We start from the raw sequence: 57277 nt of genomic DNA, 5'->3' as shown, positions 1-57277 counted from the left end.
GATCCCGAACGTCTTTCTCCCGACAACATCAGCGCATTGCAGGCCCGCTTCCAGGACCATTCGCGCAAGGCCCAGACCCATTACGCGGTCATGCACGAGGTGCGCCAGGTGCTCGGCAGCATCGACGCTGCCGACGCCTGGATGACCACGCCCCAGCCGGAGCTTGGCGACAGAACGCCTGCGCAGTTGGTCGCTGCCGGCCGCATCGATGATGTGCTGGCCCGCCTGCGCACGATGCCGCTACGCGGCGCCAGGTAATGGCGAACGCATTTTCCAGCCGGGCAGTGGCGTTATGCCCGGTCACGAAAGATAACTTCGAGACGGTGGCGGAGCTCGAGCTGCATCCGCATCAGCGTGCGTTCCTGGCCTCCAATTCTTATTCGATCGCGCAGGCCAGCTTTCATTCGAACTATCACACGCGTGCCATCTGCATCGATCGTGACGTCATTGGTTTCATGATGTTCGTGGTATTGGATGGCGACGATGAACACGGCGAATACGGTATCTGGCGTTTCATGATCGATCAGCGTCATCAGGGCCAGGGACATGGTCGCGCTGCGCTGACCCTATTGCTGGACGAGATCCGGCGCGATGCGGCAGCCACCAGGGTCTGGATCAGCTATATCCCCGGCAACGCAGTGGCATCGCGTTTTTACGCCAGCTTTGGCTTCGTCGAAACGGACATCGACGACGAGGGTGAGATGGTCGCGCTGCTCGATCTGACGGTCAAGCACCACACAGCGGTCGTTACGCAAGCCTGATCTATACTCGTGCCATGCCGACCGCCAATACCGCCAATACCATCACCCGCTGCTCCTGGGCCAATATGGCCAACCCGCGCTACATCGCCTATCACGACAACGAGTGGGGCGTGCCGTGCCACGATGAAACCACGCTGTTCGAGATGCTCAATCTCGAGGGCGCGCAGGCCGGCCTGTCGTGGGAAACCATCCTGAACAAGCGCGACACCTACCGCGCCGCCTTCGATGGCTGGGATGCGCACAAGATCGCGGCCTACGGCGACGACAAGAAGGCCGAGCTGCTGGCCAACCCAGGCATCGTGCGCAACCGCCTCAAGGTGGCGGCGACGATCACCAATGCGCGCGCCTACCTGGCCATGCGCGAGCAGGGCCTGACGCTCGACGCGTACCTGTGGGACTTCGTCGACGGCGCGCCGATCGTCAACGACTGGCCGGACGGCGCCCGCCCGGCGCGCACCGAACTGTCCGACCGCCTGTCGAAAGACCTGGGCAAGCGCGGCTTCAAGTTCGTCGGTTCGACCATCGTGTATGCCTATATGCAGGGCGTCGGCATGGTGGACGACCATGATCGCGACTGCATCTGTCGCACACGGCGCTGACATGCCGATGCAGGACCACTGGCGTGGCCGCACGCGCTACACCGTGTTCGACAGCGACCATGGCGACGGCGCACCTGTCGCCGCCCTGATCGCGGCCTGGCGCGCCGACCCGCAGCGTCCGCAGCACCTGCACATCGTGGCACTGGCGTCCAATCTGCAGCCAGGCTTTCACTGCATCCCGCAAGCAGAAGCCGGCATCACGCTGGACCTGCTGGCCGCACCGCTCGAGAGCGCGCTGGCCGAACTCAATGCGCACCTGGACTGCATCCGGCTGCACGATCCTGTTGGCAGTGCCTTTGCCCGACCGCTGGCGCGCCTGACGACACTCGGCGCGCGTCTGAACGCAACCGGCCTGGATGACGCGCAGAGACAAGCGCTGACGGCGCATGGCTTCGTGTTCGAGGACGACGACAACGCGGTCTTCTCCAGCCGCAAACCACGCCTGCCCGTCACGCCACAACCGGTCCGTCACGCGCTGGTGCTGGGTGCGGGTCTGGCCGGCTGCGCGCTGGCGGCGCGCCTGTGCGCGCGCGGCTGGCAAGTCACGCTGATCGAGCGGCATGCCGAGGTAGCGCTGGAAGCGTCGGGCAACCTGGCCGGCATCTTCATGCCGCTGCTCTCACGCGACGACAACGTCCCGACGCGCCTGACACGCGCCGCCTACCTGTACGCGCTGCGCCTGTGGGAGCAGCTGGGCGGCGTCGGCCAGGCCTTTGATGGCGCCGCCTGCGGCGTGCTGCAACTGGCGCGCGACGCCGATCACGCGGCGGTCTCGCGCGCCATCGCGAACGATGGCAGCGTCCCGCCTGATTTCGCGCGCTGGCTCGAATCCCCGGAGGCAGAAGCATTGCTTGGCTTGCCGGCGCCGGACGGCGGCTGGCTGTTCCCGCAAGGCGGCTGGGCGCGGCCGGGCAGTGTCTGCGAGGCATTGCTGGCCTCATGCGGCGCGCGCCTGACGCGGTATTTCGGCGCCGGTGACGTGACGCTGGAGCAAAGCGAAGACACCTGGCTGGCGCGCGCGCCCGATGGCGCCGTGCTGGCCACGGCCCCGACGGCCGTTCTGGCCAGTGGCGCCGGTGCACGCCGCATGGCGCTGACCGCCGATCTGCCGCTGCAGGCCTTGCGCGGCCAGGTCACGCACTTGCCGCCGGGCGCGGCGCCGCAGTTGCCGCTGGTGCTGTGCCGCGAAGCCTACCTGACCCCATCCGCGCAGGGCGTGCTGTGCGCCGGCGCGACGTACGATCTCGATGCCGATCCTGCGCTGCGCGCCAGCAGCCAGCTGGAAAACGTGACGCGCCTGCGCGCGCTGGTGTCCGATCCGCTTGCGGCTGACGACGCGCCACTGGCGGGCCGCGTGGGCTTTCGCTGCGTGGCGCCGGATCGCCTGCCGCTCGTGGGCCGCCTGCCGGATATCGCCGCCGCCGGCAGCACCGAGCGCCTGCGCGACGTGCCGCGCCATCCGGGGCTGTATGGCCTCCTGGGCTATGCCTCGCGTGGCCTGATCTGGGCGCCGCTGGCGGCCGAGCTGTTGGCGGCGCAGCTGGAAGGCGAGCCGCTGCCGCTGGAGATGACGCTGGTCGATGCGCTCGATCCGGCCCGCTTCGTGCTGCGCGCACGGCGCGGCGCCCGGCAACCGGCCAGCAGCACAGCAGACCTCTAGCTGTTGCGTTGCCGCAAATGTGCGCTCATCCTTGGCAATCGCGTCCAGACTGTGCTGGTCGAGCCGGTATAATTTACCGGTAGCAACTATTAACCGCAGAAGGAGGCTGGTCCGCGATGGAAGATGCACCACATTCGCCCGAGCTGTTCCTGTTTCTCGCGGTGACTGCGCACGACATGAAGAACTCGATCAGCGTGCTGTCCGGCACGCTCGAGCGGCTGCTCGACGGCGCCACGCCCGAGACCGAGAAAGCGTATGGCCAGATGGGACAGATGCTGTACCAGACGCGCCGCCTGAACGACAACCTGATGCAACTCCTCGCGCTCTACAAGCAGGTCGGCAAGCCCGGCTACCCGTTCGATGCGCAGCCGCTCGAAGTCGGACAGGTCGTCGAGCAGGTCGTCGCGCTCTCGCGCGTGCTGCTCGACTCGCGTGGCATCCGGCTCGAACTCGATGTCGATCCCGAGCTGATTGCCCACGTCGACGAAGACCTGATCGTCGGGGTGGTTTCGCATGCAGTCAACAACGCGCTGCACTACACGCGCGACCGTATCCTGCTGGCTGCGCGCGACGTCGATGGCCAGTTCGAGATCCGCGTCGAAGACAATGGTGCCGGTTTTCCGCCAGCCCTGCTGGCGGCGGGTGCACCCGGGAGCGGCGACATCGGCGTCAACTTCGCCACCAACAGCGCGGGCCTGGGCCTGTATTTTTCGAGCGAGGTGGCGCGCATGCACCACCATCGCGGGCGCCATGGCGCCGTGCGGCTCGAGAACGGCGGCCAGCTGGGTGGCGGCTGCTTCATCCTGACGCTGCCATGACCACGCCTGCTGCGCTGGTGCAGACACCCGCCACATCGCCGGCCGCCCCCACGCCGGCGCTGCCCAAGGTCCTCGAACAGATCGACTGGGCCGGCAAGCACTACCTGATCGTCGACGACTTTGCCGGGATCCGCCAGCTGCTGCGCGAAAGCCTGCGCAGCCTGGGCGCGCGCAATATCGACCAGGCCTCGAGCGGTGGCGAAGCCATGAGCCTCCTGACCAAGACGCGCTACGACGTCGTGCTGTGCGATTACAACCTGGGCGAAGGCAAGAACGGCCAGCAAGTGCTGGAAGAAGCGCGCATCCGCCAGTTGCTGCTGCCGTCGAGCGTGTTCGTGATGGTGTCGGCCGAAAAGAGCGTCGAGTCGGTGATGGGCGCGGCCGAGCACCAGCCCGACGCTTACCTGGTCAAGCCGATCACCGAAGGCGTGCTGCTCTCGCGCCTGAACCGCGTGTGGCGCCGCAAGCAGATCTTCCGCCTGATCGACCAGGCCTTCATGGAAAAGGATTACCTGCGCGCGGCGACCCTGTGCGACGAGCAGATCGCCGCCAACCGCGTGCATGTGATCGAGCTGCTGCGCATGAAGGCGCGCATGCTCGAGCGCAGCGGCCAGCCGGCGCTGGCGCGCGCCGTGTACGAGCAGGTGCTGGGCCAGCGTGAATATCACTGGGCGCGCGCGGGCCTGGGCAAGATCCGCCTGGCCGATGGCGACTTCGAGCAGGCGCGCCAGATGTTCCAGACCGTGATCGCCGAGAACCGCCATTACATCGACGCCTACGACCAGCTGGCGCAGGCCTACCAGGGCCTGGGCCGGCACGACGAAGCGGCCGCGATCTTGGAACGCGCGGCCAAGCTCTCGCCCAACTCGGTGCCGCGTCAGCGCAACCTGGGCCAGGCCGCGCTCAAGCTGGGCAATGTCGCGCTGGCCGAAAAGGCATTTCGCAAGTGCCTGGTGATTGGCGAGTACTCGATCCGCAAGACGCCCGACGCCTACCTTGGCCTGGCGCGCGTGTGCGGCCTGAAAAACAATACCAAGGATGCGCTGCAACTGCTGCAACTGGCCCAGCGCGACTTTGGCGGCGACCACGACGACATGGCGCTGCGCGCCAAGATCACCGAAGGCCTGATCCACCACGAGAGCGGTGACTACCGCAACGCACGCCGCGCCGGCGACGAGCTCGAGGCGATGCTGGGTGAAGACCCCAAGCGCCCTGGCACGGCGATCTGCATCGAGATGGCGATCCTGCTGTTTGCGGTGGGCGTCAAGGACACGCCGGGGGAGGTGCTGGCCCACGTAGTGCGCAACAACCACGACAACAACCTGCTGCAGGACGAAGTCCAGGCCATCTTCGACAAGGCACGCCTGAGCGAAGAGGGCGCGGCCATCATCCGCGCCGCGCGCAAGGAAGCGGTGGACCTGATGAACCAGGGCGTCGTGCTGTGGAAGAGCGGGAAGCTGCCGGACGCCGTCAAGTGGATGCGCATGGCGCGCGAACGGGTCCCGGACAATGTGCGCGTGCTGTTCAACGCGGTGCAGATTTCGATCTCGCATATGCAGCAGGAAGGGTATGACGAGGAACTCGACACCGAGGCGCGCATGGTGCTCGAACATGTCGACCGGCTGCAACCGGGACAGCAGCGCTTCGCGCAACTGATGGAGCAGTTGCGTGGTTTGCGGCCGAAAGCCGATCCGGCGGCGCCGCCTTCCGAGGAGACGGTCAGCGAGAAAGACACCGCTGCCGACGCGCCGCCCGCAGCAACGCCAGTCGTCAGTCCGACGCACAGCAACCGATTTTCTTAGCGCGCCGGCCCGTGCCTGCGCAGTAATTCCGCGCACAGCTTTTCAAGATCACAACCGCCATTGGCCAGCGCCGCCGCCTGCGCCGCGCCCCCCAGCGCGCCCGCCAGCACGTGGTCGCCCAGCGCGCGATAGCTCTCGAAACGCGCTTCATCGAACCAGCCGTCGGCCAGGCTCTCGTGCGGATAATCGGGATGCAGCTTGCGGTAATTGAGCAGGTCGGCGTTTTCACTGCCGACGATAGCCGGCTTGAGGTACAGGATCACGCCGTCGCCGGCAACGCCGTCGGCCTGGCTGTAGCAGATGCTGCCGGCGGCGCAGCTGGCGCTGCACATGCCGCTGGCCGGCGCGATGGCAAGGCGCGCCACATCCAGGTCGATCCGTACGTGCAGCTCGGTGGCGCAGCGCCGGATCGCGTTGCCCAGGTCTTCGAAGGCGTGATCGCGGTCGCTGCCGACGTCCACTGCGATCACCAGGCGACAGCGGCGCCGCACCAGTTCGTAGATGCCCAGGTTGTCGAAGTGGCCGCCATCGCTCAGGTGCACGTAGCCGGCGTCGGCATCCAGTTGGCCGAACAGCTCGGCCAGGAGGCTGAAGAGGCCAATGGGCGGGGATGAACTGGTCCAGGTCGTGCGCGCCGGGTTCGGACACCAGCGCCCCAGGCGCACATTGAACATCGTCATCAGGAAATTCAGCGGCGCCGACCAATGCGCGCCCATGTGCGGACTGGCCGCAGCGCCCGACAGTGCCACCGCCATCCCCAGCCGCACGCCGGCGTCATCATCCAGGCCGACGCCGGCGTGCGCGGCGTAGGCCGCGGTGGGGCGGTAGCAGCCGCCGCCAGCCCCTGCTTGCTCATAGCCGCACCAGCGCGGCGTGAACGCGAACGACGCGGTGCGCCGGGTCTGCCATGCCAGTTCTTCGCCATCCACCAGGTTCAGCGCGGTGTTGACGATCGGGTACGGACGCGCGTTTTTGAGTTCGGCGAGCAGCATGTCGTCGCCCGGATCGAAGCCGGTGAACGGGTGCGGCCGGCGCGCGCGGTTGGCGGCGCCGAACCAGGCGCGCACGACCCGGTTCCGGTACAGCATGTAGAGCGAAAACTTGTTGATGTCGACGCGCCAGCCGAGCACCAGCGCGGCCCCGAGAAAGCAGGCAAAGGTTACCAGCAGCGTGCTGCCCCGGGTCGCCAGCGTGGCGGCGGCGTGCGCCTGAAACACGCAGGCGAGCGTCGCGTGCGGGCAGTCCAGGCGCGGGCGCGCCACCGTCAGTTGCACCAGGCTGCCGAGCAGCGCGAAGATCCCGATCGTAAAGACGTACGGCGCGAGGCGCGCCACCAGTTCGAGCCTCGGGTCGCGCGCGGCGCGCGCGCCGGTGGAGCCCCCGCTGCCGGCCTTCAGGCCGAAGGCGGTCATCGCCAGCCAGCCGCACAGCGTACCCAGGTTGGACCACGGCGCGTAGGTGAGCCAGGCCCAGTGCAGCAGCGGTGCAAAGAAGAAGCACACGCCGTGCACGGCCAGCCAGCCGAGCGCGAAGATCGCCGTCCATGCGCCCTGGCGGCTCCACCATTCACGGCTCGCGTCGCTGTACTGGCGGCCGACCAGGCCGATCATCAGGTTCATCGTGACGGCAAACAGCGCCATCATCGATGGCATGCCGAAAGTGGCCAGTGCGATTGCGTTGTTGACCAGCGGATGCGCATCCGGTGCCGGCAGCAGCGCCAGGGTGCACAGCAGCAGCACGGTGCCCAGCGTGAGCGCACCCATCGCGCAGGCGAAGTGCGACAGGCCTTCGCCCAGCTCCGCGCTCGTCAGGTCGCGCAGCGGCGGATCGGCGCGCAGGCGCGTGTACATGACCAGCCAGAGCGCAAGCAGCAGCACCAGCGCGACAAAGCCGCACAACCACCACGACAGCTGCGCGCCGCCGTCCGGCAGCCACGCCAGCATCGCCGGTGCGAAGGTGCGCGTGGCCTCGAGCACGACCAGCAGCACCGCCAGGGCGCTGCCGCCGCAGACGGTGTAGCCCGCGCCCCGGTACGAACTGGCGCGGTCGTGCGCCAGGTACCAGCCGCAGGCCCAGACAATGAAATAGACCACGCCCGGCGCGAGCAGCCACTGCGGCCGCGCTGCCAGTTGCGGCGGCAGCAGTGTTGCCGGCGTCGCGCCGCCGTGGCGCCATACGGCGAGACTGCCGAGAAAGCCGGCCAGCAGCAGCGGCAAGTTGATGCACCAGAGTACCGCGCCCTGGGACAGCGGAAAGCGGCGCCGGCCGCGCGAACTTGCCGGCTTGCTGGAAATCGACAGCGCGATGCAGAACACGGCAAACAAGAACAGCAGCACGCCCGCGATCCAGGCGGCGTCGCCCAGGCGTGCCCATGGCCCGCCAGGTCCCACGACCCGGTGCACGCCCCAGACGGCAAAGCGCGGCAACAGCAGCAGGGCGCACAGCCAGGCCACCAACATCGTCAGGTTCAGGCCCGTGTTGCGCACATAGATGCCAAGCAGGGTCCAGGTGTCGGCGCTGAACATGCCGCCCTGCGGCGACAGGTAATTGCTGTACTGGCGCAGGAAGCGCAGCTCGGGCGCCTCACCACTGCCGGCCGGCGGCGCGAGGAGGGCTTCGAGCGCGTGGATGTCGTTGCCATGCGCGTGCAGGCAGCGCGCCAGCCAGCCGCCGACAAAACCGCCGCCGGACACGGTTGACAGGTAATCGATGCGGCCCAGCAGGCGGCAGCGCGCCAGCGCCTGCAGGGCGCCCAGCCCGAACGTGGCGCTGCGTACGCCACCGCCCGACAGGGCCAGGCCGGTGAGCATGCCGCCGTGGGCGCGGGCCTGCAGGCGTACGCGGTCGGGCGGCACGCCCGCGTCGAGTGCTTCGCTGCTGGCGGGCCGCAGCAGATCGAGTTCGTCGCGCAGCACTTCGCCGAACAGCAGGCCGGCGTCGAGGTCCAGGCAGCGCAGGGTATCGGCATCGATGGCATTGGACGGCGCCAGGCCGTGCCGGCGGCGCAGCAGCGCGAACGCATCGTGCAGTTCGCTGATCGTGCCGGGGTTGGGAGGCGGCTGGCAACCGGCGGCAGCCAGCTTGCGGCGCAGGTCGTCGACCTGCGATGGCGTCAGGTGGGACAGGTCACTGGGTAGCATGGGGCGCTCCGGCTGAACTGATCGGCCGGGAAGGGTGGCCGCCCGGTCAGTTCAGCACGGTTCATGCGCGTGCGCTACCAGCACCGTCAATGGGACGCCTCAAGGCATCCCTGCAACGCCGCGGCCGCTGGCGTCAGGTCTTGTCGGTCTTGCTGCGACCGTTGCGCCGGGCACGCGCGGCGGGTTCTTCCGATGGCGCATCAGGCGTAGTAGAAGGCGCGTCGGCGGCATTGGCGTCATCGGCAGCCGCCGCGCCCTCGGCCGGTATGGTGCTGGCCACGGCGTGACGGAACTGATCCTGCAACAGGTTCCACCACGCGACGGCGGCCGGCATGGCGGCGCCCGCGGCATCGGGTGCGGCCTGCGCGGCGTCGGGCGCTGGTGGCGGTGGCGGCGTTGGTGTTGGCGGCGTCTGGGCCGGCGTCTGGGCCGGCGGCGTGGCCGTCTGCGCCATCTGGGCAAAGAACTGCGCGAACGGCGCAACCGACGACTCGCCGACCTTTGTCTGGCCCATCGCCTGGGCCATGCTGTCGCCCATCGCCTTGAGCGTGGCCAGCGTGCCGCGCTGGATTTCGAGGGCCTGGATCGTACCGTGCAGCATGTTCTGGTTGAGCGTGAGCCAGGCTTCGACTGCCTTCAGGTCGGCGATCTTCTTGTCGAGGTCTTCCACCGACATGCCGGCGCCGGGCAGCGGCGGCATGCCCGGCATGGTGCCGGGGATCTGCATGCCGCCCCACAGGTTCTTGACGAATTCGAGGGTGTCGGTCATTCCTGGCATGGGCGGCTTGAGCATGTGGCGTCTCCTGTGATGGTGCGGCTAGCGTAGCAGATAACGCCGGGGCGGACCACGCCCCGCGCGCCACGGCAGCTTACTGCGCTGTCGCGCCGGACTGCTTGACGATCTTGCCCCACTTGACCGTCTCGCTGGCGATGAAGGCCGCAAACTGCGCTGGCGTCTCGCCGGCTGGTTCGGCACCTTGCTCCAGCAGCTTTTTCTTGACGTCCGGATCGGCCAGCGCCTTGAGGATCGACGTGTTCAGCCTCGCCACGACAGGGGCCGGTGTCTTGGCTGGCGCCAGCAGGCCGAACCACGATGTGGCTTCGTAGCCAGGCACGCCCGCTTCGGCGATCGTCGGCACGTCGGGCAGCGCCGGCGAGCGCTGCGCCGTGGTGACGGCCAGGGGACGCAGCTTGCCGGCTTTGACGTGGCTGATCGCCGACGGCATATTGTCGAACATGATCGCGATGTGGTTACCCAGCAGGTCATTGACGGCCGGCGCGCTGCCCTTGTAGGCCACGTGCTGGATGTCGACCCCGGCCATCTGCTTGAACAATTCGCCGGACAGGTGAATCGACGTGCCGCTGCCCGACGAGCCGAACGTGACCTTGCCGGGATTGGCCTTGGCATACGCCATCAGCTCCTTGACGGTCTTGAACGGCTGCGCCGGATTGGCCACCAGCAGGTTCGGCACCAGGGCCACGCGCGTGAGCGGGGCGAAGTCCTTGATCGGATCGAACGCCAGTTTCGGGTACAGGCTCTGGTTGATGGCGTGGGTGCCGACCGTGCCCATGAGGATGGTATAGCCGTCGGGCGCGGCGCGCGCCACGAGCTGGGTGCCGATATTGCCGCCCGCGCCCGCGCGGTTGTCGATGATGACCGGCTGGCCAAGGTCCTTGCTGATGAACTGCCCCAGCACGCGTGCCAGGATGTCGGTCGTGCCGCCGGCCGAGAACGGGACGATGATCGTGATGGCCTTGGTGGGGAAGGCCTGGGCCTGTGCCGCCATTGGCGTCAGTGCCAGCAGGCCGAGGGCCGACGCAGCGGCGAGGGTGAGGGTACGGCGGGTCGACAAAAAGGTACGTGACATGATGTGTCTCCAATAAGGACAACGGATGCAGCGAAATGGACCGGGCACGCGCGCGGACGGCAGCCAGGCCTTGTTGCAGATCGAATCAGACCGGGGCCACGCCCAGCGTGGTGCCACCACACACATACAGCACCTGGCCGGTGACAAAACCGTTGTCGGGCGACAGGAAAAAGGCGGCAGCGCGCGCCACGTCGGCCGGCGTGCCGAGGCGGCCCACCACGATGCTGTCGATGATGCGCCGGGTCTGCGGCGCACCGTCGGGATTGCTGTTGTGGAAAAGCTCGGTCGCGATCGGGCCCGGCGCCACGGCATTGACAGTGATGCCGTCGCCGCCCAGTTCGAGCGCCAGCGTGCGCGTCAGGCCGATCAGGCCGGCCTTGGTGGCGGCGTACACGATGCGCTCAGCCTTGCCCAGCGCCGCGCGCGAGGCGATGTTGACGATGCGGCCGTGTCCCGACGCGCGCAGCGCCGGCAGGAAGGCCTGGACCAGAAGGATGGCCGCTTTCAGATGCAGGTCCACGACATGGTCGAGATCCTCCATCGTGGCCGTGTCGATGGTGCCGGGGCGGGTGGCGCCCGCATTGTTGACCAGCGCCGTCACGTTGTAGGCAGCGGCGATCTGCTGCGCGATCATGCGGGTCTCGTTCTGGCGCGTCAGGTCGGCCTGGAACGACACGAGCCGGTCATGCCGCCAGTCGGGCTGGCGGTAGTCGAGATTGACGACCGTGCGGCCTTGCTCGATCAGCGTTTCGCAGATGGCCCGGCCAATGCCGGCGCTGCCGCCGGTGACCAGGGTCACGTCTTGTCGATGCATATTGTCTCCTTATATTTTTATAGGAAAGCGCCTGGCGTCGGGCGCCGGCTGCTTGACAAACCAGGGTAGGGCGGGCTTCTCCTTTGTGGTCAGACGTGTCGGGTGATGGGAGGGAGGTCATCGGCGCGCGCCTGCGTCGCATCCGTCAGGGCCAGCCCGGTGATGTGTTCGAGTTCGGCAAACGACAGGCCGTCGACGATGTCCCGCACCACCAGGCCAGCGGGTGTCACATCGAGCACGGCCAGGTCGGTGTAGATGCGGCTCACGCACGCGAGGCTCGTGAGCGGATAGGTGCAGCGCTCGACGATCTTGCTGGCGCCATCACGCGTCTGGTGCTCCATCATGACGAATACGCGCTTGGCGCCGATGGCCAGGTCCATCGCGCCGCCCACGGCCGGAATCGCATCCGGCGCGCCGGTATGCCAGTTGGCCAGGTCGCCCTGGACGGACACCTGGAACGCGCCGAGCACGCAGATGTCGAGGTGCCCGCCGCGCATCATCGCAAACGAATCGGCGTGGTGGAAGTAGCTGCCGCCGGCCAGCAGCGTGACCGGCTGCTTGCCGGCGTTGATCAGGTCTTCGTCTTCGTCGCCGGGGGCGGGCGGCGGGCCCATGCCGAGCAGGCCGTTCTCGCTGTGCAGAAAAATCTCGCGGTCCGGGGGCAGGTGCGCACCGACCAGCGTCGGCAGGCCGATTCCCAAGTTCACGTAGGCGCCTTCGGGAATGTCGCGCGCGACGCGCGCGGCGATCTGGTCGCGGGTCAAGCGTTGCATGCGGCATCTCCCTGTACGACACGCTGGACGAAGATGCCCGGTGTGACGATGGCTTCCGGATCGAGTTCGCCCAGTTCGACCACGCGGCTGACCTGCGCGATGGTGCAGCGCGCGGCCATCGCCATGATCGGGCCGAAGTTGCGCGCGGTCTTGCGGTACACCAAGTTGCCCCAGCGGTCGCCGTGGAAGGCCTTGATCAGCGCGAAGTCGGCGTGGATGGGCGATTCGAGCACATAGTGGCGGCCGTCGATGAGGCGCGTTTCTTTGCCGGCCGCCAGATCGGTGCCGTAGCCGGTGGGCGAAAAGAAGCCGCCGATGCCGGCGCCGGCGGCGCGGATGCGCTCGGCCAGATTGCCTTGCGGCGTGAGTTCGAGCTCGATCTCGCCGGCCCGGTACAGCGCGTCGAACACGTGCGAATCGGCCTGGCGCGGGAACGAGCAGATGATCTTGCGCACGCGGCGCGCCTTGAGCAGCGCCGCCAGGCCCGTGTCGCCGTTGCCGGCATTGTTGTTGACGATGACGAGGTCGCGCGCCCCTTGGGCGATCAGCGCGTCGATCAGGGCGGCCGGCATGCCGGCGGTGCCGAAGCCACCGATCAGTATGGTCGCGCCGTCGGGGATGTCGGCCACCGCCGCGGCCACCGACGGGGAAATCTTGTCGATCATGGTGCAGGTCCTTTCCAGCGCAATACGCGCGTTGACACTGTTCGATAATCGCCCTAATGTCTGATCACTGAACAGATGAACCGAGTGTAGGAGGGTGCCAGCCCGCAGCGCAAGCCGACACGACGGAATGTGTTCGATTGCCGAACGGTTTATTGCGTCATTTCCAAGGAGCACCATGAACACGCCACACGAGCCTGAACTGCCAGCGGACACCATCGCCAGCGACCCGAATTTCATGCTGTCGCTGGCGCGCGGGCTGGCGGTGCTGCAGGCATTCAGCGACCAGCGCCGCAGCCTGACGATCGCCCAGATCAGCCACCGCACGGCGATTCCGCGCGCGTCGGTGCGGCGTTGCCTGCACACGCTGATTGCGCTGGGCTATGCCAGCGCGGACGGCAACCAGTTTTCGCTCAAGCCCAAGGTGCTGTCGCTCGGTTACTCGTACCTGTCGTCCACGCCGCTCACGGTCTCGGCCCACCCCTACCTGAACCAGGTCAGCCGCAGCCTGAACGAATCGTGCTCGCTCGGCGTGCTGCAGGACGACGAAGTGCTGTACGTGGGGCGCTCGGCCGCCTCGCGCATCATGTCGGTGTCGCTGACCACTGGCAGCCGCCTGCCGGCGTACTGCACGGCGCTGGGCCGGATGCTGCTGGCGCACCTGCCCGCGCCGGAGCTGGACGACTACCTGGCGCGCGTGCCGCTCAAGGCCATGACCGAGCGCACGGTGGTCAATCCCGAGCGGCTCAGGGCCATCCTGGCGGACGTGCGCGTCGCCGGCTACGTGCTGGTCGAAGAAGAGCTGGAAGTCGGCCTGCGCTCGATCTCGGTCCCCGTGCGCGGCGCCTCGGGCAATGTGCTGGCCGCGCTGAACATCGGGGCGCACGCGGCGCGCGTGTCGCGGCGCAAGATGGAAGAGGAGTTTTTGCCGGTCCTGCGCGCGAGCGCGCAAGAGCTGTCGATCCTGTTGCCCTGATCCCGGCACGCGTGTCCATCCCGGCGCCCGCGCTACACTAGCGTCATGCCATCCGCACCGATTCTTCTTCCCCGTCGCCGCCGGCTGCTGCCCGTGGTGCTGGTCGTGCTGCTGCACTGGATCGTCCTGACCGAGCTGCAGCACGTCAGCCCGGTCCTGCCTCCGGCGGCCACGTCCGGTAGCTCACCCGTGACGCTGGTGGCCCAATTGCTGCCCGCCGCTGCGCCAGAACCTGCGCCCGAACCGGTGCCAGTGCCAGAGGCCAGTCCGCCGCCACTGCCCCGGATCCCGCCGGTGCCGGTGGAGATTGCGGTGCCCGACCGGCCAGGGGACATCACGCCGGTTTCCAGTGCGGCGCCCTCGGAGGACGGTGCTGGCACAGCGCCGGCCGCGCCGGCGGTCGAGCCGATACCGGCAGCGCCAGCCCCGCAGGCGCCGCCAGCGTCCGCGCCGGCAACGGCTGCACCGCCGCCGCCACCCGCAGCACCGGAAGCGCGCCGCTACGTCATCGACATGCCACCACCCGCGAAGATCACGCTCGACGTCGCGCGCACCGACGCCGATGGCACCACGTGGTCGGGCGAGGCGCTGCTGGCCTGGCAATCGAATGCGGACAGTTATCGTATCCAGGTCGAAGCCGGCATCCGCGTCGTGTTCGCGCGGGTCAATCTGGTGGTGTTGAAGAGCGAGGGCGCGGTGGCTGCAACGGGTTTTGCGCCGATCACGATGACCGAGAAGCGGCGCGGGCGCGCCATGACGGCCACCCATTTCGACTGGGGCAAGGGCTTGATCACGTTTTCGGCCTCCGAAGCGATGTACGGGCTGCCGCCCGGCGCCCAGGACAAGGCCAGCATTCCGCTGCAACTGGCGGCGATCGCGCGCGGCGACCCGAAGCAGCTCACGGGCGCCATCGACATCTTCGTTGGTGAAGACCGCGATGCGGCAATCTACCGCTTCACGGTGGTAGGACAGGAGCAGATCGATACCAAACTCGGCACACTGCAGACCTGGCACCTGACGCGTCCGCCGCAGCCGGGCTCGTACAAGTCGCAGCTGGACATCTGGCTGGCCCCCGCACATGGCTGGTATCCGGTGCGGATTCGCAATACCGAGCGCAACGGAGCAGTAACCACGCAAACAGTGAATAATATCGTCTTGGACCATTCAGGATCTTGATATGCCTATGAACAACATTCGACACATCGGTGCAGCCCTGGCGCTGACCTTCGCACTGGGTGGCGCGTCCGCCCAGCCCGCCCATCAGGCCGTCAAGCGCGCGTTCGAATTGCCGCCATCGGCCGATCTGGCCTACGACCTGGCCGCGCGCCAGAAGGGCCTGGCCCTGAAAGGTGACGCCACCGTCAACTGGCGCGCCGGCGACGGCAAGTACGACGTGCGCTTCGAATCACGCGTGGCGATCCTGGGCACGCTGCTCGACAACCGCAGCCAGGGCGTCATCGATGCCTACGGTCTGGCCCCGACCGAGTTTTCCGAAAAGCGCATGCGCAAGGACCCCACCTCGATCACGTTCGACCGTACTGCAAAGACGATGCGATTCTCGGAAGGCGAGAAGACTTATCCGCTCAAGGGTGGGGAGCAGGACCGCGTGTCGGTCACCTGGCAACTGGCCGCCGTGGCGCGCGCCGCCGGCGACAAGTTCAAGCCCGGCACCGAGTGGCCGTTCTTCGTGGCGGGGCGCAGCAGCGCCGAGACCTGGACCTTCAAGGTCGTGCGGAGCGAAAAAGTCAAAACAGGCCTGGGCGAGGTCGATGCGATTCTGGTCACGCGCGCAGCGCTGAAAGGCAGCCGCGACCAGAGCGTGGACGTCTGGCTGGCGCCGGCGCACGAGTACTATCCGGTCAAGATCCGCTTCACCGAAGGCGACAAGGAAACCATCGAGCAGACGCTCAAGAGCGTGACCAGGACTTGAGCCGCAGCGGTGTTGCAGGGGCTGCCCCAGCGGGTAGCCATTCCGGAATTGCCCAGTCTTAACTGTTATACTGACGCCCCCGCGAAGCTGGCCGGGTCTGTGGTAACAAATGCAATGCAGACCCGTCTCGGCCGCGCACGAGACTGGTTATTAACAAAATGATCGACCCCCAAGCCGGCGCGGCGCACGCTGCCGACGCCTCGACGACAGCGCAGGAACTTGATCCGCTGCAGGTACACTTCCAGGATGGCATTGCTCCCGACGAAATCGAGCAAGTCTTCCACCTCAAGCGTGCCCAGCCAATGCTGTCGGCCTTCACGGCCCTGTTCCACGGCACGCAAGACGGTGTGCTGGTGCGTCTGCTCGTCCTGCGCGAACTGGCTGGCGATGCCTCCACGTCGGCCTTTTCGCGCGCCGACATCAACCAGAAGCTGGCCTATCTCGTCCCCGAAAGCCTGGAAACGGTGCTCAACCGCCTGCGCGGCCACGGCCTGCTGGCCTGGGACGCCCCGGCGGCCGTCTACCGCATCACGCCACTGGCCCGCAACGTCCTGTCCGCGCTGGAAACCCTGCTCGCGCTGGGCAAGCCCGAAGCCGACGAAGCCGAAATGGGCTTTTTGCTGTCGCAGGTGGCCGGTGCCCAGGCCGTGGGCGGCGTCACGGTCGACCAGCTGAAACACCTGCTGGGCCGCCTGGTCGAACTGACCGAGGAATTTCGCGACGCGATCGCGTCCGGCTCCGAGTTTCGCCTGCGTACCTCGCAGGCAAAGTGGCATATGGCCTGCGACTGGGTCGAAAAGGGCTCGGTCATCCTGCGCGCCATCACGTCCGACGAACGGGCCGACGCCGCCACGCACCGCGCGGCGCAGGCGATCGGCCGCGCCCAGAGCGCACTGCTGAACATGCAGGGCATGTTCTCGCGCGCGCTGAACCAGATCGAACGCCAGCGCGTGCACCTGGGCCAGTCGGGCCTGTCGACCACCGACGTGAAACGCTGGCTGCTGGCGCACGACGACCTGGCCAGCCTGGCCGCCGGCGCGATCGACCGCCCGGTCACGCCGCTGTTCGGCACCCCGGCCGAGATGATCGACGTGGCCGAGACCGAACTGCTGGCCGAGCGCATCATCTCGACCGGCCCGAAAGGCCTGCCGAGCGGCCAGGATGCGCCGCTGACGGTCAACGACAATCCGGCCATGCAGCTCGAGCTGAACGACTGGATCAACAAGCTGGCCGACTTTGCCAACCTGGGCAACTTCCCCGAGTTTTCCAGCGTCGGCCCGCGCCGCGTGCAGCTGCACGAGTCGCTGCTGCCGGCGACGTTTGCGCTGGCCTCGTACCGCGCCTCGCTGCTGCCGCTCCTGGGCGATGCGTCCGAAGCGAGCCTGCAGGGCGCAACGGCCGAACTGGCGCGCCTGCCGCTGACGTTCGTCTCGCTCGACGAGATGGTCCAGCTGAACGACCCGGAAGTGGCGGCCATGTCGGTCGCGACCCTTTCACTGAATGCCGATTCCACCCCTGATGGACAGCCTGCCCCATGAATGACGATGCACAAATCCTGATCGCGCGCCTGCTGACGCACCAGACCCTGCGCCGCGACGACAAGATGGTCAAGCGCGCGCTGTCGGACGACCAGTTCCGCGCCGAAGTCGACAAGCGCCTGCTCGAATCGGGCCTGAAACTGCTCGACAACGTGTATGCCGACCATGTCACCGTGGCCCTGCACCGCAACGTCGAGCCGAAGATCTTCGGCGCCAAGGACATCTGGCAGAACAATAACTTCGGCCTGACGCGCGACGGCGTCGCGTTACTGGTCGTGCTGTGGGCGCAGATCATTCTGCCCAAGCGCGAGCGCCAGGAAACCCACACGACGATCGACGACGACCAGAACGACATGTTCGAGAAGGAGTTGTCGATCCCGCGCGCCGAAGACACGTCGATCGGCATTTCGTACACGGCGCTGCTGTCGGACTTCGGCGACAAGCTGGGCAAAAAGACGCGCATGGACATGAACCTGGGCGTGCTGTCGAAACTCGGCTTCATCGAGCGCCGCGGCGACGTGATCCTGGAAGGCCCGCTGCTCGACCTGATGATGGACACTGACGTGCTCAAGGAACGCATCATCAACGGCGCGCTGTCCGAAGTGTTCAAGCGCGCCCCGCTGGCTGCTGCCCCGCGCCGCGTGGCCCCGATCGATGCCGACGCCGCCAACGATGTCCTGGCGCCCGACGGCGCCCTTGATGTCCCTGACACCCCGAATTGAGATAGCCGATGTTCCACATTAAATCACTCGAACTGGTCCACTGGGATTACTGGCAGCGGATCAAGAACATCCCGCTCGACGCCAAGATCATCACGATCGCCGGCCAGAACGGCTCGGGCAAGACCACGCTGCTCGATGCGATGCGCACGCTGTTCGGGCTCGATTGCTCGATGGGCCGCACGTACAAACACTATGCGCGCCACTCGGGCCAGCAAAGTGCCTGGCTGCGCGCCGTCGTCGACAACAAGCCGGTAGGCCGCCAGTTGTCAAACCGGCCGTTTCGTCACTCGGGCTTTTTCGCCGACGATGAAGTGACGCTCTTTTGCCAGGTGCAGAAGAACGGCGGCGACTGGAAGCGGCAGTACCTGATGCGTCCCGGGAACGTCGAGATCGAGGAAGTGACCGAAGCGACCGACTGGCTGGGCGTGGAAAACTACCGCAAGCGCCTGGCGTCGGCCGGCCTGTCGCCGGCGATGTCGAAAGTGCTGGCGCTCGAGCAGGGCGAGACCGACAAGCTGTGCGAATACGCGCCGCGCCAGTTGCTCGACCTGGTGTTCCAGGTCTTCGGCGACAAGGAAGTGCTGGATGCGTACGACGAAGCCAAGCGCCACCAGCGCGATACTGAGACAGAGCTCAAGCGCTTCGAGGCCGAGCTGGAAGCCTCGCGCACCAATCTCGAAGGCTTGCGCCTGCGTGTGGCCAACCACCATCAGTGGTCCGACCTGCACGCAGAAAAGCGCGAGCTGCACGAAGAAGTGCTGCCGGCGCTGCAGTACCACGAAGCGCGCGAGAAAGCGCTGCTGGTCTCGCGCACGCTGCGTGAAGCGAAGAAGCCTTTGGTGCAGGCCGACGGTCAACTGGCCGAGAAACGCAGCCAGCTGGCCAGCCAGCAGCGCGCGCTGACCGAAGCGCAAAAGCAGGAAACGCAGCTGGAGCAGGAGGGCGGCGAACTGGCCCGCCGCCTGACCGAAGTGAACACGCGCCTGAAGCCGCTGGAAAGCCTGCTGGAACAGCGCGACCGCCTGCAAAAGCTGTCGGCCGATGCCGGCGCCGACATCGCCGAAGTGGGCAAGCAGCTGGGCGAGAAAGAAGCCGAGCTGGCGCGCCAGAAGAGCGCGCGCGAAGCCGTGTCGACCAAGATCGCGGGCGAGCTGGCGACGATCTCCCAGTTGCAGGGCAAGAGCGCGATGCCGGAACCCGAAGCGCAGCGCCTGATGCGACGCGCGCTGCGCGACGAAGGCATCGCGCACGCCATGCTGTCGGACATCGTCGAAGTGACCGATCCGAAATGGCAGGGCGCGGTCGAAGGTGTGCTCGGTGGTTACGCCTCGGTCGTGCTGCTCGAAAAAGCATCGGATGCGGCCAACGCCTACCGTCTGGCCGAGAAGGAGCGCTACCGCCACTTCATCGTGCCCGATTGCGTGACGGCGCCGGTCGTCAAGGATGACAGCCTGCTGTCGGTGGTGAGCTTTTCGGGCAAGGCGCCAGGCTGGTTGATCGACCAGCTGGAACGCATCGTGCGCGTCGATTCGGTCGACGACGGCTTCAAGAGCCGCTCGGACGAGTGGATCACGCCGGACGCCTACCACCGCGAACGCCGCGGTGGCCGCTCGCTGTTCGTCGAAGCATCGCGCTACCGCTTCGGCGCGGCCGGCAAGACGCAGCGCCTGGAAGCGATCCAGAAATCGCTGCCGGCGCTGGAACAGAAAGAAGACGCGCTGACGCTGGCGATCTCGAAGCTGGCCGCCGAAGTGGGCGGCCTGAAGGCGCGCATCGCCGGCGTGGATGCGGCCAAGGAACTGTCGGCGCGTCAGGAAGAATTCGAGGAAGCCGCGCGCGCACTGGCGCCGCTCAAGGCCGAGCGGATGGAAGTGGGCGCGCGTCTGGGCGAGCTGCAAACGCTGAGCAAGAACGCGACCGTCGCGCGCACCCGCGCCGACACCGTGTGGCAGAACGCGCGCATGGCGCTGTCGGAAGCCGAGGCGGGCATGCGCCTGAACCATCGCCGCCAGATCGACCAGCGCACCGAACATGCGAAAGCCTTGCTGGAATTGCGCCGCAGCTGGCGCGCCGTGCCGGGCGCGTGGAAGAATCCGAACTGGCGCGGCGACCTGGTGGCCAAGCACCAGAATGCGCACCAGGTCAATCTGCGCCTGGGATCCCTTGAAGGGTCGCTGGCGCGCGACGACTGGGAACTCGATCCGACCGTGGTCGACCAGTATGCGCGCCTGCACGACCAGCTCGAAAGCCGCCAGACGGAGACCGAGGAGCGCCGTTACCAGAACAACCGCGCGATCGAAGCGACCGGCAATGCGCGCGGCGCCTACATCGAGCGCCTGCGCTACACGATCAAGACCTATACCAAGAACATCCGCGAACTGGGTGGCCTGGCCGGGATCGACGTGCAGGCCGACCCGGTGCGGCTCGAGAACGATGACGTGCAACTGTCGCAGGCCGGCCTGCATGTGCGCTTCAAGTTCGACGGCAAGGACCAGATCGGGATGAACGACGGCGAAGCGTCGGGCGGCCAGCAGGTCATGAAGTCGCTGGTGCTGCTGATTGGCCTGCTCAAGTCCGAAGAAGGTTCGGGCGGCTTCGTGTTCATCGATGAACCGTTTGCCCACCTGGATATCCGCAACATCCAGCTGGTCGGCGAGTTTTTGAAGAACACCGACGCCCAGTACCTGATGACGACCCCGCTGACGCACAATACGGACGTCTACGACCCGTCGGAACTGACGCTCATCACGAGCAAGAAGAAGAAGGACCAGCAGTGGGCGCAGCCGATCTTCGTGCTGCAGCGCCGGAAGGAAGACGCGAAGGCGGCTTGATGCAAAAAGGGATCCGGTACCGGCTCCCTTTTTTTATGCCTGTTTGCACCACGAATTGGTACGGCCAAGGGGACGCTCACGTTACGATCGCGCATCATGCACATCACCACATCCATCAAGCCGGCCTGGCACGCATTCTGGACCCTGCGCAAGCACCACCCCGGGCCATGGTGGATGCGTCCGGCGATCGCCAGCGGCTTGGCCACGCTGGCATGGGCGGCACTGGGTCTGCTCGGCCTGACCGACATGCTGACCATCGAGACGCGCGATCCCGATTTCATGCGGCGTCTGGTGATTGGCGTGTTCCTGTTGTTCCAGTCGATCGCCTGGACGATGCTGGCGCTGGTGCGCGCCGTCGAGTGGCTGCTGTCCGCAGAACGCCTGGCCGCGCTCTCGCCGGTGCGCGACTGGCGCGCGGCCGTGGCGGTCGGCGCCATGCTGGTCGTCGGTATCATGGCCGGCAACCTGGTCGGCAGCGGTGCGCTGGCGATGGTCTACCCGGGCAGCGAATTGTCCGGTGGGTCGGTGCTGCGGCGCCAGATCCGTTTTTTGCAATTCTTGCCGTTCCTGGCTGTCGTGCATGGCATCTTCTGGCGTCTGCGCCTGCAGCGCCATGCCCTGCAGGCGCAGGCGGCCGAAGCGCAGTTGCGCCTGCTGCATGGGCAGATAGAGCCGCATTTCTTGTTCAACACCCTGGCCACGATCGAGTCGCTGCTGGCGTACGATCCGGCGCGCGGACGTGAGATGCTCGAAGCGTTTTCCGACCACCTGCGTTCGAGCCTGTCGCAGTTGCGCGGACCGGACGCCACGTTGGATGCCGAACTGGCGATGGTGACGACGTACCTTCGCCTGCTGCACATCCGGATGGGGCAGCGGCTTGTGTTCACGGTCGATGCCAGCATCGAGGCACGCGCCGCGCGCATGCCGTCGTTGCTGCTGCAACCCCTGGTCGAGAACGCGATCCGGCATGGCCTGGAACCGAAGGTTGGCGGCGGCAGCGTGCGTATCGATGCGCGCGTCGAACAGGGCCGGCTCGTGATCCGCGTGGTGGACGATGGCCTGGGCCTGGAGGTTCCATCACGCTGTGCGCGCACGGGCGCCGGTATGGCGTTGGAGAATATCCGCGCGCGCCTGCACCATCGCTACGGCGAGGGTGCCTCGCTCGCGCTCGAGGCCAGCGCCGACAGCGGTGGCACCAGAGCAACGCTCGACCTGCCGTATCATTCCACACCATGACCACCGCCCTGATCGCCGACGACGAACCACACCTGGCCCGCCACCTGGCCACAAGTTTGCAACAGCTCTGGCCGGAACTCGAGATCGTCCACGTGGCAGAAGACGGCATCGATGCCGCCGCCGCCATCGCCAGGTTCATGCCGGATCTGGCGTTTCTCGACATCCAGATGCCGGGCCTGTCCGGTCTTGAAGTCGCGCAGGGGATCGAGGGCGCCACGCGCGTGATCTTCATTACCGCGCACGACGAGCACGCGCTCGAGGCGTTCGAGCACGCGGCGCTGGACTACCTGCTCAAGCCCCTGCGCCTCGAACGCCTGCAACGCACGCTCGCGCGCGTTCGGACAATGTTGCAGGCACCGCCGATGCCCGAGACCACCGCGCTGGCGAGCGTGCTGGAACAGTTGATGCGCACGAACACGGGGGAGGGTGAGCGCCTGCACTATGTGCGCGCTGCCAAGGGCGGGTTGGTCCACAACGTGCCGGTGGGCGATGTGCTGTTCTTCCAGGCCGATGACAAATACACGGTCGTGCGCACGGCAGGCGATGAATACCTGATCCGGACACCGATCGCCGAACTGGCTTCGCGCCTGGATCCGGCGCATTTCCGGCAAGTGCACCGCGCCACCATCGTCAACCTGGCCCATCTCGTTGGTACCCGGCGCGACGAGGCCAGCCGCCTGTTCCTGTGCATGCGGGGCCATGCGGCCGAGCTGCCGGTGAGCCGCGCCTACGTGGCCTTGTTCCAGGCGATGTAGCGGCCTGCTTGCCACTCGTCGGCCGCATTGTCGATCCGTCGCGATGCGGCTGCGCGGGCACCCTCGTGCTGGCACTCTGGCGCCATTGACCACGAGGAGCCCCTGATGAAAACCCTGATCGTTTCCCTGTCCCTGCTGTGCGCGATCGCTGCCGCCGATGCCGCAGCAGCCCCCGCCAAGCCTGTTTCCGCGCCCCCGATGGCCACGGTTCCGACCGGCCAGTTCACGATGGGCAGCACCGAACCGCGCATCGGCGACGGCAGCCACAATCCGGCCGAACAGCCGCCGCACCTGGTGCGCATCCAGTCGTTCCGCCTGGCCCGTTACGAGACCACGGTTGGCCAGTTCCGTCAGTTTGTCGCGGCGACCGGTTACCGGACGCAGGACGCGTGCTGGCAGTTCGACCGCGCCGACGGCATGGCCCGCAAGGACGTCAAGTGGGATACGCCTGCCCATGCGCCGGGCGAGTTCCACCCGGTGCTGTGCGTGACCTGGGACGATGCGAATGCGTATGCCGCCTGGCTCTCGGGTCAGACCGGGCGGCGCTTTCGCCTGCCGAGCGAAGCGGAATGGGAGTACGCCGCGCGTGCCGGGACGACCACGCGTTACCCGTCCGGCGACGATGCCGACGGCCTGTGCGCGTATGCGAACATGAAAGACCGGCGCTTCAAGGCCGCGCTCAAGCAGGACTATGGCCTGGACATGTTGGCGACCGATTGCGACGACGGCGCTGCCTTGACGACGGTGGTCGGCATGTATCCGGCCAATGCCTTCGGCCTGTACGACATGATCGGCAATGTGGCGGAATGGGTGGCCGACTGCGAACACCCGGATTACCAGGGCGCGCCGGCGGACGGCACGGTCTGGCGTGGCGCTTGTGAGAAAGAGAATGAATATTTCATCACGCGCGGCGGCAGCTATGCGTCGGCGCGGACGGTGTTGCGCAGCGCTGCACGCGGCCATGGTGGCCGAACCAATGCCAGCAGCCTGGGCGAAGGGTTCCGTATTGCCGAGGATATCGGGGCGTGTGATGAAACGTGCGCGGTGAACGACGCCGACTTCGACGCCGCACTGGCGCTGGCCCAGAAGACCGAGCGTGACAGGCGCCTGAACTAGTACGCGTCTACAGCTGCGTCTACAGCTGACTCTCGCGCCTGGCCCGCCGCCGCCAGCGCAGCAGCCCGGCCGAATAACAGGCGAAGTAGCCGCTGGTCAGACCCACGCACAGCATGGTCAGCGGGCTGTCGCTCAGCTGGGGCGTGGGCAAGCCCTTGCCCTGGTTGGCGTAGATCTCGACGCCGATGTACAGGATGCGCGCCACCAGAATCATTGCCATCACCAGGCCCAGACGGGCGTTCGGCGTGAAGAAGTAACCCTCGGGCGTGTCCTCGAAGCGCGACAGCTTCAGGCCCCACACGCCGTAGCCGATGCCGCCGGCGGCGCCCACCAGCAGCGCCGCCAGGTTGTACGGGCTGGCGAATAGCTGCGCCGCCGGCACCAGGATCATCGCGCCGAATACCAGGATGCCCGTGTAATGGCGCTGGTAGATCGAGCGCTGGCGCAGCATCTGCTTCTTGATGCGCGCGTAGATGCGCCAGACCAGCAGCGGAGTCAGGACGAGCAGGGCCAGGGTGGTGATCGAAAGTTCCATGGGGACGGTCAGCAGGCGGTGTTCGGAAAGACCGCATTGTAGCCCACTGCCGGCGCGCGCCGCGCCGCAGGAGCGCATGCTAAGGTGGCCCAATCAGCCAATCGAGGAGGACCGCATCATGCAAGCAGGCCATACCGCGCAATCAGCGCCGCCGTATTCCATCCACGCCCATCGCGCGCCGGATCCTGCGCCCGTCGACGATCCGATGCCCGATCCGTTCGAGGCGCCGCATCCGCATCCGCACCACCAACCGGGCCATCTGCCGCACGATGACGAGCCGGTGCCCGATCCGAACCCCAGCTGACGCAGGTTGGCGGCGGGTGCTACCATGGAGCATTGCCGCTTTACTGTTGGACGCAATGAAATACCGACTTTTCCTGTTTGACCTCGACGACACCCTGCTCGATTTCCGGGCTTCCGAACAAGCTTCCTTCCAGCGCACGATGGCGCACCTCGATCTGCGTGACGGCCTGGACGTCCTGTTCGCGCAGTACCAGATGACCAATGTCGCGCTGTGGCGTCTCTTCGAACAGGGCGCCGTGTCGAAGGATTTCCTGCGCATCGAACGCTTTCGCAAGACCTTCGCCGACAACGGGATCGACCTCGATCCGCACGTCGCCAGCGATGTGTACAGTGAATCCCTGGCCGATACCGTCGTGCTGGTCGATGGCGCCGTAGAGGTGTGCGAAACGCTGGCCGCCATCGGCGAAGTGGGCATCATCACCAATGGCGCGCACGCGATCCAGCACCGGCGCATTGCCAGTTCGGGGCTGGCCCCGTCGCTGTCGTTCGTGGCGACGTCCGAAGCCTGCGGCTTCGCCAAGCCGGACAGCCGCTTCTTCGAGTACACCAGCAAGATGGCGCGCACCTTCACCAAGCCCGATACGGTGATCGTGGGCGACCGCCTGGACGCCGACATCCTCGGTGCCAACCGCTTCGGCATCGACAGCGTCTGGTTCAATCCGGGTCGCATGGCCAACGAATCGCTCGCCATTCCCACCTGCGAAGTCGACAGCCTGCACGACATCGACGCCTCATTGCGCCGCCTGGCCCTTGCCTGAATCGGCGCCGGTGGCGCTGAAGGCCGCGCCGGACACCCGGTTGCGGCCCGCGGCCTTGGCCTGGTAGAGCTGCATGTCCGCGCGCACGACCAGGTCGGCGGTGCTCAAGGACTCCTTGCCGCCAGGCTCGAAGGAGGCCACGCCCAGGCTGGCCGTAATGGTCTCGAAGGGCGATTCCACGTGCGCGATGCGCAGGCCGAGGATGTCCTGGCGCATGCGTTCGGCAACGGCCAGCGCACCCTGCAGATCGGTCGCCGGCAGGATGATGGCGAATTCTTCGCCGCCGTAACGGGCGGGCAGGTCGCCGGTGCGGTTCAGGCTGGCAGCCAGCACGCCACCCACGCCCTGCAGGCAGGCATCACCGGCCGGATGGCCGTAATGGTCGTTGTACTTCTTGAAGTAGTCGATGTCGAGCAGGATCAGCGCCAGCGGCGCATTGCTGCGCTGCGCGCGGCGCCATTCGTGGTCCAGCATGTCGTCGAAGCGGCGCCGGTTGGCCAGTTGCGTGAGCTTGTCGGTGTGCGCCAGTTCGTGCAGCCCCTGGTTATCGCGCTGCAGGTCTTCGGAATAGGCGCGCAGGGTCTGGTCGAGCCGGTCGCGGATTGCGATCTGCCGCACCAGCTTGCGCCCGAACAGCGTGAACAGCGCAGCGATCAGTAGCGTGACCGCGCCGATCAGAAGGCTCGAGCGCTTCCAGTCGCCCAGCAGTTCGTCCTTGGTCTGGCCGACAGCGATCACGAATGGAAAACGGTCGAGCCGGCGATAGCTGTACAGCCGTTCGATCCTGTCGACCGTGGCGGTCAGGAACTCGGCGCCGGCCGACTGGTTGCGGATCGCCTCGAACACTACCCCATGCGACAGGTTGGTGCCGATGATCTTTTCGTCGAACGGGCGCCGGTAGACCACCGTGCCGTCATCCAGCGCCAGCAGCACCGTGCCGGTGCGGCCGACATCGAGGTCATCGTAGATTTGCTCGAAGAAGTTCACCTTCAGCGTGACCAGCACGACGCCGGCAAAGCTGCCGTCGGCATGGTCGATGCGGCGCGACACCGGCAATACCCAGATGTTGCTCGAGCGGCTGCGTACTGGATGGGCCACGTGGATGGCGCGCCCCGGATGCTCGCGGTGGTACTGAAAATACGCGCGGTCTGCGTTGTTGGCCATGACCGGCTGGTCCAGCGACGTAGCCAGCCACGCGCCATCTTCCCCATACATGAAGATGCCGTGCAGCTCGGGCGTCGTGTGGGTCAGGTCGACCAGGTGCGCTTGCAGCCGCGCCAGCGCTGAGGGGCTTGTGCCATCGTGTTCGACGCGCTCGGCGACATTGGCCAGCGCCATGCTTGTGGTCTTCATGGCCGATTCGACCTGGGCTCCGACCATGCGCGCGACGTTGCTGATCGCCACCGTGGTCTGCGCGATCTGCGCCTGGCGCGTCGTCTCGATGAACCACGCGGCAAAGGCCACAAGCAGGATGCAGGCCAATACCGTCGCGGCGACCACGAAGCGCACCACGGGCCTGCGCTTGCTGGACAAGCGCAGAAAATCGAGGGCCGGATTGTCGTTGGATGGTGTCAATGCGCCTGCGCTCCATGGAATGCGACCGGGGTTACGCATCGGCCTGGTGTGATGCGAGGTTCTCCCGAGCCTATTGTGCCACCGGCGTCGATGCTATGGCGCAAGCCGCCGTGCCTGGCCGGCCGGTCCATTCATGAGAGAGCGTCATATCCCCCATGAGCGAATCGGCCTTACTCTCGCGCGCCAGCAGGGCTATAGTGGTTGCTGGTAGATTCACCCAGTGTCGCCGCGCCTTTGCGCGACCCTGCGACCCTGCGGCCATCCCGCTAGTTCAAGTAAACAAGCAAGACCACCACAAGGATTCCCATGACTGTCAAAGCCTATGGCGCCTACGCGCCCGACCAAGCCCTCGAATCGATGGACATCACGCGCCGCGCACCTGGCGCGCACGACGTGCAGATCGCGATCGACTTCTGCGGCGTCTGCCACTCCGATCTGCACACCGTGCGCGGCGAATGGGCCGGCTCGCAGTTTCCCTGCGTACCAGGCCACGAGATCGTTGGCCGCGTCTCGGCCATCGGCGCCCACGTCACGCAGCACAAGGTCGGTGACCTGGTCGGCGTCGGCTGCATGGTCGACTCGTGCAAGGCGTGCGCCGATTGCGGCGAAGGCCTCGAAAACTATTGCGACAACATGGTCGGCACCTATAACGGGCCAACCCCGGATGCACCGGGTCACACACTGGGCGGCTACTCCGAGCAGATCGTCGTGCACGAGCGCTTCGTGCTGCGCGTGACGCACCCGCAAGAGCAGCTGGCCGCCGTGGCGCCGCTGCTGTGCGCCGGCATCACCGTCTGGTCGCCGCTGCGGCACTGGAACGCCGGTCCCGGCAAGAAGGTCGGCATCGTCGGCATCGGTGGCCTGGGCCACATGGGCATCAAGCTGGCCCACGCCATGGGCGCGCATGTGGTGGCCTTCACGACGTCGGCATCCAAACGTGACGATGCGCTGGCGCTGGGCGCCGATGAAGTCGTGATCTCGAAGGATGCCGACGCCATGGCGGCGCAGGCCAAGACGCTCGACCTGATCATCAACACGGTGGCCGCGCCGCACGACCTGGACGCGTTCCTGCAGATCCTCAAGCGCGACGGCACCATGGTGCTGGTCGGTGCGCCGGATTCGCCGCACCCTTCGCCGCAGGTGTTCAACCTGATCATGAAGCGCCGCGCGATCGCCGGTTCGATGATCGGCGGGATCCCTGAAACCCAGGAGATGCTCGATTTCTGCGCCGAACACGGCATCGTGTCGGACATCGAAATGATCCGCGCCGACGAGATCAACGGCGCCTACGAGCGCATGCTCAAGGGTGACGTCAAGTACCGCTTCGTGATCGACAGCGCCACGCTGGCCGCGTAAGTTCCCTTCAGCCCCTGGCGGGCTGCTTCTCCGCTCCTCCTGCGCCCCCGGTGCAGGAGGAGCGTTTGTTTTCACCTCTTGTCTTTGCTATGAATCCTACTATTTCCGTCGCTTGCGACAGCAAGCCGGCCGGGCCCGCGGCATGGGGCGCCGTGCTGGCGATGTCGCTTGCCGCCTTTGCCCTCGTCGCGTCCGAATTCATGCCGGTCAGCCTGCTCACGCCACTGGCGGCCGACCTGCGCATCACCGAAGGCCAGGCCGGGCAGTCGATCGCCATTTCCGGTGCATTCGCGCTCCTGACCAGTCTGTGCCTGACGTCGGTCGTGGGGCGGCTCGACCGCAAGACGCTGCTGCTGGCGCTGACCGGCCTGATGATCGCCTCGGGTACCGTGGCCGCGTTTGCGCCGAACTATCCGCTGTTCATGGTCGGCCGCGCGCTGATCGGCGTGGCCATCGGCGGCTTCTGGTCGATGTCGGCGGCCACCGCGATGCGCCTGGTGCCCACGGCCGACGTGCCGCGCGCGCTGGCGATCCTCAATGGCGGCAATGCGCTGGCCACGGTGATCGCGGCGCCGGCGGGCAGTTACCTGGGCGGGGTGATCGGCTGGCGCGGCGCCTTCTTTTGCCTGGTGCCGGTGGCGACGGTGGCCCTGGCCTGGCTCTGGTTCAGCCTTCCGGCGCTGCGCCCCGAGAACCGGCAGGCACCAGCCAGCATGTTCGCATTGCTCAAGCGTCCCGCAGTCTGCCTGGGCATGGCGGCGGCGAGCCTGTTCTTCATGGGGCAGTTCGCGCTGTTCACCTATTTGCGGCCGTTCCTTGAAACCGTGACCCGCGTCGATGTGTCGACGCTGTCGCTGATACTGCTGGTGCTGGGTGTGGCCGGCTTCATCGGCACCACGCTGATCGGGTCCGTGCTCAAGGCACGCATGTATCCGGTCCTGATCGCGATCCCGCTCATCATGGCGGCGATCGCAGCGGGACTGCTCATCGTCGGCCAGTCAGTGGCGGCAACGACGGTGCTGCTGGCCATCTGGGGACTGGTGGCGACGGCGGCGCCGGTGGGCTGGTGGACCTGGCTGGCGCGTACGCTGCCGCGCGATGCCGAAGCTGGCGGCGGCCTGATGGTGGCGGTGGTGCAGCTGGCGATCATGCTGGGCGCCACCGGTGGCGGCCTGCTGTTCGATGCCAGCGGCCATGGCGCCACGTTCGGGTTCAGTGCCGCCGTGCTGGTCGCGGCCAGCTTGCTGGCATTACTGGCGGCGCGCACCGGCCGCGTCGATCAACCCGTATAACGCAGCGCGTCGATCACGAGGCCCAGTGCGCGCGATGAATGGCGCCGGCTCGGGTAGTAGGCGTGCAGGCCGGGAAAGCTGGGACACCAGTCTTCCATCACGCTGACCAGGCGCCCGGCCTCTACATGCGGCGCGACCAGGCTCTCGGGCAGGAAGGTCACGCCCACGCCGTCGAGCGCCGCAGCCAGCATGTGATGGACGTTGGTAAACACCGCCTGGCCGCGCACGCGCGCCTCGATCGGCTGGCCGTCATGCAGCAATTCCCACGCATACAGCCCGCCGCTGCTGGCCAGCCGCAGGTTGATGCAGTTGTGCGTCATGAGATCCTGCAACGAGGCTGGCGCTGGCTGGCGCGCGAAGTAGGCAGGCGCGCCCACGATCCGCATCGGCACGTCGGCCGTCAGGCGCACGGCGATCATGTCCTTTTCTACCTGATCGCCATGGCGCACGCCGATGTCGAAGCGTTCGGCTGCGATGTCCACCAGGCGGTAGTCCGAGCTGATTTCGATGTGCAGCTCGGGATACTGCGGCAGCAGCGGCGCGATGCGTGGCCATAGCACCGTGTCGATCACGTGGTCAATCGCCGTGATGCGCACGGTGCCGGCGGGCTTGTCGCCCAGGTCGGTGATGGCCGTGATCTCGGCATCGATTTCTTCCAGCCGCGGCCCCACGTTCTGCAGCAGGCGCTCGCCCGCCTCGGTGGGCGAGACGCTGCGCGTCGTGCGCGTGAGCAGGCGCACACCCAGGCGCTCTTCGAGCCCGCGCACGATGTGGCTGAGCGCCGATTGACTCATGCCCAGCTTGGCGGCGGCGCGCGTGAAGCTGCGCTCGCGCGCAACGGCGATGAAGACGAGGATATCGTTGATGTTGTCGCGGGCCATGCGGGCTCAGACCTGATCGGCCTCGCCGCCGCTGCGGGTGCTGCGCAACCAGTCGCTGCCCTTGCCAGCCAGCGCCGTATCGATGACGCCCTGCGGCAGGCTGTAGACGGTGGCCCAGGTGGCGCGCCCGTCGATATCGTTGGACGGGAAGCTGGTGGTCTCGATCGGCCAGTGGTACTTGCGTTTCAGCGCGCGCACGATGGCGGCCAGCGTCACGCGTCCGCGCAGCGGTTCGCTGCCGGCCTGGTCGGCGTTCGACAACAGGACGGCGAGTACCGCGCCGCGTGCGGTGCGTGGGCCGGGGAAGATGGGATGTTTGCTTGCCATGGGCAGATTCTACCCGGCCAGCGCAAAGTTCGCGCCGCGCGGCTGGCGGTTCGCGCCGCCCGGGCGCCACTTCGTCGCACGGGATGCCGCGGCGCCCGGCGCGTCCGCACAATGCATGCATCTTCTACCTGTTACGGAGCCCGCCATGCTGATCCAGATCCTGACCCACACGCCCCTGTATGTCTGGGCCATCCTCGCGTTTCTGCTCTGGCGCGGCGTCGCCGAGATGCGCGATCGCGAACTGACGCTGCGCCGGATGCTGATCCTGCCGCTGGTGATGCTGGGATTGTCGCTGAACGATATGGCGCTCAAGTTCGACATGGGAATGGTGCTGGTCGCCGCCTGGGGCACTGGCTGTGCGGCATCGGCGCTGCTGGCCTGGCGCTTCGGCCGCACGCGCATCGCGGCAGGCACGGCGCCCGACCGGGTGCTGGTGCGCGGCAGTGCGATGCCTTTGATGCTGATGCTGGCCATCTTTCTGACCAAGTACATCACGTCGGTGGTGCTGGTGATCCAGCCGCAGCTGGCGCAGCAGCTGGCGGTGGCCGCGACGATCTGCCTGGTGTTCGGTGTGTTCAACGGGGTGCTGCTGGGCCGCCTGGCACGCATGGCGGGCGCCGTGGGACAGCAGCGGGCAGGGTTGCCCGCCGCTGTCTAGACCAGCTTAATCGAACGCCCACGAATAGAGGATATCGAGCGCGCTGTTGGTCCCGGTCTGGAACTGCAGCGAGATACGCGGCGTGAGCTTGTAGCGCAGGCGCACGAGACTCGATGCAGTGCTGGTGCCTTGCTCGAAACTCAGGTAAGCGCGCTGCGAGATGCGCTTGCCGACCGTGACCACGGTGCTTTCCAGCCCCGAACCGCTGCCGCCGCCGGCGCCCTGTTTCAGGCCCAGTTCATCCACGCCCAGCGAGTTGGCGATCTTCGACTGGATGCCACCGGTGCCGCCACTGCCGCCCAGCAGGGCGCTGGCAGCTGCAGTCAGCACGCCTTTCTGGTCGCCGCTGGCCGCTTCCATGCCCTGACCCAGCACGAGCCACGACAGCTTGTCGCTGTCGGACACGTTCGGCGTCGACACCAGCCGCGCCGTCGGCGATTGCGCCGTGCCGCGCACCTGCACGCCGGCTTCGACGTTGGTCTCGGACAGCTGTTCGCCCTCGGGGCGCTTGCGCACCGCGAGGATGTCGAGCGACGGGTTGTCGTACGGGCCGCTGAAGGTCATCACGGCGCGTTCGATCGACAGGTTCTGGCCATACGCGGCGTAGGTGCCGTTCAGCGCGCGGATGGTGCCGTTGATGCGCGGCTGGCCGCTGCCCGTCATGCGCACGCGCGCGGTGCCGGCCAGGTAGGCGTCGATGCCCATCGCGCGGATGTGGAAGTCGTCGCCCAGGTCGGCCGCCAGGTCCACCGTCAGCGGCACTTCCTTTTCATTGGTCTTCGGCGTCGGCTTGGTGGTGGCGCGACCCAGCACGATGACGTCGTCCGAGATCGTCGGCGTGCCTTGCGGCGCGAATTCGATCAGGGCGCGGTCGGCGCGGAATTTGCCTTCCAGTGCGAAGCGGCTGGCGTCACGCACCAGCGACGCCTGGCCGCTCAGGATCACGGTACGGTCCGGGCGCGACAGGGCCTCGAGCCTGTCCATGTTGAGACGAATGTCCATCGTCGGTGCGCCATCTGCGAAGCGCACGTAGCCGCTGGCGGCGGCGCCGCCCTGGCGGCCCTGGAACGACAGCTTCTCGATGCGCAGCTGGTCGCCGCCAAGCAGCGCGCGCAGTTCGCCATTGCGCAGGTTCACGCCCTGTTCGGCCCAGCGCACACCCAGCTTGTCGCCGTCGAGATTGCCGTTTAGGCTGGGTTTACCGATCGTGCCGCCACCCGTCATCGCCACGCGCAGCGCGCCGTCGAGTTCGAGGCCCGGCTGGCCGGCCAGCGCCGCGAGCCAGGCGATCGACGGGATATTGGCATTGGCCGTCATGCGCAGCGGGCTGTCGCTCTCGAGCCGGCCGTTGATCATCTGCGCATTGGCGTCGATCTTGGCCACGCCGGTGCGGGCGCCGTCCAGATCCAGGTTCACGCGCAAGCTGCTGCCGACCACTTCGGCACGCGCCTCCAGCTGGCGCAGTCCGAGCGCCACGGGCGTGTCGCCACCGACAATGGCGTCGCCCTTTTCACGGAACACGCGTACATTGCCGGCCAGCGAAGGCGCAGCGCCTTGTGCCTGCGGCGCGCGCATGTCGACCGACCAGGCCGCGCCCAGCGTCAGGTCGCCGCGCGCGTTGTCGGCCAGGCTCGGGGAGAACTGCGCCAGGTACGTCAGCGGCACATTGTCGGCATGGCCGCGGCTGGCCCAGCGCGGGCCATCCTTGGTCAGCGCGTCGACCGTGATGCTGCCGTTTGGCAGGGCGATCACGGCGCCATTGAAGGCGATGCGTTCGGGGCTGGCCAGGCCGGCGAAACCGCCGCCCGGTGCGCCGCTGACGGTCAATGGCACCGGCTTTTGCAGGTTCATCGCATAGCGGCCACGGTTCTGCAGCGCAGCCAGCGTGCCGCTCCAGGTATCTTTCGAGAAGGCGCCACGCAGTTCGGCATTGGCATCGAACGCATCGCCCAATGCCGACAGGCGCAGCGTGTGCGCGCCGCGCGTGCCGTCGGTTTTCAGGCGTACGGATGCCACGCGCGTGTCGCCGTTGACGTAGTCGAGCACCTCGACATCGGTCACCAGTGGATCGCTCGCGCCGCGGCCGGAACCGAGGTTGGCGCTGGCTTTGAGCGAGCGCACCGTGTGCGTGCCCATGGCGCGCAGGTTCTGGCCCGCGATGGTCGCCGTGAGGGATGGCGTGTCGGCCGTGCCGGACAGGACGCCCGAGCCGCGCAGTACGCCGCCGTACTCGGGACCGAACGCGGCCAGCTGCGGCGCATCGATGCGCCAGTTGAGCGCATCGCGCGCGGCGCCAAAGCTGCCGGTGGCGGCGATGACGTTCGGACCCACGTGCAGATCGACGTTGGCGTCGGATACGTGGCGGCGGTCGGCCGCCAGGCGCGCATGGCCCCAGAACGGCGAATTGGCCAGCGTCGAATCGACCACCTTGAGGTCGAGCGCGCCGCGCCAGTCGGTGCCGGCGCGGCCGCTGCCGGTAAAGGTCGAATTGATATTGCCGGCCAGCGGTGAGCCGAAGGCGGCCGGGTTGAAGCGTTCGGTCGCGCCGGTGGCCTTGACTTCGACCACACGTGCATCCTCGGGGCCGCCCAGCCAGGCTTCGCCCTTGGCGCGCACGACGCCGCTGTTGTTCTTGCGCTGGGCGTCGACCCAGCCCAGGTTGCGCGCGTTGACGTCGAACGTCGTGCGCGGCGCAGTCATGGTGCCGGTGACGACGCCGTTGGCCACCACCGCGCCATACAGGTCGGCGCGCACGGCGGCGAGCTGGCGGCCATCCAGGCGCCATTGCAGGCGATCGCCCGCGCCGCCGAACGCGCCTTTCAGGTCGACCGTGTTCTGGCCCAGCGCCAGGTTGGCGTCGATGCCGGCGATGCGCTTGGCGTCGGCCGTGAGTTTGCCCTTGCCGCTGAGCGGCTGGTTCATCAGGCGGCTCTGGCGCACGGCGAAGTCGGCGTCGACCTTCCATTCGGGCGTGAGGACGCCGGCGGCGTTGACCGTGGCGTTGATGTCGGCTGCGGGCAGGTCGCCGAATTCGGATGGATCGAAGCGGCTGGCATTGGCCGTGGCCTTGAACGCCTGGTCGCCTTCGAGGTTCATGGTGCCGCTGGCCGTGACGCTGCCGCGTTTGGCGCGCAGCGTCGCTTCACGCAGCGTGGCCACATTGTCTTCCAGTGTGGCCAGCGCCGTCAGGCGCAGGCCGGCATCGATCAGGTTCGCCTCCAACGTCTGGCGCGTCGCTTCGTTGATGACCGCGATATCACCCTTGATCGCCGTCGGCTTCATGGCCGAGTGGATTTCCTTGAGGTTGAAGCGGTCGGTGTGCAGCGCAAAGCGCGCGGTACCGATGCCTTCTTCGTCCTTCGTGCGCTGCACGCCGCCGGTGCCGGTGAATTTGCCGGCCGCGCCGAAGTCGAGCAGCACGTTCGAAACCGCAAGCGCCGACAGGTTGCCGCCCAGTTGGCCGCGCGCGGCGCGCAGTGGCAGGCGTTGCTGGTCGATCGTGCCTTCCGGCCCGGTGTTGGTGATGTCGACGCTGCCGCTGATATTGCGTTGTTCGTCCAGCTTGCCGACGACCGCGAAGGTCAGGTCGGCAGTGGGCAGGGCAGGGTTGAAGAAGCCTGGATCGACGTTGCGGCCATTGATGCGCAGCGCGCGTAGCGGGATCTCGGCGTACGGCGCGAGCGTGAAGTGGGCGTCGCCGATGGCGCGTCCGGCGGTGCCGGTGGCGTCGATCTGCGTGGCATTCTGGATGTCGCCGCCGACCTTGATCTGCAACTGCGCAGCGCGTGCGCCGGCACTGGCCTGCGATTGCGTCAGGCTGCCCGCCGCGTCGATTTTAAAGGGACGGGCCGCGCCAACGGTGGCATTGGCGGCGACCTGGCCCCACGGCGTGGCCGCCGTCGCGTTCTGCACGACCCAGCTGCGCTTGTCGCCCTTGGCGCGCGCGCGGATATTGTCGATGCGCGTTTCGGCGCCGCCGATATTCACCATCGTCATATTGGCCAGGCGAGCGTCGTCGACCTCGATCCGGAATGGCGGCGCCAGGCTGGTCGGGAGCACGGACGGCTCGTCGGTTTCCTTGAGCGTCTGCATGCGCACGCTGGCGGCCCACAGCTGGTCGATCAGGATGCCGCCCGACAGCACCTGGCCGGGCGACCAGTCGATGTCGATCTTGTTGGCGGTGATGACCTGCTCGTCGGTGCGCCAGATCAGGCGTTCGATGTGCATCTTGCCGTACAAGGTGCCGCTCACGCCCGTCAGCGTGAGTTTGCCGCCGGTGGCGCTGGCAACGCGCTGGGCGATCATTTGCAGGGTGGTTTCGCGGCCCAGGTACCAGAGCGTGCCGCCGACGATGACGCCGGTGGCAACGAGGCCGATCGCGACGCGGCGCGGCCAGCGGCGTGGCTGGGTTGTCTGGGCTTGGTCAGGCGCCGGCGCCTGTTGCTTTGCAGCGTTATTGTCAGGTGTATCCATCAGAACGTGAATCCGAGTGAGAAGTGCAGGCGCGCCTTGCGCACCGCGTGGCCGTAGGCCAGGTCGACATTGATCGGACCGACCGGGCTGCGCCAGCGCGCGCCCACGCCATAGCCCGACTTGGGATTGAGGTCGCCGAACTTGTCGGCGGCATTGCCGACGTCATAGAACACGGCCACGCCCCAGGGCGGCTTGAACCAGTACTGGTATTCGGCGCTGGCGGTGGCCAGATAACGGCCGCCCACGGTCGCGCCGTTTTCCTGCACACCCAGCTCCTGATAGCCGTAGCCGCGCACCGACTGGTCGCCGCCGGCGCGGAACAGGAAGGTGCTCGGCACGCCGAGCTTTTCTTTCGAGGCCACGGCGCCGGTTTCGCCGCGCAGGATCAGCGTGCCGGCCGGGCCCAGCGGCTTGTAGTAAATGCCGCGCAGGTACATGCGCAGGAATTTTTCGTCCGTCAGGATCGGCAGCACGGCGCCGCCGAGCTGCGCGTTGACCACATAGCCGTTGGTCGGCAGGATCAGGCTGTCGAGTTTGCGCTTGGTGATGCTGTAGGTCAGCGGCAGGCTCTTGGTGCGCGTGGGTTCGAGGCCCTCGACTTCGCGTTCTTCGGTCAGCGCTTCGAGCGTCACGCTTTGCTCCAGCAGCGGCGAGCCCCAGGCGCGGCGCGCGGCGACGCTGGCCAGCGTGGTCAGTTCTCCGCGCAGATCTTCGCGCTCGACACCGGCGCTGATGCTGTCGTTGTAACCCTTGGCCGTGGTTGGCCAGAACAGTTCGCCCTTGGCGGTCTGGCGTTTCTGTTCGTAGATCAGGTCAGTCTTCAAGCGCTTGCCGAACACGTTCAGGTCGTCGTAGCTCAACTGCGCGCGGCCGCCTGTGTCGGTCGAAAAGCCCACGCCGGCCTCGACGTTCTTTTGCTTGTTTTCGGTAACGCGCACGATGACCGGCAGCGTGGTCGGGCCGGTCGCCGGCTCGGGCGTGGCCGGATCGGCATCGCTGTCGGCGTCTTCCTTGATGTCGGCGATTTCGGCGTTGAGCACGGCGCGCATGTCGGCGCTCACTTCGACGCTGGCGAAGTAACCGGTGTCCTGCACGCGCGATTGCAGCGCCTGCAGCGCGGCTTCGCTGTACTGGTCGCCCGGATTGATCTTGTTGAGGTTGGTGATGACTTCGGCCGGATAGCGCTTCAGACCGCGGATACGCAGGTTCCCGAAGCGCATCTCGGGGCCCGAATCGATCACCACACGCAGCAGCGCGCGGCGCGAATCCGGGTCGACGGTCGCGCTGGTTTCGACCAGGCGCGCGCGCGGGAAGCGGCTCTGCGCGATGTCGCGCACCAGGCCTTTCTTGGCGCCTTCCCAGTCGGACTGGCGGAACTGGCTGCCCACCGGCAGCGTCCAGCGGTTGCGCAGGGCGCCCGCGTCGAACGGCGCGCCGCCTTCTTCAAAAGCGGCGAAGCCCTGCAACACCAGGTCGACGTCGCCAACCAGCACCGGCTGGCCCGGATCGACGATCACGCGCGCAACCGGGCGTGCACCGCTGGTATCGAGGCCGACCGAGACTTTTGGTGAATAGTAGCCCTCGGTGGCGATCAGGCTGGTGGCTTGCGCGGGCGCTTCTTTCACGAGGCGCTGCAGCTGGTCGATGTCGACGCGCGAATTGCCGCGCCAGCGCATCAGGTCGAGGTTCTCTTCAAGCAACTCCTCCAGCGCGCGCGGCGCGTCGATACGCACCGTGTAATCGACGCCGGTGGTGCTTTGCGCATGGACAGCGGTGGCAAACATGAATGCGCCAACACCCAGCAGGGAGCGTTGCAGCAGCGGAGGAAGTGTGCGCTGGCGGGGACCCTTGCGCAGGTGGGGATTCGATCGTGACAACGTGACGCTCCATTGGGTGACTCGTTCGCATCTTAACTGATTGGCAAAGTCGATGGCGGACGTGAAATGTTGCGCGCGCGCGTCTGGACAAACACCGCTTTATGGGCCACGGCGCCCGCGATCTGTGCCAGAATTGACGGTTGACCCCTGCCTTTTACTTCCTTTTACCACCATGACCATCCTCTCCACCGACACCGCGCTCGTCCTGTTCAGCGGCGGCCAAGACTCCACCACTTGCCTGGCCTGGGCGCTGCAGCGCTATGCGCGGGTCGAGACGATCGGCTTCGATTATGGCCAGCGCCATGCGATCGAGCTGGCCGTGCGCCCCGGCGTGCTGGCCAAGCTGCGCGCGCTCAATCCCGACTGGGACACGCGCCTGGGCGACGATCACATGATCGACCTGTCCTTGATTTCCAAAATTTCCGACACCGCATTGACCAGCAATGTCGCGATCGAGATGCAGGAAAACGGTTTGCCGAATACGTTCGTGCCGGGCCGCAATCTGATGTTCATGACGGTGGCGGCGACGGTGGCGTACCGGCGCGGGCTGAACGTGCTGGTGGGCGGGATGTGCGAGACGGATTTCTCGGGCTATCCGGACTGCCGCGACGACACGATGAAGGCGCTGCAGGTGGCGCTCAACCTCGGCATGGCCACACGGCTGAAGGTCGAGACGCCGCTGATGTGGATCGACAAGGCGCAGACCTGGGAACTGGCGGAGCAGGAGGGTGGCGAAGCGCTGGTCGATCTGATCCGCTTCGATACGCACACCTGCTACCTGGGTGAGCGGGGCGAGGCGCACGCCTGGGGTCACGGCTGTGGCACGTGCCCGGCGTGCGCCCTGCGTGCGCGGGGTTACGCGCAGTACGTGGCGCGCTAGGCTTTTACGCTGCCGCGGCCTTGTCCAGCGTGACCGGGCGCGGCCGGCGCATGGCGTACCACACGAGCGCCACGACAACCACCAGCGGCAGCAGCAGCGGCGACATGGCGAGCGCCAGCACGAGGGCGCCAATCGCCAGCGAGCCGATCAGGATCACGCCGACCCCGGCAAACACCACCGCCAGCACCGCTACCGTGATCACCGAGATGAACACGGCCAGCAACATGCCGCCACCCGTGAACAGCGTGGCCAGCAGGAAGCCCAGCGGGCCGTCGATCTGGTCGCCATCGAGATTGACCGTCATGTCGCCGCTCCAGGTAAACACATTCCACAGCATGGCGGCAAACAGGAACAGGATGACGTAGGGGGCGTATTTTTTCATGGCAGTCCTCGCGAATGGTTGGGTTGAGCGGTTTGGTCTTGCATGCTCGAACTGTATGCGCGGCGCGCGCGTGCAGCCAGCCGCGTGCGACAGGCTGCATGATTTACGGGATGAAATGTGCATAGGCCGGGTCAACCAGAATCGCCGCGAATTCCGTCCTTGTAATCACGGCAGCGTTTCCTATACTGACAGCCTGCTCTGTTTCAGGGGGACCCCATGTACGCTGTGCCCAATGCCTTCCACGATGTGGCCCATGCATCGGGCGGACCGAAGGATCCGCCCTCGGCGCCACCGGCCATTCCGCCCATCATCATCACGCCGTTCAACCGCGATACGCCGGCGCCCAACGGCGATCCGCGCCCGATCCCTGTTGGCCCGCCGATCATGCCGCCACCCGGCCCGTCGTGGCGCTGTCCGCGCATCGTCGACGATTGTCCGGCTTAGTTATCGACTATTTCAGCCAATCGTCCGCGGCAGCGTCGTGCGGCCTTTTTCATGGGGCCGGTTTCCTCTATGATCGTGGTTTTGGGCGCGCAAGCGCCGAGGACACCGACCCATGAACGACCAGATGCTGGACCCCGAGAGCGACGACGGCAGCGAGGACACCGGCCCCGTGCAGCAACCCCGGCTGTGGCAGGGCAATGGCTGGACCGCGCGCGTGATCAAGAACGACGACGATGAAGGCTGGGCCGTGGCGATGTACAAGGATGGCGAGCCCGAACCGGCGCTGGTCGGTCCCTGGACCATGGGCCGCGACAAGAAGAACCCGAAGCCGCTCGACACCAATGCCTTCAACACGCTGATCAAGACGGCGTCCGAAGTCATTCGCCGCCACGAGCAGCACATGCACGCGATCCTGCACAAGAACCTGTACATCTTCACCGAGCAGGGCGAACTGAAAGTGACGCTCGATATCGTCCCGGATGACGACGATCCGTACGCGATGCTGGCCGCCACCGACGAGATGGGCGAGCAGGTGGCGCGCGTGCGCGTGGCGCCTACCTTCAAGCTCACGCCAAGCTCGGCGCAGGCCTGGGTCGAGAACGACTTCCGCGCACCGCGCTAAAAAGCCACAGCCGGGTGCGGCAAGCTGCTGCGTCCGGCCCCAAGCTGCTACTATTTCCCCTGCGCATCATCAGATGCATTCTGTGAACAGGTAGGGGGAAGTATGGAACGTCTTGACCGGCTGGAAGCGGTGCAGTCGATGTTGCTCGATATCGGGCAACTCTCGACCAGCTGCAGCGACATCACCGCATTCATACGGGCCGTGCACTGCGCGCTGGGCCGCATCATGTATGCGGCCAACTTCTATGTGGCACTGGCCGACCGCGAAGACGGCACCGTGCGCTTTCCCTATTTTGTCGACGAAGCCGACGGCGCGCGCGATCCGCTCGAGCGTATCCGGCTCGCCTCGCCCGACCAGTCGCCCACGGCCTGGGTACTGCTCAATCGCCAGCGGCTGGTGCTGACGGCGGCCGATTTCAACGAGCGCCACCGCAAGGCGGCCGGGCGCTGGGGCAACGGCAGCACGCCGGAGCACTTTGTCGCCTGTCCGCTGCTCGACCAGAACCAGCAGGCGCTGGGCGCGATCGTCATCCAGAGCTACTCTGCCGAGCAGACCTACAGCGAGGAAGACATTGCGCTGTTCGGGCTGATCGCCAACCACGTCTCGAACGCGCTGCAGGGCCTGCAAAGCATGGACCGGCTCGAGCGCGCGGTCTCGGCGCGCACGGCCGCGCTGGCGCACGAGGTGGCCGAGCGTCGCCGCGCCGAAAAGATCCAGCATGCGTTGTACGAGATTGCCGACCTCTCGGCGCAGGCGCTCGACACCGACCAGCTCAGCGCCAGCCTGCACCGCATCATCGGCGAGCTGATGGTGGCCGACAACTTCCTGATCGGGCTGTACCACGAGCGCACGCAAGAGATCAGCATCCCGTACTTCGTTGATCAGAAAGACAGCGCGCCGCCGCTGCTGCGCTTCCCGTTCGGCAAGGCAATGTGCTCGCACATCCTGTCGACCAAGCAGGCGCAGCTGCACGACGTGGCCAGCTTCGAGGCGCTCGTTGCCGCCGGCACCGTCGCCGAGCCGCTGGGCAGCACGGAGATTGCCAGCTGGATGGGCGCGCCGATGCTGGTCAACGACCAGCCATACGGCGTGATCGTGGTGCAGAGCTACGACCCGGCGATCGTCTACAGCAAGGCCGACCTCGACCTGCTGGCGTTCATGGCCAGCCACGTGGCCGTGGCGATTGCGCGCATGCAGGCCGACCGCAGGATCCGCAAGACCAAGGAAGCTCTCGAGCAGCAGAACGCGGCGCTGAACGACGCGCTGCACGCACTGCAGGAGGCGCAGTCCGAGCTGGTGCGGCAGGAAAAACTTGCGTCGCTCGGCCGCCTGGTGGCCGGCGTGGCGCACGAGATCAACACGCCGTTGGGCATCTGCGTCACGGCCACGAGCCACCTGGTGCAGGAACTGAAACTCACGCGCGAAGAACTGGCAGCAGGGGAGATGACCGCGGAGAGCCTGGAGAGCTTCTTCGACATCGTCGACCAGTCGCTGCGCATCATGACCACCAACACGCAGCGCGCCGCCAACCTGGTGCGCAGCTTCAAGCAGGTGGCGGTGGACCAGTCGTCGGACGATATCCGCAGCTTCAACCTGGGCGCGTACCTGAACGAGGTACTCCTGTCGCTGCACCCGAAGCTCAAGGGCCGCCCGGTGAAGGTCGCGGTCGATTGCGCGCCCGACCTGATGCTCGAGAGCTTTCCCGGGGCCGTGTCGCAGATCCTCACCAATATGGTCATGAATTCGCTGGTGCACGGCTTCGAGCACGAGCAGCCCGGCAACATCACGCTGCGCGCCGCGCTGGGCAGCGATGGCTGGGTGGTGGTGGAGTACGCCGACGATGGGGCAGGGATGGATGCAGCGACGCTCGACAAATTGTTCGATCCGTTCTTCACCACGCGGCGCGGCACCGGGGGCAGTGGCCTGGGCGCGCACATCCTGTACAACCTGGTGACCGGCGCGCTGGGCGGGACGGTGCGGGCCACGAGTGCGCCGGGGCAGGGGCTGACGTACCACCTGCGTTTCCCCCGTTCGCAGCGCAAGGAAAAACTGGCTGCCTAAGGCCCTGATCGTGCGCGCACGTGTGGCGCCGTACAGATAGGTTGCGGCAGGTTCTCTACGCTTGGCTCCCCATTTGGAGAGTCCATGAACGAAAACAAGCAAGACGCGCCACGCCAGGGCTCGCAAAAAGTCATCTATGCGGCCATTGCCGCCAACTTGGGCATCGCGGTGGCCAAATTCATCGTCGCCGGCATCACCGGCAGTGCGGCGATGGTGGCCGAGGGCATCCACTCGGCTGTCGATACCGGCAATGAATTCCTGCTGCTGCTGGGCGAACGCCGCAGCGCCCGCGCGCCTGACCGCAAGCATCCGTTCGGCTACGGCAAGTCGCTGTATTTCTGGGCGCTGATCGTGGCGCTGTCGGTGTTTTCGCTGGGCGGTGGCTTATCGATCTACCATGGCGTCGCTGCACTGCAGAACCCGCCGCCACTGGAAGACCCGATGTGGAGTTACGTCGTGCTTGGCGTGGCTGCCCTGTTCGAAGGGTATAGCTGGAACGTGTCGCGCAAGGAGCTGAACACGGCGCGCAAACCCGGTGCGACGCTGTGGCAGGCCGTCCGTGCGAGCAAGGATGCATCGGTCTTCACGATTTTCATCGAGGACTCTGCCGCGCTGCTGGGCCTCGGGATTGCCGCCGCCGGCATCGCGCTGGGCCATTATTTCAACAATCCGTACATTGACCCTGCTGCTTCGATCGTGATCGGCCTGCTGTTGCTCGGCGCCGCCGTCATGCTGGCGCGCGAGACTGGTGGCCTGCTCGTGGGTGAAGCGATCGACCATGACGAGCTGGCCGCATTGAAGGCGCTGTTCCTGCGCGAGCCGGCGCTGGACAGCGTGGCCAGCCTGCGCACGATGCAGCTGGGGCCGGAAGAAGTGCTGCTGGCCGCGTCGGTCCAGTTTCGCCGGGGGCTGTCGATCGACAAGGTGGAGGCCGCGATTGGCCGCATCGAAACCGCAGTGGCCGCCGAGCATCCAGTGATCCGTCAAATCTATTTCGATGCGTCGGCGCTGCGCGCTGCGTTCAAGTAATCGATAGGCTCGTCTAGAGCGCAGCTCAGTCGGGCCACTGCGCGTTGATCGCCAGCGCCTTGTCCATATTGCGGATCAACAGGTCGACATAGGTCGGGTCGAGGTGGTGCCCGGCCACCTCGCGCAGGTGTTCCGTCACTTTCGCGGCCGGCCACGCTTCCTTGTAGCAGCGCGCGTGACTCAGGGCGTCGAACACGTCGGCCACCGCCACGATGCGCGCGTACGGGTGGATGTCCTGCCCGCGCAGGCCTTGCGGGTAGCCGGTGCCGTCGAATTTTTCGTGGTGCTGGTGTGCGATCACCGCCGCCGCCTTCAAAATGGGGCGCTGCGAGCCGTCCAGGATCTGCAGCCCCACGGTCGGGTGCTGCTTCATGATGGTCCACTCGGCATCGGTCAGCTTGCCGGGCTTGAGGAGCACCGCATCGGGCGTGGCGATCTTGCCGATGTCGTGCATCGGTGCGGCGTGCATCAGCACCGCCGTCTCGTCTTCGGGCATGCCTGACGCCTGGGCCAGCATGTAGCAGACCTGGGACATGCGGCGTACGTGGTTGCCCGCCTCGTGCGAGCGTGATTCGACGACGTCGCCCAGGCGCAGGATCAGTTCGGCCTGGGTATCGGTAATTTCCTGGTTCAGCAGGATGTTGTCAAACGCGATGGCCACACCCGAGCAGAATACCTCGAGCATTTGCGCATCGATGTCCGAGATTTCATCCACACCCTTGAGCACCAGAAGCGACGCCTTGCCGCTGTTGTTCGGGAAATAGCCGACATAGGTGTCGCCGTGCAGGCGCGAAATGCGGTTGTGGCGCGCGTCGTCCAGCTGCGCCACCAGTTCCGGACCGATCTCGTCGCCCTCCATGTCGCCGATCTGGGCCAGCACTTCGTACTGGCTCTGGCCGGTGATCACGCTGGCCGCCTTCAGGCGCAGCAGCATGCTCTGTTCCAGGCGCAGCAGCGCCACGACCTGCAGCAACAGGCCGTTGGCGAAGTCCTTCAGGTTGCGTTGCTGGAAAATGTGGGCGGACGCGGCGATCACGCGTTCCAGGCCTTCGCGGTAGGTTTGCTGGACGCGGCGCGATTCCTCGACCTTCATGATGTCGCGGTAGGCGCGCAGCGCGGCAAACGTCGTCGTAAACAGCTTGGTGCGATCGAGCTCGGTCTTTTCCTTGTAGTCGTTGATGTCGTAGTCGACGATCACGCGCTCTTCCGGCGCCTGGCCCGGCTGACCGGTGCGCAGCACGATGCGGGTGAACTGGTTGTCCAGGTCCTGGCGCATCCAGCGCGCCACTTCCAGGCCGCTGTCTTCGCGCTCCATGACCACGTCGAGGAACACGAGCGCGATGTCTTTCTCGCGCGCCAGGATTTCCTTGGCTTCGGCGCCACTGTAGGCATGCACGAATGCGAGCGCCCGGCCGTCGAGGCGAAAGCGCGTCAGCGTCAGTTTGGTGATGTCGTGGATGTCGGGTTCGTCGTCTACCAGCAAGACTTTCCAGGGTGCGAGTTTGGGCGCAGCGGACGACAAGAAGGACATGGACGATTCCGATTCGTGGGGGAGGCCAGGGTTAAGCGAGCAGACTATTTTTTTCACAACAAAAGTAGCCCGGAGTCAAGCCGATTGTAGTACGGCGCATGATCCTTAACAAGAAGCAATATTAAAATTGTGACTGACGGATGTAACATCTGCCTTGCTGCGTCGGAAATGCTGTTGCAGCGACGTGACAGGGCGCGTTACGTATAGCGTTTTTGGCAACGCTCGCAGTAGAAGCTGCGCCGGTCCGAGGTGCCGAGCTTGGCTTTTGAATAGGGGATGTCGCAGCGCGGGCAGATCTTCTTGGCGTGGGCCAGCCAGTGTTCCTTGAGCGTGAAGGCTTTTTTCCAGCCCAGGAAGTCGAAGCTGTACTGCCGCGCTTCGTCCACCAGTGCGCGCAGCTTGGGCGCGGGCAGCGCGCCCATCGTCGAAAGGGGATGGACACGGATCCTGAACAGCACTTCGTTCTTGATGATATTGCCCACGCCCGAGAAGATCTCCTGGTCGAGCAGCGCGTCGCAGGCCAGCATGTCGGGCGCGGCGCGCAGCTTCTTGCGCGCCTTGACGGGGTCCCAGGTCGTGCCCATCACGTCCGCGCTGAAGTCGTAGTCGTCGAAGGTGGCGCGGTCGATCTCGCGAATCGCGCAGGCATAGAAATTCATGGCGCCGCCGTCCTCCACGCTGATGGACAGGCGCGGCGGCTTGTCGCGGTCCTCGTCGATTCGGTAGGTGCCGAACAGCAGAAAGTGGACGCGCAGGATGACGTCGGGCGTCTCGATCAGGAAGTGCTTGCCCCAGGTATGCAGGCCGGTGATGCGCTGGCCCACGAGGCGCGCCGGATCGAGCGTTTTCAGATTGCCGCTGGCGCGTACGATGGTTTGCCCCACGAAGCGCGTGGTCTGTTCCTTGAGCATGTACAGCGTTGGACCTTCTGGCATGGTGGCCTCCTTGATGCATTCTTATATGGCACTATCTTTTGGTCATGTTCGGGGCCTAACATTTGGATACAAGTTCCAACGTTTCGCCACGAGCAGAACAGTGCGAAGCGGCGTATATTGGTAAGCGAAGATCGCACACGAGATGCATTGAGAAGGAGCTCCAGCAATGAAATCCACCCTGATAAAAACCGCCCTGGCAGGCCTCCTGGCACTGGCTGCCGGCGCCGCCTCGGCGGGCGTGACCGTCACCTACATCGAGTCCGACAAATTCGCCGACCTGCCATTTGCCCCATGGGAGCGCAAGCAGGTGCTGGAAGAACTGAGCACGTATTTCACCAAACTTGGCGAGAAACTGCCGGCGGGGCAGGACTTGACGATCGAAGTCACGGACATCGACCTGGCCGGGCGCGAGTACCCGAATTTCAACAGCGGTCGCGACCTGCGCATCCTGAAAGGCACGGCCGACTGGCCAATCATCAACCTGCGCTATTCGCTGACGCAAAACGGGCAGGTGCTCAAGGGTGGCGATGCGCGCCTGGCCGACATGAACTACATGCAGCGCATTGGCCGATTCAGTGACAGCGAGAGCCTGCGCGCCGAAAAGCGCATGATCGATGAATGGTTCGATGAAACGATCATCGGCAAGAAGCGCGGCGGTTGAGTGTTTGCTGGCTGCAAAGAACAACGGCGCCCCTCGGGGCGCCGTTTTGTTGTGGGCTAGTCGACCCGGTTGACCCGCGCGAACCTGGCACGAAAGTCGTCGGGCATCGGGCATACCCGGCCCGCTGTGTAATTGAAAAACACAAAGCCGGTCTTGGCCATGGCAATCAGCTTCTCATCGCGCGGGCGCGTGATCCGGTAAATCAGGTCGCCGCCGTACTTGTTGAAGTCCATGACGCCCACGTCGAACAGCAGCTCGTCGCGGCGGTACGCTTCGGCGCAGTAGATGGTGGCCAGGTCGGTGACGATGATGCCGTTGCCATCGAGGCCGGTTTCCGGCACGCCGAACTCGAACAGAAAGCGCGACCTGGCCTCGGAGACCATCGCGATCATCGATTCATTGCCGACGTGGTTGGCCGCATTGATGTCGGTGGCGCGCACCGTGAGCAGCGTGGAAAAGTAGAATTGGTCGTCGGGAAAGTCGAGTTGTAGACGTGGCATGTGTTGATCCTGGTTGGACTAACGTACCAGGGCAGGCGCGCGGGTACGTGTTTTTGCAACGACGCCGGCCGGATCGATCAGCACGACAAATTCGGCAAACTGGCCGCCACCCGCCGGCGACTGGTAGACCCAGGCCTCGAAGCCGCTGTCGAAGCGTACGTTTTTCGTCGGCCCGAATGCTGCCAGCAATTGCGCCTTGGTGGTCTGGCCGGCGACCACGGTCTGTTGCAGCCGCTCGGCCGCGACTTGCGCGCCGGGTGGCGCGGCATTCTGCGTGGCGCAACCGGCCAGCAGCGCAGCGCACAGGATCAGAGGCGCCCTCATGGCGTCCCCCCGGCTGGCGGATCGACCATGTACGTGAATTCGACGAGCGTATCGTCCGGCCAGCTGGCATCCCACAACGGCACGTAATAGGTGCGGTCGAGCAGCACCTGGCAATCGCAGAACGGCAGCATGTCGGGCGTCTGGTCGCCGCCCGCGTACAGCATCGAAAACGGCAGCGTTTCACTGCGTTCGCCCGCACGCAGCGTGACCGCGAAGATCGGGCGCTCGGCGAAGAACAGGTAATTGCCATCCGGGCTCGTACAGACGCCTTCAGGCGAGTCGAGCGCATCCGAGATCCAGCCGAACAGCGGCGAGCTGTTGGAGACGAGACCAGCTTCCTTGCCCACGCGGCATTCCAGGCGCAGGTCACCCAGGCGGCGCATGCCGGCCGGGACGCCCGGCGTTTCGATGCGCGCGCGCCAGGTCATGCTGGCGGTCTTGCGACTGGCGAGCACGGCAGCGTCTTCCTGCAAGGCTTGCGCGTTGCGCGGCAGGACAAAGAAATTGTGTTCATCGACGGGGACGGGCACCGATACGGTATCGCCCGCCACGCGCAGCGTGATGCCGCGCATGTCGACGTTCGGCAGGCGCGGCAACAACTGGAAGCGCAGGGAGGCGTTCGGCGCAAAGGCGCGCTCGCGCTCAAAGCGTTCCATGCCGCGGATCATCTTGCGATACGACTTGTCTACCGGGTCGCGGGTGGACTTGACGGTGACGGTGCTCTGGCCGGCGGCATGCGCCGGCAGGCTTGCGGCCGCAGCCATGAACAGGCCGCTCATGGCCAGTCCGGCAACGACACGGACAATGGGCGGCCGCATCAAACGATTACCAATACCGCACGCGGCCGGTATCCATGTGGACAAACTGCGAGCTGGCGTAATAGCCGACGCCGCCGCCCTGGAGCGACATGGCCGCCTTTTGCAGGTTGCGCAGATCGGTGCCCGGCAGGCGGATGTCGATGGCCTTGCCTTCCATGTGCAGGCTGCGCTTGGCGACGCCGCCGCTGCCATGGCCACGCAGGAACGCATTCGATTCCGGCGCGCGGTAGCCCGAAATGATGTGCAATTCCTTGTTGTTGCCGAGCTTGCCATTGAGCTGGCCGAGCAGCAGCAGCAGTTCGGGATCGATGTCGGCAATCTTGTTGGTACGGTGGTCGCGCAGCACCTTGTTGATGTCGCCCAGCGCATCAGGGATGAACTCGCCTTGCTCCCAGAACGTGCTCGTCAGCTTTTCACCCGTGTGCGTATTGTAAAAACGCAGACAGCAATCGCCGGTGGCAATCGATGAATTTTTGGCAAGGGTGGGAAGGCTGAGGGAGGATGCTGCGAGGAGGAGACCGCTTTTGAGGATGGTACGTCGTTGAATCATTGAAGGGAGTCCTTGCGCTGGTTCAGTGAGCAATCGATGATACGCCATTTGCCGCAATCGTGCAGACAATGTGCAGAAAATCGCGACATTTCAGCTACGATGTCAAGTATTTAACTGTTTTTGGGAGATTTGCGTATGCCGAGTACCGACACAGAATTCATGCGCAAACAACGGGTGCTGGGTGCCATGCTGGCAGTCGCACTGGCCCAGCTGGCGGGCGCTGCGCTGGCACAGGAAATCATACCTGTCGACAAGCCGCCACTGGCCAAAGGCTGGCAACTCGACACCGTCGCCACTGGCGTTCCGCAGGGCTGGGGCATGGCCTGGCTGCCCGATGGCCGCATGCTCGTCACGGGCAAGGGCGGCACGCTGCATATGCTCAATGGCAAGACGTTCCGGCAGGTGAAGATGGACCCGCTGCCGAACCTGTTCGTGGGCGGGCAGGGCGGCCTGCTCGACATCGCGGTCCACCCCGGTGACAAGACCAATCCCCGCATCTACATGACGATCGCCAGCGGCACCGACGCCAGGAACCGCACGGCGCTGGTGATGGGCACGTTCGATGGCAAGCGCGTCACCGGCATCAGGACGCTGTTCTCCGTCAGGCAAGCCAAGAGCGGCGGCCAGCACTTCGGCTCGCGCATCCTGTTCTTGCCCGATACCACGCTGCTGATGAGCATCGGCGATGGCGGCAATACGCCGCAGCGGGTGGGCAATATGCTCGCGCGCGACCAGGCGCAGAACCTGGCCACGCACCAGGGCAAGATCCTGCACCTGACCGACGCCGGCAAGCCGGTCGGCACCGGCGCGGCCGAAGCGCAGCCGAACCGCCTGGCAGAAATCCACAGCCACGGCCACCGCAACGTGCAGGGGCTGGCGCTTGACCCGAAAACCGGCCGTGTCTGGGCCAGCGAACACGGTTCGCGCGGCGGCGACGAGATCAACCTGATCGAGGCCGGCAACAACTACGGCTGGCCTCTGCAGAGCTACACACTCGATTACACGACGCGCGAGCCGATCGGCAAGAAGGTCGTGCCGGGCACGGTGCAACCGATCGTCGTCTGGACCCCGTCGCCCGCGCCATCGGGCCTGGCGTTCTACACCGGCAAGGCGTTCCCGCAGTGGCAGGGCAGCCTGTTCAGCGGCAGCCTGGCCGGTAAGGACGTGCGCCGCGTGCAGCTTGACGCCGCCGGCAAGGTCACGGCGCAAGAACTGATCCCCGTTGGCCAGCGCGTGCGCGACGTGCGCCAGGGCCCGGATGGCCAGTTGTACGTGCTGACCGATGAAGCCAGGGGCACGCTGCTGCGCATCGTGCCGAAGTAAGATCATGCACCATGTGTGGCGCACGATGCGCTGCGCATGGTTTGTCGTTCGGCGAGACATGCATACGCTGTTTTGTTTGTTGACTAACTGAAACGTGCCTAGAATGGTTCTTTCCCGACCCATTCAGGAGGCGCAGCATGGCAGTTCTCGTTCGTCGCACCACTTACCTCGCGGCAGCGCTTGCGCTGATGTTCGGCGTGCCCACAGTGCAGGCTGCACCGAAGGCCGCGCCCGTCGCCCCCGCCAGCACGCCCGACATTCCGATCCCGGACATCAAGTACACCAAGTTCACGCTGAAGAACGGCTTGACCGTGCTCGTGCACGAAGACCGCAAGACGCCGGTGGTGGCCGTGAATACCTGGTACCACGTCGGCTCGAAGAACGAGCAGCGGGGCAAGACTGGCTTTGCGCACCTGTTCGAACATCTGATGTTCAGCGGCAGCGACAACTTCAAGAAGACCTATCTGAATGCGATGGAGCAGGTCGGCGCCACTGACCTGAACGGCACCACCAGCCAGGACCGCACGAATTATTTCCAGAACGTGCCGACCTCGATGCTCGACTATGCGCTGTTCGCCGAGAGCGACCGCATGGGTTACCTGCTGGGCACGGTCGACAAGACCAAACTCGACATCCAGCGCGGGGTCGTGCAGAACGAAAAGCGCCAGGGCGAGAACCAGCCCTACGGCATCGCCTACGAGCTGCTGGTGGAAAACACCTATCCGGTCGGCCACCCGTATTCCTGGACCGTGATCGGCAAGATGGCCGACCTCGATGCGGCCTCGATGACCGATGTGCAGGACTGGTTCAAGCAGAACTACGGCCCGAACAACACGGTGCTGGTGCTGTCGGGCGATATCTCGCCGGAAGAAGCGCGCAAGAAGGTCGAGCAATACTACGGCGCGATTCCACCGGGCCCGCCATTGGCCAAGCACGATGCCTGGATCGCCAAGCGCACCGGCACGCACCGCACGCTGGCGCAGGACCGCGTGCCGCAGACGCGCATCTACCGTACCTGGAACGTACCGGGCGCGAACACGCCCGAAGAAGCGCTGCTCGACCTGGGCGCGCGCGTGCTGGGCGGCGGCAAGACGTCGCGCCTGTACAAGCGCCTGGTCTACAAGGATCAACTGGCCACCAGCGCGACCGCAAGCGACGATGCGTCGGAAATCGGCGGCCAGTTCGACCTGACGCTGACGGCCCGTCCCGGCGCCGACGTGAAAAAGATGGAACAGGCGGCCGACGAGGAATTGCGCGCGCTGATGAAGAGCGGCCCGACGGACGCCGAGCTGCGCCTGGCCAAGACCACGATCCTGGCGCAGTACACGCGCATGATCGAGCGCGTTGGTGGCTTCGGTGGCAAGAGCGACCTCCTGGCCTCGTGCCAGACCTTTACCGGCAACCCGGACTGCTACAAGGTCTATCTGCAGCGCATCAAGGACGCCACGCCGGCGACGGTGAAAAAAGCGATGAACGACTGGCTCAGCGACGGCGACTACGTGCTGCAGATCGATCCGTTCCCGACCGGCCTGGCCGCTACCGATACGGGGCTCGATCGCAGCAAGGAACCGGTCGCCGGCAAGGCGATGTCCCTCAAATTGCCGCCGGTGCAGCGCATCACGCTGTCCAACGGCCTGAAGGTCGTGCTGGCCGAGCGCCATGAAGCGCCGGTCGTCAACCTGCAGATGATGGTCGACAGCGGTTATTCGGCCGACAGCGCCGCCTTGCCGGGCGTGGCCAGCCTCACGCTGCGCATGCTCGAAGAAGGCACGGCCACGCGCAAGTCGCTCGAGATCGGTGAAGAACTCGAACGCCTGGGCGCGACCTTTGGCGCCAGCATCAATCTCGATGGTGCCTTTGTCGGCATGAATTCGCTCAAGGCGACGCTGCCGCAGGCGCTCGGCCTGTATGCCGACCTGGTGCGCAATCCGGCGTTCCCGCAGAACGAATTTGCGCGCCTGCAGAAAGACCGCCTGGCCGCGATCGCACGCGAGAAGGTCGATCCGCAGGGTATCGCGCTGCGCGTCGTGCCGGCCCTGATGTACGGCCAGGGCCACGTGTATGCGCGCACTGCCAACGGCACCGAGGACGCCGTGGGCCGCATGACCCGCACCGACCTGGCCAATTACCACGCAACCTGGTTCAAGCCGAACAACGCGACGCTGCTGGTCGTGGGCGACACGACGCTGGCCGAGATCACGCCGCTGCTCGAGAAAGCGTTCGGCGGCTGGAAGGGCGGCGAAGTGCCGAAGAAGGTGATCGCCACCGTGCCCGCGCCAAGCAAGCCGCTCGTGTACCTGATCGACCGGCCGGGCGCGCTGCAAAGCGTGATCGTCGGCGCGCAACTGGCGCCGCCGCGTAACAGCCCCGAGTCGCTGCCGCTGGAAATCGTCAACGACGTGTTCGGCGGCACATTCAGCTCGCGCATCAACATGAACCTGCGTGAAGACAAGCACTGGTCGTATGGCGTACGCAGCCTGGTGCAGCCGGCCGTCGGCCAGCGCACGTTCATGAGCATTTCGCCGGTGCAGACAGACAAGACCGGTGATGCGCTCAAGGAACTGGTGCGCGAATACAAGGGCGTGGCGGGTGAGCGCCAGATCACACGCGCCGAGCTGAAATTCGCGCAGGACAACCGCACGCTGCGCCTGCCGGGCAGCTTCGAGACGGCTGGCCAGCTGGGTGGCGCCTACACGACCATCGTGCAATACGGTCTGCCGGACGACTACTACAACACCTACACCGAGAAGGCGCTGGCGCTCACGCCCGAGCAGGCCAACACGCTGGCCGCGCGCAGCTTCCTGACCGATCGCCTGGTGTGGGTCGTGGTGGGGGACATGAGCAAGGTCGAGAAGGACGTGCGCGCGCTGAACCTGGGCGAGGTGCGCCGCATCGATGCGGATGGCAAGCCCNCGTTGAAACATCAGCGCTGGTGTCAGCTGTTGCGCCGGATATCGGCCGTGATCTCGTACGCATGCAGGCGGGCTGCGTGGTCGTAGATCTGCGACGTGATCATCATCTCGTCCGGCTTGGCCTTGTCGATGAACGCGTGCAGCTGGGCTGCCACGGTGTCGCGCGAGCCGATCGCCGAGCAGGCGAGTACGCTGTCGAGCATCATGCGCTCGGGCGTGTCCAGCGCTTCCAGGTAGCCACTGACCGGTGGCTTGAGTTTGCCCGGATTGCCCGTGCGCAGCGCGACAAACGCCTGCTGCATCGACGTGGCCAGCAGATGCGCTTCTTCGTCGGTGTCAGCCGCGAACACATTGAATCCGAGCATGACGTACGGCTCGGCCAACTGCGCCGATGGACGGAAGTTGCTGCGGTACATGTCGATTGCCTGCATCATCATCTGCGGCGCGAAGTGCGACGCAAACGCATACGGCAGGCCGAGGTGCGCCGCCAGTTGCGCGCCGAACAGACTCGAACCGAGAATCCACAATGGTACGTCCAGGCCTGCGCCCGGCACGGCCAGCACCTGCCGGCGGCTTGAACCGGCAAAGTAATCCATCAGTTCCACGACGTCCTGCGGGAACTCGTCGGCGTCCGACGCCAGGTTGCGGCGCAGCGCGCGCGCCGTGGTATGGTCAGAACCAGGCGCGCGGCCCAGGCCCAGGTCGATCCGGCCCGGATGAAGCGACGCGAGCGTGCCGAATTGTTCGGCGATCACGAGCGGTGAATGATTCGGCAGCATGATGCCGCCGGCGCCCACGCGGATCGTGGACGTGCCGGCTGCCACATGGGCGATCAGTACCGCAGTCGCGGCGCTCGCAATGCCCGGCATGCCGTGGTGTTCGGCGAGCCAGTAACGGTTGTAACCCCAGCGTTCGCCATGCTGGGCGAGGTCGAGGGAGCTTTTGAAGGAAGTTGCCGCATCGCTGCCTTGAACGATCGGCGAGAGGTCGAGTATCGATAAAGGGATCATGGAACAATGATACGCCGATGCGAAAAAACGCGTGCAACGGTGCCCAAAACGGCACTGGCCGCTTGTCAAGCTATCATGTCGTCATGAGCGCCCAAAATAGCTTTAACCGGCATCATCTGGCCGCAATTGATGCTGCCATCGACGCTGCCGTAGCAGCCCGGTCGCTGCCCGGCGCGGTGTACCGGCTCGAACGGGGCGCAGCCCATGCAGTGCGCGCGTATGGCCGTCTGGATTTCGGGCCGGATGCCGCGCCCGTCGCCGGCGACACCGTGTTCGACGTTGCATCGCTGACAAAGGTGCTGGTCACGGCGGCGGCAATCCTGCTGCTGCACGAAGCCGGCCAGATCGACCTCGACGCCCCGTTGCTGCGCTACCTTCCCGAGTGCGCGGGCGGCGGCAAGGATGCGATCACGGTGCGTCAATTGCTCACGCACACGTCTGGCTTGCGGGCCGGCCTGCCAGCAAGTCCGGCGTGGCAGGGCAGGGAAGCAGCGCTGCTGCTGGCTTCGCTCGAACGCGTGACGCATCTGCCGGGCAGTGTATTTCGCTATTCCGACATCAACTACATCCTGCTTGGCGCGGTGATCGAACGCGTGGCCGGCGTGCCGTTGGACGCGTTTGCCTGGCAGCGCATCTTTGCGCCGCTGCGCATGTGGGACACCGGCTATCGGCCGCTGGCGCGCTGTGACGGGCGGACAATCGCACCCACCCAGCGTGGCGCGGTGGATGTCGAGGCAAGCATGTCCAGCGCGCAGCGCGATCTGGCCCCCGGCGCCGTGCTGCAAGGCCATGTTCACGATCCGACAGTACGCAGGATGGGTGGCGTGGCAGGCTCGGCCGGTGTGTTCTCGACCGCGCGGGATGTCGCGCGCTTTGCCCGCATGCTGCTTGCCGGCGGGGAGCTCGATGGCGTGCGTGTGCTGCACGCCGACAGCGTGCGCCTGCTGAGCACTGCGCAGTCGCCACCGGGTATCGCGGCACTGCGCGGCATGGGGATGGACATCGATTCGCCGTTCGCGCGTCGGCCGCGCGGCAGGCATTACCAGATCGGCAGCTACGGCCACACGGGATATACCGGCTGCATTTTATGGATCGATCCGCAGTCGCGCAGCTTCTATGTGTTCCTGTCCAACCGGGTGTATCCGGACGACCGCAACAGCATCCTGCCACTCTACGACGAGCTCGGGACACTGTCAGCCTTGGCAGCATTGTCAGCTCAGCAATAAAAAAAATGGCTGCATTTGGCGGCAAATTACGCGCTGTTGGGCGACGATTTAATATTTCCGAGCGGTATTGTGCGCGCCCATATTGACGGTGCCCGTACACTCAATTCATGACTTGACGCAATCATGTGTCGGGCACGCGATACAAAACAATTGAGGAGAACACCATGAACAAGCTACTCAAAGGAATGATCGGCGCATCGCTGACGGTTGCCATGCTGGGTGCTACTGCAGTCCATGCACAGACGGGCACCACCGCCGGCGCAACTGGCCGCACTGGTACGGCAACTGGCACGATGGGCACGGGCATGGCAGGCACCTCGGGCCAGGTCGGTAGCCAGACCGGCAGCAGCATGCAGGATTCGACGGGCCGCTCATCGATGAGCGCCACCGGCACCAGCAGCATGACGCCGCAGAACGATCGCCGCAGCAGCACCAGCCCGATGACGGGCACCACCGGTTCGGCGGGCGTTGTTGACAGCCGCGCAGGCACCGTCGGCGCCACGGGCCGTACCGGCACCAGCGGCACCACGGGCGTGACCGGCAGCACGAGCGGCGCAATGGGTAACAGTGGCATGACCGGCGTGACCGGCAGCGCTACCGGTACCACTGGCACCACGGGCGTGACGGGCAGCACCAGCGGCGCGACTGGCACTACCGGCATGACCGGTACGATGGGCAACGGTACGACCGGCGTGACCGGCGTGACTGGCAGCACCAGCGGTGCAGCAGGCACCGGTACCACGGGCGCCACCGGTACTGGCACCGGCACCACCGGCACGGGCACGGGTACCACCGGCACCACCGGCCGCGGTTATTGATAGCACCAGCAATGCGTCAGCACTAAGGGTGGCTTAGCCGCCGCCAGCACAACACCGGCCTCGCGCCGGTGTTGTCGCTTCATCTGTGGTATCCGCGCCGCATCGGTTGTCAATATTATGGCGTGGGTGATCTTCCACGGATGTTGTGGCGTACCATTCATAATTATTGCCACACGGAACTAATTATGATGCACCCCGACGCGCCGCAGGAGATGCTGGCTCCCAGCGCCATGAAGCTCTCCGAGCTGATTGGCGCGCTGAGCTATGCGCTCGACATTACCGAAGGCCAGCCCGCTGGCCATTGCGTGCGCTGCTGCTGGATCGGAATGCATATCGGCCGCGTTGCCGGCCTGAATGACGACCAGTTGTGGGAGCTGTATTACACGCTGCTGCTCAAGGACCTTGGCTGCAGCAGCAATGCCGCCCGCATCTGCGAGCTGTACCTGACGGACGACCTCGACTTCAAGCGCAGTTTCAAGACGGTGGGCGACAGCCTGCCGCAGGTGCTCGGTTTCGTGCTCAAACACACCGGCCTGAAAGCCGGCCTGGCCGAGCGGTTCCGCAGCGTGATGACCATCCTGCGTGACGGCCCCGAGATCGCCCAGGGCCTGATCGCCACCCGTTGCCAGCGCGGCGCCGACATTGCGCGCCTGCTGCGCTTCCCGGAAGGCGTGGCCGAAGGTATCTATTCGCTCGACGAACACGTCAATGGCAAGGGCAAGCCGGCCCAGCTCGCGGGCGACGCGATCCCCGTGTATGCGCGCATTGCGCTGCTGGCGCAAGTGATCGACGTATTCCACACCGATGGCGGGCGCGAGGCCGCGCTGCACGAAGCGACCGCGCGCGCCGGCAGCTGGTTCGATCCGCAGCTGGTTGCGGCGTTCGGGCAGGTCGCGCTGGAGGATGCCTTCTGGCGCAAGCTGGCCGCACCGGACCTGGACCGCGCCGTGTTCGCACTGGAGCCGGCTGGCCACGAAGTCGCGCTCGACGAAGACTACCTCGACGATATCGCCACCGCCTTCGGCCAGGTGGTCGATGCCAAGAGCCCGTATACGAGCGGCCACAGTGCACGCGTGGCGCTGTACACCGACATGATCGGCGAGGCGCTCGGGCTGTCGGCGCAGCGCCGCCGCTGGCTCAAGCGCGGCGCGCTGCTGCACGACGTCGGCAAGCTGGGCGTGAGCAACAGCGTGCTCGACAAAGCTGGCTCGCTCG

51 protein-coding genes (2 of these 51 only partly in view) are annotated in these 57277 nt (G+C 66.0%); 31 read left to right on the top strand and 20 right to left on the bottom strand.

Annotated features, from left to right (window positions below; genetic code table 11):
• From IFU00_20325 to IFU00_20300, 6 genes are all read left to right on the top strand, one after another.
• Positions 1-258, top strand: the 3' portion of a protein-coding gene (locus tag IFU00_20325; GenBank protein ID MBD8544628.1) for a DUF2384 domain-containing protein. It extends 6 nt beyond the left edge of the window; the window shows 258 of its 264 coding nt (coding positions 7-264); the start codon falls outside the window, past its left edge; the stop codon is at positions 256-258.
• On the top strand, positions 258-761 hold the full coding sequence (locus IFU00_20320) for a GNAT family N-acetyltransferase (GenBank protein MBD8544627.1): 504 nt from the start codon (positions 258-260) through the stop codon (positions 759-761). The genes IFU00_20325 and IFU00_20320 overlap by 1 nt, the downstream gene beginning before the upstream one ends.
• A 65-nt stretch (positions 762-826) precedes the next feature.
• Positions 827-1360 carry a DNA-3-methyladenine glycosylase I gene (locus tag IFU00_20315; GenBank protein MBD8544626.1) on the top strand — a complete coding sequence of 178 codons (534 nt, stop codon included), beginning with the start codon at positions 827-829 and terminating at the stop codon, positions 1358-1360.
• A 1-nt stretch (position 1361) separates the two neighbouring features.
• Positions 1362-3020: an FAD-dependent 5-carboxymethylaminomethyl-2-thiouridine(34) oxidoreductase MnmC gene (gene mnmC / locus IFU00_20310; protein MBD8544625.1), complete on the top strand. Its 1659-nt coding sequence runs from the start codon at positions 1362-1364 to the stop codon at positions 3018-3020.
• A gap of 116 nt (positions 3021-3136) precedes the next feature.
• Positions 3137-3838, top strand: coding sequence for a HAMP domain-containing histidine kinase (locus IFU00_20305; protein MBD8544624.1), 702 nt, complete (start codon positions 3137-3139; stop codon positions 3836-3838).
• Positions 3835-5640 carry a tetratricopeptide repeat protein gene (locus IFU00_20300; GenBank protein MBD8544623.1) on the top strand — a complete coding sequence of 602 codons (1806 nt, stop codon included), beginning with the start codon at positions 3835-3837 and terminating at the stop codon, positions 5638-5640. Before IFU00_20305 ends, IFU00_20300 begins: the two co-directional genes overlap by 4 nt.
• Here IFU00_20300 and IFU00_20295 read toward each other — a convergent pair.
• The 6 genes from IFU00_20295 to IFU00_20270 form a co-directional block, all read right to left on the bottom strand.
• Positions 5637-8780, bottom strand: a complete 3144-nt coding sequence (locus IFU00_20295; protein MBD8544622.1) for a patatin-like phospholipase family protein — start codon at positions 8778-8780, stop codon at positions 5637-5639. The genes IFU00_20300 and IFU00_20295 overlap by 4 nt on opposite strands.
• Before the next feature lie 133 nt (positions 8781-8913).
• Positions 8914-9573: a hypothetical protein gene (locus IFU00_20290; protein MBD8544621.1), complete on the bottom strand. Its 660-nt coding sequence runs from the start codon at positions 9571-9573 to the stop codon at positions 8914-8916.
• A gap of 76 nt (positions 9574-9649) precedes the next feature.
• Positions 9650-10648 carry a tripartite tricarboxylate transporter substrate binding protein gene (locus IFU00_20285; GenBank protein MBD8544620.1) on the bottom strand — a complete coding sequence of 333 codons (999 nt, stop codon included), beginning with the start codon at positions 10646-10648 and terminating at the stop codon, positions 9650-9652.
• An 85-nt stretch (positions 10649-10733) separates the two neighbouring features.
• Positions 10734-11462, bottom strand: a complete 729-nt coding sequence (locus tag IFU00_20280) for an SDR family oxidoreductase (GenBank protein ID MBD8544619.1) — start codon at positions 11460-11462, stop codon at positions 10734-10736.
• Between the two features lie 89 nt (positions 11463-11551).
• Entirely contained in the window at positions 11552-12235 is a 684-nt protein-coding gene (locus IFU00_20275; GenBank protein ID MBD8544618.1) for a CoA transferase subunit B, read from the bottom strand.
• Complete coding sequence (locus IFU00_20270; protein ID MBD8544617.1) at positions 12223-12900, bottom strand: 3-oxoacid CoA-transferase subunit A; 678 nt, start codon at positions 12898-12900, stop codon at positions 12223-12225. The genes IFU00_20275 and IFU00_20270 overlap by 13 nt, the downstream gene beginning before the upstream one ends.
• Positions 12901-13027: 127 nt before the next feature.
• On the opposite strand from IFU00_20270, the gene IFU00_20265 reads away from it, so the two are divergent.
• The 9 genes from IFU00_20265 to IFU00_20225 all read left to right on the top strand — a co-directional run bounded on the left by IFU00_20265 (position 13028) and on the right by IFU00_20225 (position 24001).
• Positions 13028-13873: a helix-turn-helix domain-containing protein gene (locus IFU00_20265; GenBank protein ID MBD8544616.1), complete on the top strand. Its 846-nt coding sequence runs from the start codon at positions 13028-13030 to the stop codon at positions 13871-13873.
• 45 nt (positions 13874-13918) lie between these two features.
• On the top strand, positions 13919-15049 hold the full coding sequence (locus IFU00_20260; GenBank protein MBD8544615.1) for a DUF3108 domain-containing protein: 1131 nt from the start codon (positions 13919-13921) through the stop codon (positions 15047-15049).
• Between the two features lies 1 nt (position 15050).
• Positions 15051-15803, top strand: a complete 753-nt coding sequence (locus IFU00_20255; protein MBD8544614.1) for a DUF3108 domain-containing protein — start codon at positions 15051-15053, stop codon at positions 15801-15803.
• Between the two features lie 158 nt (positions 15804-15961).
• Positions 15962-17341, top strand: a complete 1380-nt coding sequence (locus IFU00_20250) for a hypothetical protein (protein MBD8544613.1) — start codon at positions 15962-15964, stop codon at positions 17339-17341.
• Complete coding sequence (locus IFU00_20245) at positions 17338-18063, top strand: hypothetical protein (GenBank protein ID MBD8544612.1); 726 nt, start codon at positions 17338-17340, stop codon at positions 18061-18063. The genes IFU00_20250 and IFU00_20245 overlap by 4 nt, the downstream gene beginning before the upstream one ends.
• 8 nt (positions 18064-18071) lie before the next feature.
• Positions 18072-20894, top strand: coding sequence for a chromosome segregation protein SMC (locus IFU00_20240; GenBank protein MBD8544611.1), 2823 nt, complete (start codon positions 18072-18074; stop codon positions 20892-20894).
• 96 nt (positions 20895-20990) lie between these two features.
• Positions 20991-22130, top strand: a complete 1140-nt coding sequence (locus IFU00_20235) for a histidine kinase (protein MBD8544610.1) — start codon at positions 20991-20993, stop codon at positions 22128-22130.
• Positions 22127-22885 (top strand): response regulator transcription factor, encoded by a 759-nt coding sequence (locus tag IFU00_20230; protein ID MBD8544609.1) that lies wholly within the window; start codon positions 22127-22129, stop codon positions 22883-22885. The genes IFU00_20235 and IFU00_20230 overlap by 4 nt, the downstream gene beginning before the upstream one ends.
• A gap of 105 nt (positions 22886-22990) precedes the next feature.
• Positions 22991-24001 carry a formylglycine-generating enzyme family protein gene (locus IFU00_20225; GenBank protein MBD8544608.1) on the top strand — a complete coding sequence of 337 codons (1011 nt, stop codon included), beginning with the start codon at positions 22991-22993 and terminating at the stop codon, positions 23999-24001.
• Positions 24002-24020: 19 nt separating this feature from the next.
• Here the strand turns inward: IFU00_20225 and IFU00_20220 are convergent, their stop codons facing one another.
• Positions 24021-24536: a hypothetical protein gene (locus tag IFU00_20220; protein MBD8544607.1), complete on the bottom strand. Its 516-nt coding sequence runs from the start codon at positions 24534-24536 to the stop codon at positions 24021-24023.
• Positions 24537-24654: 118 nt separating this feature from the next.
• On the opposite strand from IFU00_20220, the gene IFU00_20215 reads away from it, so the two are divergent.
• On the top strand, positions 24655-24840 hold the full coding sequence (locus IFU00_20215; protein MBD8544606.1) for a hypothetical protein: 186 nt from the start codon (positions 24655-24657) through the stop codon (positions 24838-24840).
• Positions 24841-24895: 55 nt separating this feature from the next.
• Positions 24896-25597, top strand: a complete 702-nt coding sequence (locus IFU00_20210; protein ID MBD8544605.1) for a noncanonical pyrimidine nucleotidase, YjjG family — start codon at positions 24896-24898, stop codon at positions 25595-25597.
• Here IFU00_20210 and IFU00_20205 read toward each other — a convergent pair.
• On the bottom strand, positions 25571-27211 hold the full coding sequence (locus IFU00_20205; GenBank protein ID MBD8544604.1) for a sensor domain-containing diguanylate cyclase: 1641 nt from the start codon (positions 27209-27211) through the stop codon (positions 25571-25573). The two genes, IFU00_20210 and IFU00_20205, sit on opposite strands and share 27 nt — an antisense overlap.
• Before the next feature lie 267 nt (positions 27212-27478).
• Here IFU00_20205 and IFU00_20200 point away from each other — a divergent pair, with 267 nt between their 5' ends.
• Both IFU00_20200 and IFU00_20195 read left to right on the top strand, forming a co-directional pair.
• Positions 27479-28528 carry an NAD(P)-dependent alcohol dehydrogenase gene (locus tag IFU00_20200; GenBank protein ID MBD8544603.1) on the top strand — a complete coding sequence of 350 codons (1050 nt, stop codon included), beginning with the start codon at positions 27479-27481 and terminating at the stop codon, positions 28526-28528.
• Between the two features lie 89 nt (positions 28529-28617).
• The gene (locus IFU00_20195) at positions 28618-29820 is read left to right on the top strand and encodes an MFS transporter (protein ID MBD8544602.1); all 1203 of its coding nucleotides are present in this window, start codon (positions 28618-28620) and stop codon (positions 29818-29820) included.
• Here IFU00_20195 and IFU00_20190 read toward each other — a convergent pair.
• Positions 29808-30701 (bottom strand): LysR family transcriptional regulator, encoded by an 894-nt coding sequence (locus IFU00_20190; GenBank protein MBD8544601.1) that lies wholly within the window; start codon positions 30699-30701, stop codon positions 29808-29810. The two genes, IFU00_20195 and IFU00_20190, sit on opposite strands and share 13 nt — an antisense overlap.
• A 6-nt stretch (positions 30702-30707) precedes the next feature.
• Positions 30708-31028, bottom strand: coding sequence for a hypothetical protein (locus tag IFU00_20185; protein MBD8544600.1), 321 nt, complete (start codon positions 31026-31028; stop codon positions 30708-30710).
• A 145-nt stretch (positions 31029-31173) separates the two neighbouring features.
• Here IFU00_20185 and IFU00_20180 point away from each other — a divergent pair, with 145 nt between their 5' ends.
• Complete coding sequence (locus IFU00_20180; GenBank protein ID MBD8544599.1) at positions 31174-31686, top strand: hypothetical protein; 513 nt, start codon at positions 31174-31176, stop codon at positions 31684-31686.
• Positions 31687-31692: 6 nt separating this feature from the next.
• Here the strand turns inward: IFU00_20180 and IFU00_20175 are convergent, their stop codons facing one another.
• The gene (locus tag IFU00_20175; GenBank protein MBD8544598.1) at positions 31693-36159 is read right to left on the bottom strand and encodes a translocation/assembly module TamB domain-containing protein; all 4467 of its coding nucleotides are present in this window, start codon (positions 36157-36159) and stop codon (positions 31693-31695) included.
• Positions 36159-37943: an outer membrane protein assembly factor gene (locus tag IFU00_20170; GenBank protein MBD8544597.1), complete on the bottom strand. Its 1785-nt coding sequence runs from the start codon at positions 37941-37943 to the stop codon at positions 36159-36161. Before IFU00_20170 ends, IFU00_20175 begins: the two co-directional genes overlap by 1 nt.
• A gap of 265 nt (positions 37944-38208) precedes the next feature.
• On the opposite strand from IFU00_20170, the gene queC reads away from it, so the two are divergent.
• A complete protein-coding gene (gene queC / locus IFU00_20165; GenBank protein ID MBD8544596.1) occupies positions 38209-38916 on the top strand; it encodes a 7-cyano-7-deazaguanine synthase QueC in 708 nt (235 codons plus the stop codon).
• A 4-nt stretch (positions 38917-38920) separates the two neighbouring features.
• On the opposite strand, the gene IFU00_20160 is transcribed toward queC, so the two are convergent.
• Positions 38921-39298 carry a hypothetical protein gene (locus IFU00_20160; protein ID MBD8544595.1) on the bottom strand — a complete coding sequence of 126 codons (378 nt, stop codon included), beginning with the start codon at positions 39296-39298 and terminating at the stop codon, positions 38921-38923.
• A 216-nt stretch (positions 39299-39514) separates the two neighbouring features.
• Between IFU00_20160 and IFU00_20155 the strand changes: the two genes are divergently transcribed.
• The 4 genes from IFU00_20155 (at position 39515) to IFU00_20140 (ending at position 43454) form a co-directional block, all read left to right on the top strand.
• Positions 39515-39742, top strand: coding sequence for a hypothetical protein (locus IFU00_20155; protein ID MBD8544594.1), 228 nt, complete (start codon positions 39515-39517; stop codon positions 39740-39742).
• A 124-nt stretch (positions 39743-39866) separates the two neighbouring features.
• Entirely contained in the window at positions 39867-40364 is a 498-nt protein-coding gene (locus IFU00_20150; protein MBD8544593.1) for a hypothetical protein, read from the top strand.
• Between the two features lie 102 nt (positions 40365-40466).
• Positions 40467-42425, top strand: coding sequence for a GAF domain-containing protein (locus IFU00_20145; GenBank protein ID MBD8544592.1), 1959 nt, complete (start codon positions 40467-40469; stop codon positions 42423-42425).
• An 84-nt stretch (positions 42426-42509) separates the two neighbouring features.
• Positions 42510-43454, top strand: coding sequence for a cation transporter (locus tag IFU00_20140; GenBank protein MBD8544591.1), 945 nt, complete (start codon positions 42510-42512; stop codon positions 43452-43454).
• 25 nt (positions 43455-43479) lie between these two features.
• On the opposite strand, the gene IFU00_20135 is transcribed toward IFU00_20140, so the two are convergent.
• Positions 43480-44985, bottom strand: a complete 1506-nt coding sequence (locus IFU00_20135; protein MBD8544590.1) for a DUF3369 domain-containing protein — start codon at positions 44983-44985, stop codon at positions 43480-43482.
• Between the two features lie 197 nt (positions 44986-45182).
• Positions 45183-45920, bottom strand: coding sequence for an endonuclease (locus tag IFU00_20130; GenBank protein MBD8544589.1), 738 nt, complete (start codon positions 45918-45920; stop codon positions 45183-45185).
• Between the two features lie 166 nt (positions 45921-46086).
• Between IFU00_20130 and IFU00_20125 the strand changes: the two genes are divergently transcribed.
• Positions 46087-46581, top strand: coding sequence for a DUF3016 domain-containing protein (locus IFU00_20125; protein MBD8544588.1), 495 nt, complete (start codon positions 46087-46089; stop codon positions 46579-46581).
• 56 nt (positions 46582-46637) lie between these two features.
• Here the strand turns inward: IFU00_20125 and IFU00_20120 are convergent, their stop codons facing one another.
• From IFU00_20120 to IFU00_20105, 4 genes are read right to left on the bottom strand one after another with little or no spacing between them, the layout of a single operon-like run.
• Entirely contained in the window at positions 46638-47081 is a 444-nt protein-coding gene (locus tag IFU00_20120) for a thioesterase family protein (GenBank protein MBD8544587.1), read from the bottom strand.
• 18 nt (positions 47082-47099) lie between these two features.
• Entirely contained in the window at positions 47100-47405 is a 306-nt protein-coding gene (locus IFU00_20115; GenBank protein MBD8544586.1) for a hypothetical protein, read from the bottom strand.
• Positions 47402-48223: a hypothetical protein gene (locus IFU00_20110; protein MBD8544585.1), complete on the bottom strand. Its 822-nt coding sequence runs from the start codon at positions 48221-48223 to the stop codon at positions 47402-47404. The genes IFU00_20115 and IFU00_20110 overlap by 4 nt, the downstream gene beginning before the upstream one ends.
• A gap of 7 nt (positions 48224-48230) precedes the next feature.
• Positions 48231-48773: a DUF882 domain-containing protein gene (locus IFU00_20105; protein MBD8544584.1), complete on the bottom strand. Its 543-nt coding sequence runs from the start codon at positions 48771-48773 to the stop codon at positions 48231-48233.
• Positions 48774-48908: 135 nt separating this feature from the next.
• On the opposite strand from IFU00_20105, the gene IFU00_20100 reads away from it, so the two are divergent.
• Both IFU00_20100 and IFU00_20095 read left to right on the top strand, forming a co-directional pair.
• On the top strand, positions 48909-50096 hold the full coding sequence (locus IFU00_20100) for a PQQ-dependent sugar dehydrogenase (GenBank protein ID MBD8544583.1): 1188 nt from the start codon (positions 48909-48911) through the stop codon (positions 50094-50096).
• Between the two features lie 137 nt (positions 50097-50233).
• Positions 50234-53008, top strand: a 2775-nt coding sequence (locus IFU00_20095) for an insulinase family protein (protein ID MBD8544582.1), incomplete at its 3' end; no start/stop codon positions are given.
• A gap of 23 nt (positions 53009-53031) precedes the next feature.
• Here the strand turns inward: IFU00_20095 and IFU00_20090 are convergent.
• Positions 53032-54018 carry an LLM class flavin-dependent oxidoreductase gene (locus IFU00_20090; GenBank protein ID MBD8544581.1) on the bottom strand — a complete coding sequence of 329 codons (987 nt, stop codon included), beginning with the start codon at positions 54016-54018 and terminating at the stop codon, positions 53032-53034.
• Between the two features lie 83 nt (positions 54019-54101).
• Here IFU00_20090 and IFU00_20085 point away from each other — a divergent pair, with 83 nt between their 5' ends.
• From IFU00_20085 to IFU00_20075, 3 genes are all read left to right on the top strand, one after another.
• A complete protein-coding gene (locus IFU00_20085) occupies positions 54102-55244 on the top strand; it encodes a beta-lactamase family protein (protein MBD8544580.1) in 1143 nt (380 codons plus the stop codon).
• 164 nt (positions 55245-55408) lie between these two features.
• Positions 55409-56062 (top strand): hypothetical protein, encoded by a 654-nt coding sequence (locus IFU00_20080; protein ID MBD8544579.1) that lies wholly within the window; start codon positions 55409-55411, stop codon positions 56060-56062.
• A gap of 212 nt (positions 56063-56274) precedes the next feature.
• On the top strand, positions 56275-57277 hold the 5' portion of the coding sequence (locus IFU00_20075) for an HD domain-containing protein (GenBank protein ID MBD8544578.1). The gene runs 350 nt beyond the window's last position; 1003 of the gene's 1353 nt are visible here — the first part of the coding sequence; it begins with the start codon at positions 56275-56277; the stop codon falls past the right edge of the window.

Origin of the sequence: Oxalobacteraceae sp. CFBP 8761 (genome assembly GCA_014841595.1) — a bacterium.
Classification (GTDB): Bacteria; Pseudomonadota; Gammaproteobacteria; order Burkholderiales; family Burkholderiaceae_D; genus Telluria.
Note: the sequence above shows the minus strand (reverse complement) of the source record. Positions and strands in the feature narration are given on the sequence as shown.

Coding starts and splice junctions, on each gene's coding strand:
- IFU00_20320 (MBD8544627.1), top strand. CDS start 258: ATGGCGAACGCATTTTCCAGCCGGGCAGTGGCGTTATGCCCGGTCACG.
- IFU00_20315 (MBD8544626.1), top strand. CDS start 827: ATGGCCAACCCGCGCTACATCGCCTATCACGACAACGAGTGGGGCGTG.
- mnmC (MBD8544625.1), top strand. CDS start 1,362: ATGCCGATGCAGGACCACTGGCGTGGCCGCACGCGCTACACCGTGTTC.
- IFU00_20305 (MBD8544624.1), top strand. CDS start 3,137: ATGGAAGATGCACCACATTCGCCCGAGCTGTTCCTGTTTCTCGCGGTG.
- IFU00_20300 (MBD8544623.1), top strand. CDS start 3,835: ATGACCACGCCTGCTGCGCTGGTGCAGACACCCGCCACATCGCCGGCC.
- IFU00_20295 (MBD8544622.1), bottom strand. CDS start 8,780: ATGCTACCCAGTGACCTGTCCCACCTGACGCCATCGCAGGTCGACGAC.
- IFU00_20290 (MBD8544621.1), bottom strand. CDS start 9,573: ATGCTCAAGCCGCCCATGCCAGGAATGACCGACACCCTCGAATTCGTC.
- IFU00_20285 (MBD8544620.1), bottom strand. CDS start 10,648: ATGTCACGTACCTTTTTGTCGACCCGCCGTACCCTCACCCTCGCCGCT.
- IFU00_20280 (MBD8544619.1), bottom strand. CDS start 11,462: ATGCATCGACAAGACGTGACCCTGGTCACCGGCGGCAGCGCCGGCATT.
- IFU00_20275 (MBD8544618.1), bottom strand. CDS start 12,235: ATGCAACGCTTGACCCGCGACCAGATCGCCGCGCGCGTCGCGCGCGAC.
- IFU00_20270 (MBD8544617.1), bottom strand. CDS start 12,900: ATGATCGACAAGATTTCCCCGTCGGTGGCCGCGGCGGTGGCCGACATC.
- IFU00_20265 (MBD8544616.1), top strand. CDS start 13,028: ATGTGTTCGATTGCCGAACGGTTTATTGCGTCATTTCCAAGGAGCACC.
- IFU00_20260 (MBD8544615.1), top strand. CDS start 13,919: ATGCCATCCGCACCGATTCTTCTTCCCCGTCGCCGCCGGCTGCTGCCC.
- IFU00_20255 (MBD8544614.1), top strand. CDS start 15,051: ATGCCTATGAACAACATTCGACACATCGGTGCAGCCCTGGCGCTGACC.
- IFU00_20250 (MBD8544613.1), top strand. CDS start 15,962: ATGATCGACCCCCAAGCCGGCGCGGCGCACGCTGCCGACGCCTCGACG.
- IFU00_20245 (MBD8544612.1), top strand. CDS start 17,338: ATGAATGACGATGCACAAATCCTGATCGCGCGCCTGCTGACGCACCAG.
- IFU00_20240 (MBD8544611.1), top strand. CDS start 18,072: ATGTTCCACATTAAATCACTCGAACTGGTCCACTGGGATTACTGGCAG.
- IFU00_20235 (MBD8544610.1), top strand. CDS start 20,991: ATGCACATCACCACATCCATCAAGCCGGCCTGGCACGCATTCTGGACC.
- IFU00_20230 (MBD8544609.1), top strand. CDS start 22,127: ATGACCACCGCCCTGATCGCCGACGACGAACCACACCTGGCCCGCCAC.
- IFU00_20225 (MBD8544608.1), top strand. CDS start 22,991: ATGAAAACCCTGATCGTTTCCCTGTCCCTGCTGTGCGCGATCGCTGCC.
- IFU00_20220 (MBD8544607.1), bottom strand. CDS start 24,536: ATGGAACTTTCGATCACCACCCTGGCCCTGCTCGTCCTGACTCCGCTG.
- IFU00_20215 (MBD8544606.1), top strand. CDS start 24,655: ATGCAAGCAGGCCATACCGCGCAATCAGCGCCGCCGTATTCCATCCAC.
- IFU00_20210 (MBD8544605.1), top strand. CDS start 24,896: ATGAAATACCGACTTTTCCTGTTTGACCTCGACGACACCCTGCTCGAT.
- IFU00_20205 (MBD8544604.1), bottom strand. CDS start 27,211: ATGCGTAACCCCGGTCGCATTCCATGGAGCGCAGGCGCATTGACACCA.
- IFU00_20200 (MBD8544603.1), top strand. CDS start 27,479: ATGACTGTCAAAGCCTATGGCGCCTACGCGCCCGACCAAGCCCTCGAA.
- IFU00_20195 (MBD8544602.1), top strand. CDS start 28,618: ATGAATCCTACTATTTCCGTCGCTTGCGACAGCAAGCCGGCCGGGCCC.
- IFU00_20190 (MBD8544601.1), bottom strand. CDS start 30,701: ATGGCCCGCGACAACATCAACGATATCCTCGTCTTCATCGCCGTTGCG.
- IFU00_20185 (MBD8544600.1), bottom strand. CDS start 31,028: ATGGCAAGCAAACATCCCATCTTCCCCGGCCCACGCACCGCACGCGGC.
- IFU00_20180 (MBD8544599.1), top strand. CDS start 31,174: ATGCTGATCCAGATCCTGACCCACACGCCCCTGTATGTCTGGGCCATC.
- IFU00_20175 (MBD8544598.1), bottom strand. CDS start 36,159: ATGGATACACCTGACAATAACGCTGCAAAGCAACAGGCGCCGGCGCCT.
- IFU00_20170 (MBD8544597.1), bottom strand. CDS start 37,943: ATGTTTGCCACCGCTGTCCATGCGCAAAGCACCACCGGCGTCGATTAC.
- queC (MBD8544596.1), top strand. CDS start 38,209: ATGACCATCCTCTCCACCGACACCGCGCTCGTCCTGTTCAGCGGCGGC.
- IFU00_20160 (MBD8544595.1), bottom strand. CDS start 39,298: ATGAAAAAATACGCCCCCTACGTCATCCTGTTCCTGTTTGCCGCCATG.
- IFU00_20155 (MBD8544594.1), top strand. CDS start 39,515: ATGTACGCTGTGCCCAATGCCTTCCACGATGTGGCCCATGCATCGGGC.
- IFU00_20150 (MBD8544593.1), top strand. CDS start 39,867: ATGCTGGACCCCGAGAGCGACGACGGCAGCGAGGACACCGGCCCCGTG.
- IFU00_20145 (MBD8544592.1), top strand. CDS start 40,467: ATGGAACGTCTTGACCGGCTGGAAGCGGTGCAGTCGATGTTGCTCGAT.
- IFU00_20140 (MBD8544591.1), top strand. CDS start 42,510: ATGAACGAAAACAAGCAAGACGCGCCACGCCAGGGCTCGCAAAAAGTC.
- IFU00_20135 (MBD8544590.1), bottom strand. CDS start 44,985: ATGTCCTTCTTGTCGTCCGCTGCGCCCAAACTCGCACCCTGGAAAGTC.
- IFU00_20130 (MBD8544589.1), bottom strand. CDS start 45,920: ATGCCAGAAGGTCCAACGCTGTACATGCTCAAGGAACAGACCACGCGC.
- IFU00_20125 (MBD8544588.1), top strand. CDS start 46,087: ATGAAATCCACCCTGATAAAAACCGCCCTGGCAGGCCTCCTGGCACTG.
- IFU00_20120 (MBD8544587.1), bottom strand. CDS start 47,081: ATGCCACGTCTACAACTCGACTTTCCCGACGACCAATTCTACTTTTCC.
- IFU00_20115 (MBD8544586.1), bottom strand. CDS start 47,405: ATGAGGGCGCCTCTGATCCTGTGCGCTGCGCTGCTGGCCGGTTGCGCC.
- IFU00_20110 (MBD8544585.1), bottom strand. CDS start 48,223: ATGCGGCCGCCCATTGTCCGTGTCGTTGCCGGACTGGCCATGAGCGGC.
- IFU00_20105 (MBD8544584.1), bottom strand. CDS start 48,773: ATGATTCAACGACGTACCATCCTCAAAAGCGGTCTCCTCCTCGCAGCA.
- IFU00_20100 (MBD8544583.1), top strand. CDS start 48,909: ATGCCGAGTACCGACACAGAATTCATGCGCAAACAACGGGTGCTGGGT.
- IFU00_20090 (MBD8544581.1), bottom strand. CDS start 54,018: ATGATCCCTTTATCGATACTCGACCTCTCGCCGATCGTTCAAGGCAGC.
- IFU00_20085 (MBD8544580.1), top strand. CDS start 54,102: ATGAGCGCCCAAAATAGCTTTAACCGGCATCATCTGGCCGCAATTGAT.
- IFU00_20080 (MBD8544579.1), top strand. CDS start 55,409: ATGAACAAGCTACTCAAAGGAATGATCGGCGCATCGCTGACGGTTGCC.